The following is a 54,956-nucleotide window of genomic DNA, read 5'->3' on the forward strand; positions in this document are numbered from 1 at the left end:
AGGCGGTTCGATTCCGATGCCACACCACGGCAACGAAGAAGAGCACGGCGAGGAGCCGGTGCGCTTCACGGACAAGCGCAAGGTCGATCCCGACACGGGTGAGGTGCGTGATGCCGCAGGGCAGGAGGACGTGACCGCAGCCGGGGACGGCGCCGAAACCGAGGATGCGCTGGCCCAGGCCGAGCAGATCCTCAACGAGGCCGGCCAGGAGCAGCCGCCCGCCGCGACGACCGACGTCGAGGCGGAGCTGCGCAACGACCTGCTGCGACTGCAGGCCGAGTACGTCAACTACCGCAAGCGCGTCGAGCGCGACCGGGAAGCCGTCCGCGACCTGGCCGTCCAGTCGGTCCTGTCCAGCCTGCTGCCGGTGCTCGATGACCTCGACGCCGCCCGCAAGCACGGCGACCTGGACGATGGTCCGTTTGCGGCGGTGGCGAAGAAGTTCGACACCATCCTGGCCGGCCACGGTCTGGCCCGCATCGCGGAAACGGGGGTCGCCTTCGACCCCAAGGTCCACGAGGCACTGATGCAGCAGCCCAGCTCCGAGGTCCCCGAGGACCACGTGGCCCAGGTGCTGCGCAACGGCTACCAGAAGGGCGAGCGGGTCATCCGCGCGGCCCAGGTGGTCGTCTCCACCGGCGAGTAACGCCACCCTTCCCCGGCCGTCCCACCCCGTGGGGCGGCCGGGGTCCCCTTAATTTTCAGAACCAACCAGAAACAGGAGGCGCCCGATGGCCAGTCAGGATTGGGTCAACAAGGATTTCTACGCCATCCTCGGCGTCTCCAAGGATGCCAGCGACGCCGACATCAAGAAGTCCTACCGCAAGATGGCGCGCAAGCACCACCCCGACACCAACCCCGGGGACGCCACGGCGGAACAGAAGTTCAAGGACATCACCGAGGCGAATTCGGTGCTGTCCGATCCGGAGGAACGCGAACAGTACGACGCGATCCGCGCCATGGGCTCCGGCGCCCGATTCTCCGCCGGGGGGGCCGGCGGACCTGCGGGCGGCGGCGGCGCCGGATTCGACGACGTCTTCGGCAACCTTTTCAACTCCGGCGGCGCCCGCCGCGGTGGCGGGTTCTCCGGTGGTGGCCAGGTCCCGCCCGAATTCGCCGACCTCTTCGGCGGCGGCGGCGGGTTCGGCGGCTTCCAGCAGGCACCCCAAAAGGGCGCCGACCGCACCGCCTCGACCACCATCTCCTTCGCCGGGTCCATCCGCGGCACCACCATCGGGCTGCGCGAACCGGATGGCGAGGTCATCGACGTGCGCATCCCGGCCGGCATCCGCGACGGACAGAGCGTTCGCGTGCGCGGCAAGGGCCAGCGCGGACCGGCCGGCAACGGCGACCTGATGGTCAAGGTCTCGGTCAAACCGCATGCCTTCTTCGCCCGCGAAGACAACAACATCCGGATCCACCTGCCCGTCGGCTTCGCCGAAGCGGCACTCGGGGCCACCCTGGAAGTCCCGACCCTGACCGGCGAGACCGTGAAGATGAAGGTCCCCGCGGGAACCTCCGCCGGGCGGACCCTGCGCCTGAAGGGCCGGGGGGTCAAGACCGCAAAGGCCACCGGCGACCTGCTGGTGACGATCGACGTCGTCGTCCCGCAGAAGCTCAACGCCGAGGCCCAGGAGGCAGTCAGGTCCTTCGCCGAGGCCACCGCGGACGCCGACCCCCGGGCGGGCCTTGCCGCGAAGGCGGTACTCTAGCGCCGGGGTACCCCGCCGGGTAGCTGCATGACGATACGGACAGACCACGAGGAGGGAAGCACATGTCAGAGGGCAAGGCACTGGCCATCAACGACCGGTTCATCCCGGTCTTCGTGATCTCCGTGGCCGCCGAACTGGCCGACATGCACCCGCAGACGCTGCGCCAGTACGACCGCATGGGACTGGTCTCGCCCTCGCGGCAGCGCGGCAAGCAACGCCGCTATTCCAAGCACGACGTCGAACTGCTGCGCGAGGTCCAACGCCTCTCCAAGGACGGCGTCTCCCTGGAGGGCATCCGCCGGGTGCTCGAGCTGGAGAACCAGGTGGCCGCGCTGCGCTCCCGGGTGGCCGAGCTCAGCCAGGAGCTCGCCGACGTCAGCCGCCGCTCCTCGGAACTGCAACGGGTCTTCGCCGCCGGCGCCGGGGTCGGGGACGTCGTCAGCCTCTCGCGCGGCCAGCGCCCCCGTGCCCGGAGCCAGGCCGTCGTCATCTGGCGTCCGCAGGACTAGGCGCCCGCGCCATGGCGACCCCACCACCGGAGACGGTGGCCGACCTGATCGCCCGGGCCGAACGGCGCTTCCAGACCGCCACACGCCGCCGCGACGGACTCGACCAGCGCCGCAAGGCGGCCATCGACGGCGTCGCCCACGCCCTGCGGCCGACGTCGATGGGCCCGGCCATCCCGGCCCGGCACCTGCTGTTCCTGGACCTCGACGGCCCCGAACCGCTGGCCGCCATCGTGCTCGGGGATCCCGACACCGCCACCCACCTGACCTGGCAGGTCTCCGGCGCCGGAATCCGCCCCGGCACCGCCATGTGGGGCAGCGCGCGCGAGGCCGGGGAACTGCTGCTGGCCCAGCGTGCCGCCGGAGCCGAGCGCCCCGCCATCATCGCCTGGCTTGGCTACCCGGCACCTGGCCTGCTGCGGGCCATCTTCAACCGCTCCGCCCGCGGTGCCGTCGAGCGGCTGGCCCACGACATCCGGCGCATCGGCGCGCTCCTGCCCGACGGCGTGCACACCGCCATCGAGGCCCACTCCTACGGGGCCACCCTGGCGGCCCACGCGCTGGCCCGGCTCGCCGCCGAGCCGGTGCCCGCCGGCTCCCGGCGCCCCCGGATCGACACCTTCGCCACCACCGGCTCCGCGGGCATCCCGGCCAGGCTGCTCGAGGATCCCCGGACGCTCGGCGTCCCGGTCGACCGCCATTTCGAGGCGGTGGCCAGCCGGGATCTGCTCGCCCGGTGCGGGCGCCTGCTCAGCGGGCGCACCGGCGCCGCCGGGCTGCCGTTCGCCGTCGAGGGCCATCCCGGATCCGGGTTGCACGCCGTCACCGGGCACAACACCTCCCGCTACGTCCCCGGGGCCGCCCACGCCGAGTACGGCTACCGCGACCCGGGCACCCTCTCGCTGCACAACCTCGCCCGCATCCTCGGTGGTTCGACGCCCACCTGGACGTAGCATGGCCTCATGAACGAGGAGCGCATGGCCCTGGCCGATTTCACCCAGCGCGGCCAGCGCTGGGTCCTGGCCTACACACTCGACCTGCCGGTGAACCGCTGGGACGCCTGGATCGCCATCACCAGCCGCGACGGCCTGGGCCAGTGGTTCCCGGCGACGATCGTGGGGGAGTGGACGATTGGGCGCGCCCTGCGCTTCACCTTTCCGCAGGATCCCGATGGCGAGGCCATGGCAGGCCGCGTCGTGGACGTCGAGGCCGGCGCCCTGCTCGCCTTCACCTGGGAAACCGACTCGTTGCGGATGAACCTCACCGAGTACGACGGCGGCACCCGGCTCGTGTTCGCAGCCTCCCTGGATGGGCAGGGCCGTGGTGCCCGGGAGGGGGCCGGATGGCACGTGTGCCTGGCAGCGCTGCGGGAGTCCACCGGTGCGTACGTCGAGGAAGCCGACCGCGACTTCAGGCAGCTCTTCGAGCGCTACGCGGTGGAATTCGGCCCCGCTGCGGCCACAGTGCTTCCGCCGTCGTCCTAGTCCTTGGCGGTATTCCGGCGGTAGGCCAGGTCGAAGACCAGCCGACCGGCCGCCTCGGCCTTGCCCTCGAAGCTCGTGCGGATCCGCCCCTCGTAACGTGGCGCCCATCCGCCGAGGTCGTCGGTGAACCCGGGCTCGGGCTCGTGGCCCTCCAACCCGTCGCGGCGCACGCGCGTCAACGGTGAATCCGCTCCGGCCAGTTCGCCGGGATGCAGGGCGGTGAAGTCGGGGCAGTCATCGAGGATCCGGCGCATCTGCTCGGCGTAGTCGGACCAGTCGGTCGCCAGCCGCCAGATACCGCCCGGGGCCAGGACCCGTGCAGCCTTGGGCAGGAAGGATTCCTTGATGAGCCGGCGCTTGTGGTGGCGGGTCTTGTGCCAGGGGTCCGAGAAGAAGATCCACAGCTCGTCCACGGAGCCGGGTTCGAGCATGACGTCCAGCACCTCGGGCGCATTGGCCTGCACGGCCCGCACGTTCGTCAGCCCCTTGGCATCGATCCGGGCCATCAGCTGGGCCAGGCCGGGGAGGTAGACCTCCACGGCGAGGAAGTCGCGTTCGGGGTGGGCCTCGGCGGCCGCCGCGATCGCCTCGCCGAGTCCGGTGCCGATCTCGACGGTCAGCGGTGCCTTGCGTCCGAAGGCCTGCTCGGCGTCGAAACTGAATTCCTCGTGGACCGAGGTGTCCGCATGGTGCCGCGGGACCTGGATGACGTAGTCGCCGGAGAGCCGCTCCCAGGAGTCCTTGCGCTTGCCGTGCAGGCGCGATCCGCGGCGGACGAAGGACACCGGATCGGTGCGGTAGAAGCTCAGGTCGTCGACGGCCCGGCCACGGGCCGGGGGCTTGGGCACTGCGGGATCATTCATTGGACCAACGTTAGCCGCCGCCGCCCGCCGTGCGCTATTTGCCGGCGGGGCCATGGCTGTAGGTGACCTGGGCCTTGGGGTGCGAGGACGCCAGCAGCTCGGAGACCGTGACGAACCGGTATCCCCGCGCCTCGAGCCCGTCCAGGATGCGGGGCATGGCGGCCACGGAGGTCGGCTGGATGTCGTGCATCAACACGATGGCGCCCGGGTGCGCATCGCGCAGCGCCGTGCGTGCCACCACATCCGCATTGAGGTGTTTTCCATCGAGGGTGTCCACATCCCAGAGGATCACCGGTGTGTGCACCAGCCGGTTCACCTCGGCATTGGTCGCCCCGTAGGGCGGCCGGGTCAGGGTCGGGGCGGAACCGGTGGCGGCGGCGACCGCGTCGTCGGCGAGACCGAGGTCCTTTCGGGCCTCGTCCGGGGTCAGGCCGGTCAGCGAGCGGTGGGACCAGGTGTGGTTCCCGATTTCGTGGCCGGCATCCGCGGCCTGCTCCAGTACGTCAGGGTAGCGCCGGGCATTGGGTCCCACCACGAAGAACGTCGCCCGGGCGTCGTGGTCGGCCAGCAGGGACAGCAGCCGTTCGGTGGACGGTCCCGGCCCGTCGTCGAACGTCAGGGCTATGCACTTGGCCTTCCGGCAGTCCGGGGTCGCACGCCGGGTCGGATTCGCGGTGGCCCGTGGTTCGGGACCGGCGCTCCGCCGTGCCCCCTCCCCGCCGGTCCCGTCGTCCTCCTGCGCCGACGTGACGGGTGCCGGATCCATGCCCGCCGCGCGGACGGCGAGCCCGCGCCTGCTGAGCAGCGGGAGCAGGTCTTCGGTCGTGATCCTTGCGACCACGGGCGAAGCAGCTCCCGGAGCCACCGAGGAGTCATCGAACTCGACCAGGGCGTTGCCGGCGGAATCGAAATTCACCGAGTCGAACAACCCGGCCTCCGGCGCCGCCGCCTTCTCGGGGAAGACATCCTCGTTGGCGGCCAATTGCTCGGCCGTCAGGGACCGAAATCTCTCCCATTCGCCGTCCGTGTCGAACAGTTCGCGGGAGGACAGGGCCTGGCGGTCCTCCCGGTCGTACCACAGGGTGCGGTAGGCGGATCCGCCGCTGGCGTCCAGGAAGGTGTAGGTGGTCTGCCGGACGCCGAGCATCCGATCCGAGGACCCCGTGAGGGTCGTGGTGGTGTTCAGCTCCGGTGGGGCGACGCCGGCGAAGGGCTCCGGGGGGAGGCCGTCGAGGTAGGCGTCGATCGTCTCCTGGAGTGCCCGTTCCTGGCTCCTGCCGAACTCCGGTTCGGCGGCCACGGTGTACCAGCTGGCATAGATGTTGTGCTGCTCGTCCGAGCGGCTGGCCCGGTCCACCCCCGCGAGCAGGCGTGCGTCCAGACCCCCGCCGGCTGCCGTGCCGGCGTTGATCGGCGCCGGCGTGCGGACGCCGTCCCCGGGCACCGGCAGGGACGCGTTGGGGGAGAGCGAGCAGCCGGCCAGCAACAAGGCCACCAGCGCGCCGACGACCGCCCATTGCAGGGGTCGCCGCCAAGTCATCATGGGTTCCATCTTCACCTATCGAGGTTACCGCCCGGTACCTAATGCGGGGATCCACGGGTGATCGTTGGCAGGACCCCAGCGCCCGACGGCGGAAACCAGGGTGATCCCGGATGGCGGGGAGCCGGACCAGCGGGCACACTGGAAGGCATGAGCGGACCCGTGAACCTGATCATGAACATCATCTGGCTGGTCTTCGGTGGCCTGTGGCTGGCGTTGGGTTACCTGCTGGCGGGCATCGTGTGCTGCGTGCTGATCGTGACTATCCCCTTCGGGCTGGCCTCGTTCCGCATCGCCAGCTACGCGCTGTGGCCGTTCGGGCGGACCATCGTGGATCGTGGGGGACGCACCGGTTTCTTCTCCACGATCGGCAACGTCATCTGGATCGTCGTGGCCGGCCTCTGGATCGCCATCGGACACGTGGTGACGGCCATCCCGATGTTCGTCAGCATCATCGGAATCCCGCTGGGCATCGCCAACCTCAAGCTCATCCCGGTTTCCCTCGTTCCGCTGGGCAAGGTCATCGTCCCCTCCGGATCGCGCCTCCCCATGGGCCCGGCCGCCTGACGGTTCCCCGGCGACGGAGGGGCGGCTACATTGGTGGTGGGCCGCGGCCTCCGCGGCATGGCCACCCCGCTCCTGTCTCCTCGTACCTGCCGGTGGCCCGGGTCCGGAACCTGGGAGGTTCCCCATGCAAGACATCGTCAATTGCCTGTGGTTCGACGACCGCGGTCTTGAGGCCGCCCATTTCTATACGGGGCTGTTCCCGAATTCCCGGATCCTGGGCCAATCGCCGGGACCGGACCCGGACGTCCCGATGACCATCGCCTTTGAGCTGGATGGCCGATCGTTCGTAGCGCTCAATGGTGGGCCGATGTTCACCTTCAACGAAGCCGTCTCCTTCCAGATCATGTGCGATACCCAGGACGAGATCGACCACTACTGGGACGCGCTGACAGCCGGCGGGGAGGAATCGCGATGCGGTTGGCTCAAGGACCGCTTCGGCGTGTCCTGGCAGGTGGTGCCGGTGCGCCTCCCGGAGCTGCTTTCCACCGAGGATCCTGCCGCCGCCCAGCGCATCGTCGAGGCCTTCATGCCCATGAACAAGATCGACGTGTCCGTTCTGGAGGCAGCCGCAGCCCGCGGGTGAACCCGCCTGCGGATCCAGCGCCCCGCCCATGCGGCCTACGCCCACGGAATAATCCATGATCGTCAAGACTTGAGCGTAGTAGACTCAAGTATCAGATGGGATTGGAGAGCTAGGAAAGGATCCGCATGGACACGAGATTCACCACCAAAAGCAAGGAGGCCCTCTCGGCCGCGGGCATGAACGCGTCGACGGCCGGCAACGCCCAGGTCGAGCCCGCGCATCTGCTCAAGGCCCTCATGGACGAACGCGGATCCCTGGCGGTCGAACTGCTCAAGAAGGCCGGCGTCGACCCGGAAACCGTCTCCGTGGCCGCCAGCGGCGCCATCCATGACCTGCCCGCATCATCGGGCAATACCGTGGCCCAGGCCCAGAATTCGCGCGCCTTCCTGCAGGTCATCAACTCGGCCACCCAGGCTGCGACCGATCTCGGATTCGGGCGGGTCTCGGCCGAGCACCTGCTCCTCGGCCTGGCAGCCGACTCCGGAAGGGCCGGGGAGATCCTCAGGAACGCGGGCGCGTCCCCGGACGCCTTGAAGGCCGCGGTCGAGGGGCTGCGCGGGGACAAGCCGCGCGACACGGAGGACCCCGAAAGCACCTTCGAGGCGCTGGAGAAGTTCGGGACGGACCTGACGGCCATCGCCCGGTCCGGGAGGCTCGATCCGGTGATCGGCCGGGATGCGGAAATCCGGCGGGTGATCCAGGTGCTCTCGCGGCGTACCAAGAACAATCCCGTGCTCATCGGCGAACCCGGTGTCGGGAAGACCGCCGTCGTCGAGGGGCTGGCCCAGCGCATGGTGGCCGGCGATGTCCCCGAATCCCTGCGGGGCAAGAAGCTCGTGGCACTGGACCTCGGGTCGATGATCGCCGGGGCGAAATACCGCGGAGAATTCGAGGAGCGGCTCAAGGCGGTGCTCGAGGAAATCCGTGACTCCGATGGGCAGGTGGTCACGTTCATCGACGAGATCCATACCGTCGTGGGTGCCGGGGCCTCGGAGGGGGCGATGGATGCCGGGAACATGCTCAAGCCCATGCTTGCGCGCGGGGAACTGCGCCTGATCGGTGCCACGACGCTCGACGAGTACCGCCAGAACATCGAGAAGGACCCCGCGCTGGAGCGCCGTTTCGCCCAGGTCTATGTCGGGGAGCCGAGCGTCGAGGACACCATCGGGATCCTGCGTGGGCTCAAGGAACGCTACGAGGCCCACCATAAGGTCGAAATCGCCGACTCGGCACTCGTGGCGGCAGCCACGTTGTCCAACCGCTACATCTCGGGCCGGCAGCTGCCGGACAAGGCCATCGACCTCGTCGACGAGGCGGCCTCCCGGTTGCGCATGGAGATCGATTCGGCCCCGGAGGAGATCGACGAGCTGCGTCGGGTCGTGGACCGCATGACCATGGAGGAGCTCGCGCTCAAGGGAGAAAACGACGCCGCTTCCCGCGAACGGCTGGAGGCGTTGCGCGCGGACATGGCCGATCGCCGGGAGCGCCTCGACGCGCTCAATGCCCGGTGGGAGGCCGAAAAGGCGGGCCTGAACCGCGTGGGCGACCTCAAGGTCAAGCTCGGTGAACTGCACTCCAGTGCGGAGCGGTTCCAGCGCGACGGTGACCTCGAGAAGGCCTCGAGGCTGCTCTATGGGGAGATCCCGGAACTCCAGCGCCAGGTTGACCAGGCGCAGGCCGCGGAGCAGGATGGGCGCCCCGAGTCCATGGTCTCCGAGGAGGTCACGGCCGACGACATCGCCGAGGTCATCTCGGTCTGGACGGGCATTCCGGCCGGCCGCATGCTCCAGGGCGAGAGCCAGAAGCTGCTCGGCATGGAGTCACTGCTCGGCGAGCGTTTGATCGGCCAGCAATCGGCGGTCGCGGCCGTCTCCGACGCCGTGCGCCGGTCCCGGGCCGGGATATCCGACCCCGACCGGCCCACGGGTTCATTCCTGTTCCTCGGGCCGACGGGTGTGGGCAAGACGGAGCTGGCGAAGGCCCTGGCGGACTTCCTCTTCGACGACGAGCGGGCCATGGTACGCATCGACATGTCCGAATACGCCGAGAAGCACTCGGTCTCCCGGCTCGTCGGGGCGCCCCCGGGCTATGTCGGATACGAGGAAGGTGGCCAGCTCACCGAAGCCGTCCGCCGCCGCCCGTACTCGGTGATCCTGCTCGACGAAGTGGAGAAGGCCCACCCGGAAGTGTTCGACATCCTGCTGCAGGTGCTCGACGACGGGCGGCTCACCGACGGCCAGGGCCGCACGGTGGACTTCCGCAACGTCATCCTGGTGCTCACCTCGAATCTCGGATCGCAGTTCCTTGTCGACCCGTCGCTGGATGATGCGGCCAAGAACCAGGCCGTGATGAACGTCGTGGACGCCTCGTTCAAGCCCGAATTCCTCAACCGGCTCGACGACGTCATCCTTTTCGATCCCCTCTCGCTCGAGGACCTGGGTCGGATCGTGGACATCCAGGTGGCCACCCTGGCCCAGCGGCTCACCGCACGGCGCCTCGTCCTGCACGTCAGCGATGCGGCCAGGGAGTGGTTGGCCCTGACCGGATACGATCCCGCCTACGGGGCACGCCCGCTGCGCCGGCTTGTCCAGCGCGAGATCGGGGACCGGCTCGCCCGCCAGGTCCTCTCCGGCGGGATCGTCGACGGGGACACCGTGGAGGTCGATGCCCTGGAAGACGATAGGGGCCTCACGGTCGTTCGGGCCGGGGCAACTGACGTGGAACGCGCCTAGGCCTTCGACGACGGCAGCAGTGAAGCCGTCGTCGTGCCGTCCTGCAGCGCGAGGAAGCACGCGACGCTGCGGTCCCCGGCCTCCCAGGTTCCCGAGGAGGGGCGGCTGAACGCGTAGTTCCAGCTGCCTTTCAGGGCGGTGTCGGGATCGAGGCGGATGGCCCGGCAGGCATCTTCGGCCTTCGACGTCACCCGGGGATCTCCGGGGTAGGGGACGTCGTCCAGCGTTTCGACACCGATCAGCTGGGCCTCATGGGGCGTCGAGCAGGTGACGATCGTCGCCGGCTTCAGGGGGGACGTGAAGTCGGAGAGGCAGTCACCGACCTCGAACTGGTGCGGAGGGGCATGCTCGGCGATGATCCCATCGATGCCCGGAGACGGATTCCGAGCGACGGGGGCTGCGGCCTCGGGGGCCGGATGCATGGCGTGGACGAGCCGGGTGATGCCGAAAACGAGGATCAGCATGATGCCGATGGCGCCGATGGCCAGCCATGCCGGAGCGATCCCGAACCGGTGGGACTTCTGCGTTTCGGCCGGGCGCGGAGGCTGGTAGGACGGCGCGTGCCGGTCGCTGGGCTCCTGCACGGTCGCTCCATTCGGGGTAAGTGCGGCGATGAGAGTATTGCCACCTACTGTAGCGGCCGGAACAGGCCCGGCGGGGACGGCGTCGGGGGTCGAAACATGTTAACCTAGGAATACGAAAGAAACAGCCACATTCTCCGGGGCCTTCCTCTTGAATTGAGGGACCACCTCCGGATCTAGCGAAAAAGGGGGTCACGCCATGGGGCGCGGCCGTCAGAAGGCAAAAGCAACTCGGCAGGCCAGGGATATCAAGTATTATTCCCCGGCCACCGATCTGTCTGCCCTGCAACAGGAATTGGGTGGTGGCCGCGGCCATGCCACCCGGACCTCCTCACCTGCCGATGATTCCAGCGACGCGGACTACGCGGAGTATGGGGACCGGTACTCCAGCGACGACGACGACGGCGAATCCCGTCGCCTAGGCTGACCGCCGCGCCAGCAAGGTGCGGCGGCGATGATTTCCACCCGAAGCGGTGCCGAGGCGCCGGGCGGCATGAAAATGCCGCCCGCGCCTTTTATCGTGCCCGGAAACGAGGATGAGATGGATCTCCCCATCGCCAATGCCCACCGGGCGGCCATCCGCTCCATCGAGCGCATCGTTGCCGAAACCGCGCCGCCCCAGGACGCCGACACGGCCCGGGACGGCATTGCCTCCATGCTCGCGGGCGGATCCGTTCTCGCGTTGACCGGGGCGGGCATCTCCACCGATTCGGGGATCCCCGACTACCGCGGCCCCCGTGGCTCGTTGCGGTCCCATCGGCCAATGACCTACCAGGAGTTCAAACACGATCCGGCGGCCCGGCAGCGCTATTGGGCGCGTAGTTTCGTCGGCTGGCGCCGCATGGCCATCGCGGAACCGAACGAGGGGCACCGCCTGGTGGCCGCGCTGCAACGCGCCGGCGCCATCAACGGGGTGGTCACGCAGAACGTGGACGGGCTGCATCGCCGCGCGGGGTCCCCGGACGTGGTGACCCTGCACGGTGACCTGGCCGAGGTGAAGTGCCTGAACTGCGGATTCGTGGAGTCGCGTCCCGGCCTGGACCAGCGTCTGGCCGCGGCCAACCCCGGGTACCTTGAGCGCATCGTCGTCGATCCGGATTCGGTGAACCCCGACGGGGACGTCACCCTCTCGGACGCGCAGATCGCCGACTTCACCATGGTGGGTTGCCTCTCCTGCGGCAGCGTCGAGCTCAAACCCGATGTGGTGTACTTCGGCGAAAACGTGCCGGCCGAACGCAAGGAAGCGGTGCGCCGCCTCGAAGCCGCATCCACGGGCCTGCTGGTGATCGGATCCAGCCTGGCCGTCATGAGCGGCTACAAGCTGGTGCTCAATGCCGTGGCCAACGGCCACCAGGTCGCCATCATCAACGACGGACCCAGCCGGGGCGATGCCAAGGCGCACTGGCGTTGGCGCACCCGGGTGACGCCGGCACTGCGGGAGCTTGTCGGGACACTGCCTGCCTCCTGAACGACAACGGCCGCCGGTTCCCCCGCGGGAACCAGCGGCCGTCAAGGCCGTGGCGTGGGTCAGCCGGCGTAGGCGCCGCGCATGAGGACGGCCCCGCCGTCGACACCCTTCGCGCCCTGGACGAAATCAGACCCGCTGGACGGCGCGTCATCGGTGATCGTCCCGACGGATCCGGCAACCCAGGCCGGAACGCCGCGGTCGTTCAGCCGGGAGACGGCGGACTGGGCAGCATCGCCGTCGACGATCGCGATCATGCCCACGCCGAGGTTCAGCGTCCGCTCGAGGTCCGCCTGCGGGACGCCACCGAGCCCGCCGACCAGGGAGAAGATCGCGGGCAGCGACCAGGTGGAGCGCTCGACGGTGGCCATCAGGCCCTGCGGCAGCACCCGGGCCAGGTTGGCGGCCAGGCCGCCGCCGGTGACGTGGCTGAAGCCGTGCAGCACGGAAGCCCCGCCGGCGTTGAGGTGGTCCATCAGGTCCAGGCAGTCCGCCGTGTAGATGCGGGTCGGGACCAGCAGCTCCTCGCCGAGGGTTCGGCCCAGCTCGGAGACCTCCCGGTCCAGGGCCCACCCGGCGTGGTTGATGACGCGGCGGACCAGCGAGTAGCCGTTGGAGTGGATGCCGGAGGAGGCCATGGCGATGACCGCGTCACCGGAGCGCACGCGGTCGGGGCCCAACAGGGCATCGGCCTCGACGACGCCAGTGGCCGCACCGGCGACGTCGTATTCATGCTCGCCCAGCAGGCCCGGGTGCTCGGCGGTTTCCCCGCCGACGAGGGCCGTTCCGGCCATCGAGCAGCCCTCGGCGATGCCGCGCACGATGTCGGCGATGCGCTCGGGGACGACCTTGCCGCAGGCGATGTAGTCCGTCATGAACAGCGGCTTGGCCCCGACCACGACGATGTCGTCGACCACCATGCCCACCAGGTCCTGGCCGATGGTGTGGTGGATGTCCATGGCCTGCGCGATCGCGACCTTGGTCCCGACGCCGTCGGTGGAGGTGGCCAGCAGCGGCTTCGTGTAGGTGACCAGCGCGCTGGCATCGAACAGGCCGGCGAAACCGCCGACACCGCCGAGGACCGACTCGTTGTGGGTGGCCTTGATGGCGTCCTTCATGAGCTCGACGGCACGATCGCCCGCCTCGACGTCGACGCCCGCTGAGGCGTAGGTGATGCCGGCGGATTCGGGCTGGGAGGATGTCATTCTTCGGGCGTCCTTACTTCGAGCTCGGGGTCTTGTCGGCGGGGGTGAGGGAATCCTCGAATTCTGCGTCCGGTCCCGGGTCGCACCCGTCGCTGCCGGCGTTGGGACGCTCGAGCAGGTTCTTGCCGAGCAGGTCGCTCCCGGGCAGTTCGATCGGGTAGTTCCCGGAGAAGCAGGCGGTGCACAGGCGTTCGCGCGGCTGCTCGGTGGCGGCGATCATGCCGTCCTGGGAGATGTAGGCCAGGGAGTCGGCGCCCACCGAGGTGGTGATCTCCTCGATGGTCGCCCCGTTGGCGATCAGCTCGGCGCGGGAGGCGAAGTCGATGCCGTAGAAGCACGGCCACTTGATGGGCGGCGAGGAGATCTTCACGTGGATCTCGGCCGCGCCGGCCTCGCGCAGCATGCGCACGACCGCACGCTGGGTGTTGCCCCGCACGATCGAGTCGTCGACGACGATGACGCGTTTGCCGCGGATGACCGGTTCCAGCGCGTTGAGCTTGAGCTTGATGCCGAGCTGGCGCAGGGTCTGCGAGGGCTGGATGAAGGTCCGCCCGACATAGGCGTTCTTCACGAATCCGTGGGCGAAGGGGATCCCCGATTCCTCGGCAAAGCCGATGGCCGCGGGGGTCCCGGACTCGGGCACGGGGATGACGATGTCGGCGTCGGCGCCGTTCTCGCGGGCCAGCTGCCGGCCCATCTCCACCCGGGACTCGTAGACCGAACGGCCGTTGATGGCCGCGTCCGGGCGGGCGAGGTAGACGTACTCGAAGACGCAGTGCGCCGGGGTGGCCTCGGCGAAGTGCTGGGAGCGGACGCCTTCCTCGTCGATGGCAATGAACTCGCCCGGCTGGATCTCGCGGATGAAGCTGGCGCCGACGGTGGCGAGGCCGGACTGCTCGGAGGCCACGACCCAGCCGCGCTCCAGCCGGCCCAGCACCAACGGGCGGACGCCGTGCGCGTCGCGTGCCGCGTACAGGGTCCCCTCGGTCATGAAGACGAAGCAGAAGGCGCCCTTGAGCTGGGGCAGCAGCTCCATGGCCGTCTGCTCGAACCCGGTTCCCTCCCGGCCGGCCAGCAACGCGGTGACCAGCGCGGTGTCCGTGGTGTTGCCCTGGGCGAGTTCGCCCCGGAACTTGGAGCCCTGCTCGGCGACGACCATGTCCATCAGCTCGGCGGAGTTGATCAGGTTTCCGTTGTGGGCCAGGGCAACGGTGCCCTCGGCGGTCGCGCCGAGCGTGGGCTGGGCATTGGCCCAGTGACTGGCGCCGGTGGTGGAATACCGGCAGTGCCCGACGGCGATGTGCCCGGTCATCGAGTTCAGGGTGTTCTCGTCGAACACCTGGGAGACCAGGCCCATGTCCTTGTAGACGTTGATCCGCTGGCCGTCGGACGTGGCGATGCCCGCAGACTCCTGGCCTCGGTGCTGGATGGCGTAGAGGCCGTAGTAGGCCAGTTTGGCCACGTCCTCGCCGGGCGCCCAGACACCGAAGACCCCGCATTCGTCCTGCGGGCCCTTCTCTCCGGACATAAGATCATGTGAAAGCTTTCCGTCACCGCGCACCATGGTCAACATTCTCTCACGTTGGCGGCGTCCGGCTGGTCCCGGGGCCGGCTACTTTGTCACGTCCCCGTCATCCACCGGAACGGCGCGCGCCCGACGGGTGCGACGGCGCAGCACGGTGTCCACTGCGAGGAAGGCGATGCATCCGAGCAGGATGCCTGCCAGGCCGAAGACGACGGCGAAGAACCCGAACACCGACCCGCGCGAGAATTCGCCGCCCGGATCGCCGGCGAGGGCGGTGAACATGGCCGCCAGCACGCCCACGACGGCCCCGGCGCCGGCGAAAGGCCAGAATTTCGGGGAACTCGATACGGTGACCTCCACGGAGCCCGCAGCGCGGGAACGGTCATCGGGGGAGGCGGCAGAACGCGGGGAATCCATGCCTTAAAGGGTACCGAAGAGCGGCAGGTGTTCGGACAAGTCGGCGCGTAGCCCCGAGGCCGAGACCGCACCGGAGGCGCGTGCCTCATCCCATCCGACCTCACCGGTGGCCAGGGCCAGCCAGGTCGCGGCGTCGAGTTCGATCACGTTGGGCGGGGTTCCACGGGTGTGCCGGGGGCCGGCCACGCATTGGGCGACACCGAACGGGGGGACCCTGACCTCCACCGAGTTCCCCTCGGCCGTGTCGGAGAGCTCCTCGAGCGCATAGCGCACGGCCATGGCCACCGCCGGCCGGGACAGGGCTGCCCGGTGGGCGGCATCCGCGCGCCGCCAGGTTGCCACGGCGGGCAGGCCCTGCTCGGCGGGAATCCGCCGTCGTACCCCCATGCCCTAGTCCAGCAGGTCCAGCACGGGGCGGGCCACGCGGATGCGGCCCACGGGTTGCCCCCCGCCCAGGATGGGGGTGCTGATCTTCTCCAGCACTGCGGTCATCGCGTCCACCTCGATGGCCCCGACCGAGGCCAGCAGGGTCAGGCCGACGAGCGAGGCGGCCCGGCTGTTGCCGTCGCGGATCTTCACAGCGGAGGAAATGCCCGCGCCGGTGCCCAGGATCAGCACGCCTTCGGCCCCGAGCTTGGCCAGCACCTCCAGGTCCTCCATGACCACGGTGTTCTCCTCGCCGTGACCGTGGACGGCCCAGGGGTAGTCGAGCATGGCCGTGGCGATGGTGGCCGCCCGGGCGTCGGAGGCCTTGTTGCCCGGCGACCCGGAGAGCCGTCCGGTCGCCGCGGCCAACCCGCGCAACGAGATGGCCGGCACCGGGGCACCGCACCCGTCGACGGCCAGGTGGGCGATCTTCTCGCCCGCGTACTCCTCCACGACCTCCACGACGCGGCGCTGCAGTGGATGTCCGGGGTCCAGATAGGTTTCGGTGTCCCACCCGTTTTCCGTGCAGGCCCACAGGAACGCCGCATGCTTGCCGGAGCAGTTGAATGCCAGCCGCGACGGTGCGCCGCCGGAACGGATGGCGGCCAGCCGGGTGGCCTCGTGGCGTGGCCAGGCGGTGGGGCAGCGCAGGTCATCGGCAGACAGGCCGGCCTTCGCGAGCATGGTGGCGGCCAGCTCCTGGTGCTCGGTGCTGCCCACGTGGCTGGCGCAGGCGAGGGCCACCTCGGCGCCGCGTAGCGGGACACCGGACTGCATGGAGGCCAGCGCCTGGAAGGGCTTGAGCGAGGAACGCGGGAAGATCGGGGCGTCGATGTCGCCGAGGGAGCGCAGGACCGCGCCGTCGGCACCGAGGACGACGGCGGTGCCCGCGTGGCGCGATTCGATGAAGCCGTTGCGGTCCACGACCGCCAGGTCCGCGAAGTCGGGGGTGGTCTGAGACATGGTCCTACTCTATGCTGCCGTGACCCCGCAGGTGGGCGGGGACGGACGGGGTCAGGAGCCGGAGGGGCGGGCCAGGACGGCCACCAGGAACGAGGTGTCCCCGGGGTAGGGATGCAGCTCCCAGCTCGAGAACAGGTGGTCCACCGTGAACCCCGCGGCGCGGGCCTCGGTCAGGAAGACCTCGGGATCGTAGCCGCGGTCGGTGCCGAAGCCGATCACGGCACGCCCGCCGGGAACCAGCTGGGCGTGGAAGCGGCGCAGCACCTCCCCGGCTGTCCCCGGGGCCAGGAACGTCATGACGTTGCCGGCGCAGACCAGCAGGTCGGCCGCGTCGCCGGCGGCCGGCGCGTCGAGTTCGGACAGGTCCCCGACCCACCAGTCGACATCCGGGTGGTCGGCCCGTGCGGCCTCGATGAGTTCCGGGTCGGCATCGACGCCGGAGACGCGGTGCCCGCGCGCCGCGAGCTCGCCGCCGACGCGTCCCGGACCGCAGCCGGCGTCCAGCACCCGGCTGCCCCGGGGGAGCATGGCATCGATGAGCCGTGCCTCGCCGTCGAGGTCCGCCCCCTCGGCACGCATGGCCTCGAACCGCTGGATGTACCACTGTGAATGGCCGGGGTTCTGCTTCCGGCGGGCTTCCCAAAGTGTTTCTTTACGCACGTCCACCACACTACCCAAGCCCACGGGTCGTTGCCCCGGTACGCTTGGGGATCGTGAAGGTACTCGTCATTGGCCCCGGTGGCCGCGAACACGCCCTTGTCCGTTCCCTCCTTGACGATCCGTTCGTCACCGAGGTCCACGCCGCACCCGGCAACGCTGGCATCGCCCGCGACGTTCCGGTCCACGCCGTCAACGCCCAGGACCCGGCAGCCGTCGTAGCGTTGGCCCGCGAACTGGGTTCGTCCCTGGTCGTCGTCGGACCCGAGGCGCCCCTGGCCGCTGGCGTCGTCGATGCCCTGCAGGCAGCGGGAATCCCCGCCTTCGGCCCCACGCGTGAGGCCGCCCAGCTGGAGGCCTCGAAGGCGTTTGCCAAGGAGATCATGGCCGTCGCCGGCGTGCCCACGGCCATGGCGCGGGTGGCAACCAACTCCGCCGAGGCGGCCGACGCCCTCGACGCGTTCGGCGCCCCCTACGTGGTCAAGGACGACGGGCTCGCCGCTGGCAAGGGCGTCGTTGTCACGGACGACCGCGAGGCCGCGTTGGCCCATGCCGACGAATGCTTTGCCGCCGGGGGGTCCGTGGTCATCGAGGAGTTCCTCGACGGGCCCGAGGTCTCGCTCTTCGTCGTCTCCGACGGCCACCACGCCGTCCCGCTGGCACCGGCCCAGGACTTCAAGCGCATCTTCGACGGCGACCAGGGGCCAAACACCGGCGGCATGGGCGCCTACAGCCCGCTGGAATGGCTGCCGGCCGGCTTCGTCGAGGACGTCATGGAGCGCGTGGCCCGGCCGACGATCACGGCCATGGCGGGCCGCGGTACCCCGTTCGCCGGTGTGCTGTACTGCGGGCTGGCCCTGACCCGGCGCGGCATCCGCGTCATCGAATTCAACGCCCGCTTCGGGGACCCCGAGACGCAGGCGGTCCTCGCCCGGCTCAAGACCCCGCTGGGTTCCCTGCTGCTGGCCGCAGCCAACGGCACCCTGGACACCATTGAACCCCTGACCTGGCGCAGCCAGACCGCTGTCGGCGTCGTCCTGGCTTCAGCCCGGTACCCCGACAGCCCGGTCACCGGCGATGCCATCACCGGCCTCGACGAGGCGGCGGACCTCGAGGGCGTCAGCGTCCTGCACGCGGGAACCGCAGTGGACGACTCCGATGCCACCGTCTCCGCGGGCGGTCGGGTCCTGGCCGTGGTCGGCCTCGGCCGCGACCTGGCCGATGCCCGCGAACGGGCCTATGCGGGGATCGGCAAGATCGGCTTGGCAGGCGGACAATACCGCACCGACATCGCGCTGCGCGCCAGCCAGGGCGGCATCATCATCGAACAGGAGGCCAACTGATGGCCGGCTTCGAGACCGAGACCCTCCAGCTACCGGGTTGGGAGCATCTGTATTCGGGCAAGGTGCGAGACCTCTACACACCAGCCGGGATCTCCGCTGCGGATGCCGACCGCGTTTTGGTGGTGGCCAGTGACCGGATCAGCGCCTACGATTTCGTCCTCGAGACGCCGATTCCGGACAAGGGCAAGGTCCTCACCCAGCTGAGCCTGTGGTGGTTCAACCAGCTGGACGGCTTCGCCAACCACGTCATCTCCACCGACGTGCCCGATGCAGTGGCCGGGCGGGCCATGGTCTGCAAAAAATTGGAGATGTACCCGATCGAGTGCATCGCCCGCGGTTACCTGACCGGGTCGGGGCTGGCCGAGTACAACGCCAGCCGCACGGTCTGCTCCCTGCCCCTGCCCGAAGGGCTGGTCGACGGGTCCGCCCTGGAGCCGGCGATTTTCACCCCGTCCGCGAAGGCCGAAGTCGGCGAGCACGACGAGAACATCACCTTCGACGAGGTGATTGAGCGGGTCGGAGCCACCGTGGCTGATCGGCTGCGGGAACTGACCCTGGGTGTCTACACCCGGGCCGAGCAGATCGCCCGGGAAAGGGGCATCATCCTGGCCGACACAAAGGTCGAGTTCGGCATGGACCCCGCGAGCGGGGAGATCACGCTGGGCGACGAGGTCCTCACCCCGGACTCATCGCGCTTCTGGGACGCCGAGACCTACGAGCCGGGTCACGCCCAGCCGTCCTTCGACAAGCAATTCGTCCGGGACTGGCTGACCTCGGACGCCTCCGGCTGGGACCGCACGGCGGACACACCGCCACCGCCGCTGCCACCAGAGGTCGTCGAGCGCACCCGCGACCGCTACATCGAGGCCTACCAGCGCCTGACCGGGAGCGTCTTCTCCGCCTGAGCCGCTCGGACTTGTTCTCCCAGCTCCCGCCCGGCGTGGACAACGAAAGCGACGGCGAGGCGACCCCCGACGGAGCGCACCGCCGTCGTCATCGGCTTACTTGTCCCGGCGTGAGGCCCTGATCTCGGTGGCCAGCTCTATCGCCAGCGAGGCGCGGTCGGGGGAACCGGCCAGCGCGAAGGCCTGCTGGGCCCGGGCCAGGTGGTCGACGGCCTCCGTGCCGTTGCCCATGCTGACCATGCACCGTGCCGTGAGCAGGTCGATTTCCCCCTGCAGATGCTGCGAGAGCATTTCGCGGTCGGCCTCGACCGGCGCCAACTCCTCCAGTGCCTGTTCGGGCTGCCCGTTCAGGTGGAGCCACCGGGCGCGGATGAGCCGCAATTCGAGGGCCTCGGCCGGGTTTCCCCCGATCACGCTGATGGCCAGTTCCGCCTTTTCGATGCACTCCACGGTTTCGGGTTCGACGACTCCGGCCGCAAGCCGCATCGATGCCGACGCCTTGTTGAACCTGGCCCACTGCTCGATGTCGCTGGCCGGCAACAGGCGCTGGGCGGCCAGCTGGTGGTTGCTCAGACCAGCGGCAATGTCCTGCCGCTTGAAGGCCACGTTGCCGATGGCCCAGTAGGCGTTGCCGGCCGTTTGGCTGGGCGCTCCGTCGGCCACTGCCTCGGCGAGCGCCTCGCAGCTGGTCCATGCCGAATCCAGCTGCCCGGATTCGGCCAGGGAGGCGATCAGGGCGAACAACGCACCGATGTAGATCAACGAGTCGCCGGGAAGGTTCTTGCCCTGGTCCACCGCGTTGATGGCGTGTTCCACGGCGATATGCAGCTTCCCCAACCCCAGGTAGGCGTTGGCCACCAGGGTTTCGGCCCGGACTTTCAAGGCGAGCGATTCGTCGGTGAGCGGGTGGTTCAGGACCTCTTCGGCGGCGGTGCGGTATTCGTCATGCCGCCCCTGGTCCCGCAACGCCTCGGCACGCAGGAACATCATGTTCCACCAGGCGCTCGAGTTCTTCAGGCGCAGGGCGACGGATGCCGCCTCGGTGGCCGTTGCCTCGGCGTCGGAGTACTCGCGGGCGGTGAAGGATTGCCGGGCGCGGTGCTCCAACAGCACGAATTCGGCCTCGTCGGCCGAGACGGGGGTGTTCCAGGAGTCCATGAGCTCGCGGTCAAGGTTCAACCGGGCCGACAATTCGGTGATGATTTCCGCAGTTGGTTCGCGACTTCCGGTCTCCAGAAGGGAAATGTAACTGGTGGAGTACTTGCCGTATCCCAGTTGGGCCTGGGTGAGCTTCATCTGCTGTCGAGCGTGGCGCAGCTTCTCGCCGAATTTGATTCCCATGGTGGACCCCTTAGAACTACTGATGGTGAACAACAACGCGACTCGCAAAAGCTTTAGGCGCAAAGCCTTGACGAAACATGTTCCGTCCAATTTACAATGAATGTTAAGTGATGCGCCACTCACTGACGCGATACCCGCATGACCCACGGCGACCACTCAAGGAGAAAACATTGAAGAAGCTTGTTGCAGCTCTTGCGGCCACGGCCGCCCTGGCCGCCGGCGCGGTGCTTGCTGTCGGCGATTGGCCGCATGCCACGCCCGCAGTTGGGGACTGGCCCCATTCCTCGGTCGCCGTAGGCGATTGGCCCCATTCGACGATCAACGTGGGTGACTGGCCGCACTCGTCCGTCAACGTGGGCGATTGGCCGCACTCGTCCGTCAACGTCGGCGAATGGCCCCACTAGGCAAGAACCTGTCGTCAGGACATCGCCGATAGCCGGCGATGTCCTGACGAAACACCGGCCCGGATCCCGCAACGCGGGGTCCGGGCCGGCGTGTTTCCAACCGGGGTCGTCAGGTCAGGCTCTGCTGCCAGGCCGCATGCAGGGCGGCGAACCGTCCGCCGGCCTCCTTCAAGTCGGCCGGGCTGCCGTCCTCGACGATCCGGCCATCATGCACGACCAGCACGCGGTCGGCGATCTCCACCGTCGAGAGCCGATGCGCGATGATCAACGCCGTGCGCTGTCCGAGGAGCGTCTGCAGGCCACGCTGGACCAGCCGCTCGCTGGGGATGTCCAGGGACGAGGTGGCCTCGTCCAGGATGAGCACCGCAGGATCGGCCAGGAAGGCCCGGGCGAAGGAGATCAATTGGCGTTGGCCGGCGGAGACCCGGCCGCCTCGCTTGTTCACGTCCGTGTCGTAGCCGTCCGGCAAGGACCGGATGAACTCGTCGGCCCCGACGGCACGGGCTGCCAGGACGATCTCATCGGGGGAGGCCCCCGGTTTGCCCAAGGCGATGTTCTCCGCGACGCTTCCGGAGAACAGGAACGCCTCCTGGGTCACCATGACCACCGCGCGGCGCAGGTCCTCGTTGGCCAGATCCCGCAGCTCAACGCCGTCCAGCGCAAGGGATCCTTGCGAGAGGTCGTAGAACCGGGCAATCAGCTTGGCCAGCGTCGATTTCCCCGCCCCGGTCTGGCCGACGACGGCGATGGTCTGGCCGGCGGGGATGTCCAGGTCGAATCGGTCCATGACGACCGGGCCTTCTCCATATCCGAACACCGCGTCGCGGAACTGTATGTGCCCCGCGGGACGCTCCAGGGGAACCGGCTGGCTTGGCTCGACCACCGTGGGCTCCTCCTCGAGCAGCCCGGAGACCTTTTCCAAGGCCGCGGTGGCGGCCTGGAGCGAGCTGTAGAACATGGCGATCTGGTCCACCGGCTGGAAAACGCGCTTACCGGCCAGCAGCAGGGCCACGAGGATGCCGACCTCCAGGGTGTCGTCCAGGACCCGGAACCCACCGAACAGCAGCAAGGCGGCGACGGTCATGTTGCCGATCAACACCAGCGACGGCTGCAGGACACCGAAGAGGTTGATGGAGCGGATGGAGTTGTCGCGGTAGTCATGGGCCACGGAGCCGTATGTGGTGTCGTTGTCCCGCTCCCGCCGGAACGCCTTGACCGCGCGGATACCCGTCATGGTCTCGACGAAGGAGGTGATCAACCGCGCCGACACCACCCGTGATTCGCGGAAGACGGTTTCCGAGCGCTTCTGGTACCAGCGGAAGATGATGGAGATGGGGACGGCGGCGCACAGCACCACCAGCCCCGAACGCCAGTCCATGAGGAAGATGCTGGCCGCGGTGAAGATGATGAAGACGATGCCGGAGACCAGTTGAGATATGCCCTGGTCCAGCAGTTCGCGGAGGGTCTCCAGATCGGAGGTTTGCCGGGAGATGATCCGGCCGGAGGTGTACTTTTCGTGGAACTCCAGGCTGAGCAGCTGGGTGTGGCGGAAGACCCGCATGCGCAAGGTCAACAACATCGCCTGGCTGACCTTGGCCGTGCAGAGGTTGTACCAACCCAGCAGGACGCCGGCCAAAACGGCTGAGACCAGGTAGGCGGTGCCGGTGATCGTGAAGGGCGCCGCATTGCCGCCCACGAGTTGGGGCAGGGCCCAATCGATGGCCCAGGCGATGATGACCGGGAACGACGCGCGGGCCAGATTGGAGATGACCACCAGCACGACGGTCAGGGCCAGCATGGGTTTCAACGGGGAAGCGAGTTGCCCGAGCAGGTTCCACGAGCGGGCCCTGACGCGGGTCCGGTCCTCGCGGTTGAGCAGGATCTGGTCCTCGTTGCCGACGCCGCGTGTGTCGCTCATGCTTGGCTCCCCTGCCCGGAATCGGTTTGAAGGACGTCCTCCACTGTCGGGGGTTCGTCCAAGCTGGCGATGACGTGCCGGTAGTGGGTGTTGCGGGCGAGCAGCTCGGTGTGGGTTCCGACATCGTCGATGCGACCCGCGCGCAGCAGGGCGACCCGATCGGCGAGCATGACGGTCGAGGGGCGGTGTGCCACCAGCAACGTCGTCGTCCCCGCCAGGACCGAACGCAGGCGCTCGGTCACCGCCTCCTCGGTTCGCACGTCCAAGGCCGAGAGCGGATCGTCCAGGACCAGGACCCGGGGCCTGGCGGCGATGGCACGGGCCAGGGCGATGCGCTGGCGCTGTCCGCCGGAGAGCGAGAGCCCTTCTTCGCCGATGACCGTATCCACGCCGTCGTCGAGGTCATAGGCGAACCCTGCCTGGGCCACGTCGAGCGCTTGGGCCAGGGCCTCCCCGGGATCCTGGCCGGGCGGCAGGTTGGCCCCGAGCAGGACGTTGTCGGCGATGGACGAGGAGAACAGGGTGGTGTCCTCGAAGGCCACCGAAACGGTACTCCGCAGGACCTCGAGGTCGAGGCGGCGGATGTCGATGCCGTCGATGACCACGGCTCCACCGGTGACGTCGTAGAGGCGGGGAACCAGCTGCAGCAGGGTGGACTTGCCGCTTCCGGTGACGCCGACCAGTGCCATGGTCTCTCCGGGTTCGACCTCGAGGTCGACGCCGGCCAAAACGGGAGGCGACCCGGGGCGGGTGTCGGGGAAGGCAAAGGACACGTCGCGTAGGCTCAAGCGCCCCTCCGGTCGTGCAGGCGATTCCGGGGTCGTGGGGGAGTCGATGGTGTTCTCGGTGTCCATGACGTCGAAGTGCCGGTCCAAAGCCGTTTTCGTCGTCAAGGTCATGCCGAGCAGCATGCCGATGCCTTCCACGGGGCCGGCCAATACGGCAGCGGTGGCGAAGAACGCCACCAGGTCGCCCACGGTCAGTTCCCCGCGGGCGGTGAGCCATACGCCGACGATCAGGCCGACCCCCAGGGTGATTTCGGGAACCGAGACCACCAGCATGAGGAACCCGGACAGGGAGCGTGCCTTCTTGATCTCGGTATCGCGCAGTTGCCGCGCGCGGACACCGAACCCCTCCAGGGCCTGGCCGTCGCGCCCGAAGGCCTTGATGACCCGAATGCCGTGCACGGACTCCTCGACGTTGGTCGCCAGGTCACCGGCCTGGTCCTGGCTGAGCCGGCTGGCGGCGCGGAAGACGTTGCGGAAGTAGAAGGCCCGGATGGTGATCGGCACCGCTCCGACGAGATAGATCAGCCCCAACAGCCAGCTGCTGGTGAACATGAACCACAGACCGACCACGACGGTCACCGTGGAAACGACGAGCATGATCGAGCCGAAGGCCAACCAGCGTCGGACCAGGCCCAAGTCGGCCATCGAACGGGACAGCAGCTGCCCTGAACCCCACTTGTCGTGGAAGGCGACCGGCAGCCGCTGCAGGTGGCGGTACAGCCGGATCCGCAGGTCGGTTTCGATGCGGGCCGCGGGGGTGATGACGAAGATGCGCCGGAAGAACACCAGCACCGCCTCGGCCAGGCCCAGCAGTGCGACGATGGCGGCACTGATCCATACATCGGTCGTCGAGCCGCCGATGTGGAGGACCGAATTCACCATCGTGCGCAGGACCTGGGGGATCGTGAGGGCGACCACGCCGGCGCCGAGGGCGCAGAGGAAACCCGCGATGAGGCGGGGAGCGAACGGGCGGACCTGCGGTCCCAGTCTCGCGATGGTTTGACGGAACGACGCGGGTGCGCCGGGATCGATCTGGCTGCTTTGGTGTTGCACCACGGAGGGTGTCCTCATTCTGTTGTGTTTGCCTGAAGCAATCAAAACATAGGGTACAGCTAGCGGTTGGGATCCACCAATCGCCCCGTGGTGCCCTGCGTCAGCGCCGGGTGGTGAGGGTGACGACGACAGCCTCGGGCGGGCAGGCGATGCGGACGGGGGCGAACCGCGAGGTGCCGATACCGGCGGAGACCTGCAGCGGTGCGATCCTGCCGGCATGTTCCCAATTGGTCAGGCCGCGGGCGCGCCAGGTGGGCAGGTCGCAGTTGCTGACGAGTGCGCCGTACCCGGGAATGCAGATCTGCCCACCGTGCGTGTGCCCGGCAAAGATGAGGTCGGCACCGGTTCCGGTGAACTGGTCCAACACCCGCTGGTACGGCGCGTGCGCCACCCCGATCCGCAGGTGTGGGGCGTCCTGCCCGGTGGAGGAGCCGGCCGGCCAGCCGGCGAACTGGTCCAGGTGCAGGTGCGGATCGTCCACGCCGGAGAAGTCCAGCCTCAGTCCGTGGTAGGTCCGGGAAATCGCGCGGTTGGTCAGGTTGACCCAACCCGCGGCACCGAAACCGGCATGCATGTCACGCCAGGGCAGCTCGCGTTGGGCAAGGTCTTTGGACTTCCCCCGGCGGCCGGTGAGGTAGCGCAACGGGTTCTTGAGAGTCGGGGCGTAATAGCAATTCGAGCCGGGCACGAAAACGCCGGGAAAGCCCATCAGGGGACGCAGGGCCTCGAGCAGCTCCGGGACGGCCTGCCGGTGGCTCAGGTTGTCGCCGGTGTTGACGACCAGATCCGGGCGCAGATCGGCCAGGGATTCCAGCCAGCGCTTCTTGGCCTCCTGCCCCGGGACCATGTGGATGTCCGACAGGTGGAGCACTCTCATGTCGTCGTAGCCCGGGGGCAGGATCGGGATCGTCTCATGGCGGATGGTGAACGCGTTGCGCTCCATCATGCCGTAGCCGAACGCGACGCCACCGAGCGCCGCGACGGCTCCCGCACCGACCCCTACCAAGGGGGCGGCGCGCTTGATGGTCTGCATGAATTCCCGAGTCGCGGCCATGGGCGCGGTGCTCTCCTTAGGTGGTTCCGTTACTGTCCGTTGTCCCCATTATTGCCGTTGTCGTTCGTTGAATCATTCCCCGACGTGTCGCCGGAATTGGAATTACCCGAGTCCGAGGACTTCTTCGGTTCCTTGCCCAGGCTCTCGGCGGGGTAGTAGTCGATGACGTTCTTCATGTAGTTCATCCACAGCGGTGATGCCAAAGTGGAGGAGTCGGGGTTTTCATAGCGTTGGCCATTGATCAGTTCTCCCGCGATCTTCGCGTTGCCGTCGAAACGGCCGGTCCAGGCGGCGGTGGCCATGCCCGTGGTGTAGCCGACGAACCAGGTAGAGGAGGCCGAGTTGTTAGTGCCGGTTTTTCCGGCGATATCCTGACTGATGGAGCCCTTGGCCACGCGCTTGCCGGCGATCCTCTTCAGGGTCCCGTTGAGGCTGTCGATGACGCCCGGTTCGATGACCTGTTCGCAGGAGATGCCGGGGACCTTGTAGGAATTTCCGGCGGCGTCGGTCACTGATTCCAGTGCCCGGTTCTCGCAATACTTGCCCTTGTTGGCGAAGGTCGCGAAGGCGGTGGCCTGTGCCATGGGTGTAATCGGCATCGAACCGATGACGAACGAGGGATTTGCCCCGGTGATCGGTTTGCCGGTCGAGGCATCCAACAGCCCGACTCGTTTGGTGACGTCGGCGATCTTGCACAGGTCCAGCTCGGAAGCCTCTTTGACCGTCGCGGTGTTGATGGACCAGTAGAGCCCGTAGTCGACGGTCATGCGTTTCTTGTATCCCTTGGAGAAGTTACCTACGGGGTAGCCGCCGTCTACGGTGACATAGCCCTTCGGCGTGCATGAGGCCTTCCAATGGAACGACGCGGGATAGTTGTCCCGACTGGCGTCCACCACGTCGGACATCTTGCGGCCATCCTCCAGCCAGGCGATGGCAGTGTAGGGCTTCATCGTCGAGCCGCCCTGGAACCCGTTGGTCCCGCCCATGCTCCGGCCCACGTTGAAGTTGTACGTCGTGTAGGACTTGTCATCGGGGACCGCGCCGTACTTCTTGTTCTGCGCCATGGCCAGGATGTTTCCCGTACCCGGTTCGATGGTGACGATGGCCGCGCCCATGTTCGAGGAGTCCCCCGCTGGGATGATCTTCGGCGTCTGCTTCTCGGCTTCCTTCTGCAGGCGCGGATCAAGCGTGGTCTTGATCGTCAGCCCGCCGCGGTAGAGCAGGTTCTCCCGGTCGGCCTTGGTCTTGCCGTAGGCAGGATCCTGCAGGATCAGCTGGGCCACATAGTCGCAGAAGTAGTTCGCTTGGTCGGCAGCCACGCACCCGGACTTCAATTGCTTGGGATTCAGGTCCAGTTTCGTCTTCACGGCCTTGTCGTATTCGGCCTGGGTGATCGAATCCGTGTTGAGCATGGCCGCCAAAACGGTGTTGCGCCGGTTGAGCGTCAGCTCCGGATTCTTGATCGGGTCGAAGGTGTTTGGGCGCTGGACCATGCCGGCGAGCATGGCCGACTGCGGGATGTTCAGGTCCTTGGCATGGACCGAGAAATAGCGTTCCGCTGCAGCCTCGACACCGTAGGTGGTCCCGGAGAACAACACGAGGTTCAGGTATCCCTGCAGGATCTCCTTCTTGGTGAATTCCTTCTCAACGGAGATCGCCAGCTTCGCCTCGCGCAGCTTGTCGGCCATGTTCTTGGTGCCCGAATAGGTGATGTCGGACTTGTCCGCACCCTTGAGGAACGCGGCGTTGATGAGCACGTTGTTGACGTACTGCTGGGTCAGCGTCGAGGCGCCCTGTTGCGAGGAACTGGTGAGGTTGTGGGCCGCGGCGCGGGCAATGCCGCGCAGGTCCACGCCGTTGTGCTCGTAGAAGCGTGCGTCCTCGATGGAGACGATGGCGTCCTGCATGTTCTGGGAGATCTTGTCGATCGGGACGGGTGTCCGGTTCTCCGCGTAGAAGGTGGCCAGCTGGGTTCCATCCTTGGCCACGATCTTGGATGGCTGGGAGAGCGGTGCCTGTTTCAACTCCGCCGGCAGCGCATCGAAGAAATCCATCCCGATGGCGGCTGAGGAGCCGGCGACGGAGGCGGCAGGGATCAGCATTCCCGCGGCCAGGACGCCGCAGAGCGCGCTGACCCCGAAGAAGGCCACGATCTTGCCGAGGGTGGTTGCCGTGTTAAAGAAGGGGGACTTTCGAGACGCCATGCCCACCACTTTAGCTGGAACGGCTAACGTATCCGGTATGACGAAATGGGAGTACGCAACTTTACCGCTCATAATCCATGCCACGAAGCAGATCCTGGACCAGTGGGGCGACGATGGCTGGGAGCTCGTCACCGTCATCCCCGGGCCCGAGGGAAATGCCCCGGTGGCCTATCTCAAGCGTCCCAAGCAGTAGTCGGAAAGGACCCCCAAAAATCGTGGAAAACCAGCCTTCATCAGCCGTTGAGCAGCGCTTGGCCGACCTCGGGTTGACGCTGCCGCAGGTGGCCAAACCCGTCGCCGCCTATGTTCCTGCAGTGATCACCGGGAACCTCGTGTACACCTCGGGGCAGCTGCCGTTCATTAATGGCGAACTCACAGTCACCGGCAAGGTCGGCGCCCAGGTGGACGCCGATGTGGCCAAGGACCAGGCGGCCATCGCCGTGCTCAATGCGCTGGCCGTCGTGAAATCGATGGTCGGCGACCTGGATCGTGTCACCCGGATCGTGAAGGTCGTGGGATTCGTCTCCTCCGATCCGTCCTTCACGGGCCAGCCCGGAGTGGTGAACGGTGCGTCCGAGCTCCTGGGCACCGTCTTCGGCGACGCGGGCATCCACGCCCGATCGGCCGTCGGGGTCGCGGCCCTGCCGCTGGACGCCGCGGTGGAAGTTGAACTGATTGCCGAATTCAGCTGATTCACCCCGCCCGTGCGTCGGAGGCGTCTCGGGCAGCGGGGGAGGTCCCCGTCCCGAAGGGGCCGACCTGCCCCGCACCGGCATGTTGCGACGCCTTTTCCCGCTTCCGCCGTCCCAAGCCGGGGCGGCGGAAAGCTGGACCACGTTTGGCACCCGGGCCCCCCGGGCAGCGCGCAAGGCCTCATCCGTCGTGTTGCTCAGGGACTCCCCGCAGGGGGTCCAGACGTATTTGGGGTACCGCCCCGGCGGCTCGCCACTCGGCACGGTCGCCTTCCCGGGAGGCAGCTTCGAGGCTGAGGACGAGGACCTCACGGGCTGGTTCGGCCCCTCCGTTGGCTGGTGGGCCGAACGACTCGGAGTCTTGGACCACCGCATCGCCCGCAGCCACATCGTCTGCGCCGTGCGCGAGTTGTTCGAGGAGACAGGGATCCTCCTGGCCGGAGCCGATGAGCTCTCCATCGTCGAGAACTGCATGACCGAGGAATGGATGCAGGTCCGCGAGGCCGTGGCCGGCCAGGATGTCGGTTTCACGGCGATGCTGGCCAAACGCGGCCTGGGGCTGCGCACCGACCTGCTACGGCCGCTATCGCACTGGATCAGCCCGGATTTCGCCCACCGGCGTTTCGACACCCGCTATTTCGCTGCCGCCCTGCCCCCGCAGCAGGAGGCATCCCTCCTGCGCGGCAAGGGCGTGTGGGCCGGGTGGAAATCCGCATCCGCGGTCCTCGAGGACCGCACCCGCACGGTGTTGGGTGACGAAGTCGGGCAGGACGACACCCGCGGGCTGGACCTGAGCCGGATCACCACGCCGGCCGTCGAGTTCATCCTCGAGAAGATCGCGACCACCCGTGGGTGTGTCGCCTACCTCTCCCACCGTCGCCCGGTGAAGTCCTACCACCCCAAACTGGTGGCCGTGGACGGTGTCTACTATCTCGACGTGAGCATCAGCACGGCCTCCGAGGGAGGCGCCGCCGCCCGCGGACGCTGACCGGCGGCCGTCGGCAGCAGAAAACGACCCCCGTCCCCGGTGGTCCGTCGAAATGGCGGAACCCGGAGTGCGGGGGTCGTTTGGCGTCGGGTGCCCGGCGCGGCGAAAAAGGGCCTAGCGGGAGCGCTGGCGCAGACGCTGGATATCCAGGATGACGACGGCTCGCGCTTCCAGGCGCAACCAGCCGCGCTGTACGAACTCCGCCAGTGCCTTGTTCACGGTCTCGCGGGAGGCGCCGACCAGCTGGGCCAGTTCCTCCTGCGTGAGCTCGTGGGCGACCAGGACGCCGTCGGTCGCCGGGCGGCCGAAACGGTCGGCGAGGTCGAGCAGGGCCTTGGCCACGCGACCGGGGACGTCGGAGAAGACCAGGTCGGCCAACGACTCGTTGGTACGGCGCAGGCGGCGGGCCAGGGCCTGCAACAGCTGCACGGAGACCTCGGGGGAGGTCTTGAGGACCTTGCGCAGGTTCTCGTGGCGCAGGCCGGCCAGACGCGTCTCGGACACCGCGGTGGCGGTGGCGTTGCGCGGGCTCGGGTCGAACAACGCCATTTCGCCGAAGAGCTCGCCCGGACCGAGGACGGCCAGGAGGTTCTCGCGGCCGTCGGGAGCCGTGCGTCCGAGCTTGATCTTGCCCGAGACGATGAAGTAGAGCTGGTCTCCCTGGTCGCCTTCGCGGAACACGGATGCCCCGCGCGACAGATCGACTTCGGTCAGTTCCTCGGTCAAGGCCGAGAACACTTCGTCGCTGAGCGTCGTAAACAGTGGTGCCCGGCGCAGTACCTCGATGTCCATGAATTCTCCTGTCAAGTGTGTTGGCGCTGGTCTTATTGTGCCGTAGTCAGAGACGATGTGACACCTTCCACAACGATAGTGGCACGTTTTCAGCCCTCAGCACCAAAAGTCGACCCGGGCGTGCCCGTAGACTGAACGAGCGGTGTGGGTGCCCGGGATACGCCGGTTCCCCGCCGCGGTTCGATGCAACGGGTTGGAGTTTTTGGTGATTTTCGGGTTCGGCTGGCTCGACATCCTGCTGGTGTTGTCGTTCGTTGCGTTCCTGGTTTCCGGGCTGCGCAAGGGGTTCTTCGTCACCTTGGGCGGCGTGGCGGGGCTCATCGCCGGTGGCGTGGCCGGCTTCTACGCCATCCCCTTCGTCTCCAGCTGGGTCTCCAGCGCCGGGTGGCGTGTTTTCTGGGTCATCGCCACCGCCGTCGTCCTGGTCGTCCTGGGCCACTCCATCGGCGTGGCGATCGGCAACCGCATCCGCATGATGCTGAACTTCCCGGTCATCAAGACCTTCGACCGGTTGCTGGGCGGGATCGTGAACGTCCTCGTGGCGGCCCTGGTGATCTCGGCGATCGCCTTCTCGGCCGCGACCATGGGCCTGCCCTTCCTCTCCCAGCAGATCGCCTCGTCCCAGGTCATTTCCGCGATCCGCAACGCCACCCCGGACCCGGTCTCGAGCGCGATGGCCAAGGCCCGCTCGGTGGTCATGGGCCAGAGCATTCCCGACATCATCGAACCGTTCGCCCCCGTACCGGAGGCAGCGCCAACGCAGCAGGGACCAGCCAGCGAGGCCACGCAGAGCCGTTCGGCATCCGTGGTCAAGATCACCGGGACCGCGTTCGCCTGCGGGGTGAACCAGACCGGCAGCGGCTTCGTCGCGGCCCAGGACCGCGTCGTGACCAACGCCCACGTCGTGGCCGGTATCTCCGAACCGGTCGTGAACACCCGCGATGGCCGGGCGCTGCCGGCCCGCGTGGTGCACTTCGACGCCTCCCACGACTTGGCGGTGCTCGCCGTTGACGGCCTGGGCCTGAAGGCGGTCCCGTTGGGCCAGGACCTCTCCACCGGGGACCGGGCCACGTTCATGGGCTACCCCGCCGGCGGCCCGTTCCAGGCCAAGGGCGCCGTGGTGCAGTCGCTGCGCACCGTCTCCGTGCAGAACATCTACGGAGCAGACGCCTCGCCACTGCAGATCTACCAGCTCGGAGCCGACGTCCAGCAGGGCAATTCGGGAGGCCCATTGCTGGACGACGCCGGCAAGCTGGTGGGTGTCGTCTTCGCCAAGGCCAAGGGCGACACCCGCGTCGGGTACGCGCTTTCGCTCAAGGAGGTCGGGCCCGTCGTCGAGCACGCCTCCGGCTACACCGACACGGTCTCCACCGGGGCCTGCTCCGCCCACTGAGGCCCGCGGCCGGCAACCGTCAGCGGATCCAGTCCAACGTGGCCCCGTGCTGGCCGGTGTAGGCCACCGGCCGCCCGTCCAGGGTGAGGGTGAAACGGTCGCCCTGTCCGGAGGCGACCGTCGCGCCGGAATCATCGAGGAAGAAGTTCTCGTTGGAGATCCACCGGCAGTCCAGCGTGGCCATCGTCGCGGCGAAGCGGGCCCGCTCGTCGGGTGCCAGGTAGGCCAACACCGCCGAATGGAAGACCACCGCGGTGTGCGTGGGCGGGACCGCGGCGACGAGGTCGGCGACCCGCTCGTTCAGGTCCCCGGTGACGAGGTGGGGACGGGCCGGCCCCATGCCGGCCAGTGTGGCCAGGGCGGTGCGCAGCGTGGCCAGGCGCTCGTTCTGGCCCGGCCAGACCAGCGCCTCGAGCCAACGCACCGTCTCCGGATCCGTTCCGTCCAACGGGTTCACATCGACCCCCGTCCGCGAGGCCACCGTGGGCAGCACCTCTGGCAGCGGTGGATTCCCCGTGGTGGTACAGCGCAGCAGGGGAGTCCCCTCCCCGAGGCGGATGCCGCCGTCGTACTCATAGGAGTAGCGGTCCGGCAGCAGGCAGAGCCCCGCGGAGGGACCGACCTCGACCAGGGCCAACGGTTTGCCGGTGTCGGCCGCGATGAGCCCGAGGGCGGGCAGCAGGGTGGCGCAGCGGCGCGGTTCGTTGGTCTGCGTGCGGTGGCCCAGGACCACGGCGCGGATCTCGGGCCAGTGGCCGCGCAGGAAGGCGTCCCAGGTAACGGCGTCCGCGTCGGGGCAGCCCAGGAACCGGCTGGCGGCGAAGACCAGGTTCGGTTGGCGTTTGGCCGCCGGCAGGGTGGCGATGAGGGAGGCCAGCACCGGGGTGGCCGCGACGTGGGAGGCCCACCCGGCATAGACCGCCGAGTGGCCGGCGAACCAGGTGCGGGCGTACTGGTCGTAGGTGGCCGCGGTGTGGGTCGGCGCGTCGTGGCTGCCCTGGACCATGGGTGCGCCTAGCCGCGCGTGGCGAGCTGGTCGATGGCGTAGCTGTACCCGTTGATCCCGGCACCGATGAAGACCGCGGCGGCGACCGGGGAGACGTAGGAGTGGTGGCGGAACGCCTCGCGGGCGTGGACGTTGGAGAGGTGGACCTCGATGACGGGCAGCTCGACGGCGGCGATGGCGTCGGCGATGGCGATCGAGGTGTGCGTGAAGGCGCCCGGGTTGATGACGATGCCGGCCGCCGTCCCGCGGGCGGCGTGGATGGCGTCGATGAGCACGCCCTCGTGGTTGGACTGGGTGAAGTCGACCTCCAGCCCGTGCGCGGCGGCCCGGTCCCGGCACAGCGCCTCGACGTCGTCCAGGGTCGCCGTGCCGTAGATCGCCGGTTCGCGGGTGCCCAGCAGGTTCAGGTTGGGGCCGTTGAGGACCAGGATGCGCAGGGGTGCCGAAGCGGAGTCGGGAGCGGAGTCAGTCATGGCCCCATTAAACCCCCACGCCCCGCCCACAGCTGGTGTGTGACGGGGCGTGGCAGGATCCGGCGGTAGCCGGAGCGCGGGTCAGCGGCGCACGGAGTCGGCGATCTGCTGCATCACCGTGGCATCGGCCAGCGTGGTCGAGTCGCCGACCTCGCGGCCCTCGGCGACGTCCTTGAGCAGGCGGCGCATGATCTTGCCCGAACGCGTCTTGGGCAGTTCCGGGACCACGAAGATGCCGCGCGGCTTCGCGATGGCACCGATCTCCTTGGCCACGTGGGCGCGCAGCAGTGCCACGACGTCCTCCCCGTCCTCGGGCTCGCGCTGCAGGATGACGAACGCGTAGACCGCCTCGCCGGTGGTCTCGTCCTTGGCGCCGACGACGGCGGCCTCGGCGACCAGCGAGTTGGCGACCAGCGAGGACTCGATCTCCGTGGTGGAGAGGCGGTGACCCGAGACGTTCATGACGTCGTCGACCCGGCCCAACAGCCAGATGTCCCCGTCGTCGTCCTTCTTGGCGCCGTCGCCGGCGAAGTACATCCCCTCGAACCGCGACCAGTAGGTGTCCTGGTAGCGCTGCATGTCGCCCCAGATGCCGCGCAGCATCGCCGGCCACGGGTCGCGGATGACCAGGTAGCCACCCTCGCCGTCCGCCACGGACGCGCCGTTCTCGTCGACGACGTCCACGGTGATGCCCGGTACCGCCACTTGGGCCGATCCGGGCTTGGTCGCGGTGACCCCGGGCAGCGGGGCGATCATGTGGGCGCCGGTCTCGGTCTGCCACCAGGTGTCCACGATCGGGGTGGGTTCGACCTTGCGCTCGCCGTTGGCCCCGGCGTTGGTCCCGATGACGTCGCGGTACCACATCCACGCCTCGGGGTTGATGGGTTCGCCGACGGAGCCGAGCACGCGCAGCGAGGAGAGGTCGTAGCCGTCGGGGATCTCACGGCCCCACTTCATCATGGTGCGGATGGCGGTGGGGGCGGTGTAGAGGATCGAGACGCCGTACTTCTGGACGATCTCCCACCAGCGGCCCTGGTGCGGCGAATCGGGGGTGCCCTCGTAGATGACCTGGGTGGCGCCGTTGACCAGCGGGCCGTAGGTGACGTAGCTGTGCCCGGTGACCCAGCCGATGTCGGCGGTGCACCAGAAGACGTCGCTCTCGGGGTGCAGGTCGAAGGTGTCGCGGTGGGTGACGGCGTTCTGCACCAGGTAGCCGCCGGTGGTGTGGATGATGCCCTTGGGCTTGCCGGTGGTGCCCGAGGTGTAGAGCACGAACAGTGGGTGTTCGGAGTCGTGGCCCTCGGCCGTGTGCTCGCCGGAGGCGGCGGGCACGACGTCGTCCCACCAGAGGTCCAGCCCGTCGGTCCAGGCGACGTCCTCGCCATTGCGCTTGACGACCAGCACGTTCTGCACCGAGCCGGCGCAGTTGGCGACGGCCTCGTCGACGGCGGGCTTGAGCGGGCTGGGCTTGCCGCGGCGCCAGGTGCCGTCGGCGGTGACGACGAGCTTGGCCTCGGCGTCGTCGATGCGGCTGCGCAGCGCGTCGGCAGAGAACCCGCCGAAGACGACCGAGTGGATGGCCCCGATCCGGGCGCAGGCCAGCATGGTGATGACGGCCTCGGGGATCATCGGCAGGTAGACGGCGACCCGGTCGCCCTTGGACACGCCGAGGGATGCGAACGCGTTGGCGGCGCGCTTGACCTCGTCGGTCAGCTGCGCATAGGTGTAGGTGCGGGTATCGCCCGGTTCGCCCTCGAAGTGGATGGCCACCCGGTCGCCGTTGCCGGCCTCGACGTGGCGGTCCAGGGCGTTGTAGGCCGCATTGACCTTGCCGCCGACGAACCATTTCGCCACCGGGGCCCCGGACCAGTCGAGCGTCTGCGTGAAATCGGTGTCCCACGTCAGGACCTCGCGGGCCCGGTCGGCCCAGTAGCCCAGCCGGTCATCGGCGGCCCGCTGGTACAGGTCCTCGCGGGCCACTGCGGTGGCGGCGAAACCGGCGCTGGGCGCAAAACTGCGGTCCTCATGTGACAGGTTGTCGAGGGTGGAGTGCTTGTCCGACACGATGTCGATCCTTTCGGAGCGGAATATGGGTGCTGTGAGTCAGGCTACAACCGATCGCACATCAGCGTGTCCTCCGTCACGGTGTGAGACGTTCACCGCGACGATTCTGCGGTGAACGGTTGATTCCGGGCCCTTCGGAGGCAAAAATGAGCCCGAACCTGCATCCGCGCCACGGCCGTCCTCTATAGGCTGGGAACCGAAGCAGACCGCAGCCCGCCACGCAGATGGCGGCGAAAGGAGTCATCGTGGCCACATCCTCCGCCGATCCGTCGGGGACCGCCCCGGCGTTGGCCGGCCCATTCACGCTGCGCGAGATCGTGGTGATGGCCGGCGCGCTGCTGCTGCTGATCGGATCCGTCGTGCCGTTCCAGGTCGGCGGCGGTTCCTACGCCAACGTGTGGACCTTCCATACGACGGCGTTCAACCAGTTCATCACCCTGGCCCTGCCGGTGGTTGTCGGGGTGGCCTTCGCCTGGCGGCGCCTCTCCGGCCGCACGAAGGTCACGGCCGGCTCCCTGACCCTGGACCAGCTGGCCTCGGTGGTTTCGCTGCTGGGCATCCTGTACTTCTTCATCTCCTCGGTCATGTCGATGAACCCCGCCTTCCTGTTGGGCCTGCTCGGCTCCCTCGTCATGGCCGGCGGCACCGCAGCGGCCCCGTACATCCCGGGCTTCGTCCTCGACTTCGCCCCCGGGAAGACCGCCCTGCTGACCCGCCCGATCCGTCCCAGTGCACCCCGCGCACCCCGTGCTCCCCGCGCGTCCGGCACGGCGGGCACAGCCGGCGCCGGTGCGGCCCCGGTCCATCCGCCGGCCCCGGTCCATCCGCAGGCCCACACCCCGGCCGAGCAGGCGGACCAGTCCACGGTGCCCTCGGTGGCCACCGGCCTCGCAGCCACCCACAGCACGACGCCGGAGCCCACCCCGGGTGCCTGGCCGCGCCCGGGTGCCGAAGAGCCGGGGGAGGGGCCGGCCGTCGATCCGGCCCTGGCCGACCCGCAGGCCGACTCCGGGGGCGATGCGCCGTCCGCCACCACCGGCGATGCCGCCGGTGATGCCGCCGGGACCCAGCCGGACGAAGCCGCGTCCGAGGACGGGTTGGCGGGCGCCACCGACGCTCCCACAACGTCCGAAGCCGACACGCAGGACGCCCCCGCGCCAGAAACCACGGTCGGCCCCGCCGTCGGTGGGAACACGGCCACATCGGGGGAGGACGCAGTGGGCCCTCCCGGCCAGACGGCGCCGAAGACCCCGGTGGCCGCGGAGCAGGAGGAGGTCTCGTTCACGGCCACCAGTTCCGGCCACGACGGGCCCGAACACCAGGCCTTCTGGTTCGCCGTGCCCGACCGCCGCACCGCGGTCAGCGAGGCCACGGGCCGCAACGCCTTCGTCCTCGAACCGGGAGAGTGGATCCTGGCCCTGGAGGACCGCGGCTACGAGTTCCTCGTCCAGGATTCCGACGGCTCCGTCGGCGTGCTGCGCGACCTCGGCCGGATCGAACGGGCCTGAGCGTGCCGACACCGAGCACCGCCACGCCCCGCCCGCGCGGCGGCGAAACCGTCATCGGGCTCAAACGCCGGGCCCGCAAGATCAACCGGCTGCTCGGCGAGGCCTATCCGTATGCGGTTCCGGAGCTGGACTTCACGAACGCCTTCGAGCTGCTCGTGGCCACCATCCTCTCCGCGCAGACCACCGACGTGCGCGTGAACGCGACCACCCCGGCGTTGTTCGCCGCGTACCCGACCCCACGCGCCCTCGCCGAGGCCGGCCTGGAGGACGTGCAGGAACTCATCCGGCCGACCGGATTCTTCCGGGCCAAGGCCAACAACATCGTGGCCATGGCGCGGGCCATTGTCGATGAGCACGACGGCGTGGTCCCCGGGCGGATCCAGGACCTGGTCACCCTGCCCGGGGTGGGGCGCAAGACGGCCAACGTCGTGCTCGGCAACGCCTTCGACGTCCCGGGCATCACCGTGGACACCCACTTCCTGAGGCTCTCGCGCCGCTTCGGCTGGACGGAGGAAACCGATCCGGTCAAGGTCGAGCACGCGGTGGGCGCGTTGTTCGAGAAACGGGACTGGACGATGCTCTCGCACCGCGTGGTTTTCCATGGGCGCCGGGTCTGCCACGCCAGGAAACCGGCCTGCGGCGCCTGCCCGGTTGCCACCCTGTGCCCGTCCTACGGCGAGGGGGAGACCGACCCGGTGAAGGCCGCGAAGCTGCTCAAATATGAGCTTGCCCCCGGGCGGGGGGAATTGCTTGACCTGATGCGTGCGGGCAAGACCCGTCGGGAACTGCGCGCCCTGGGCCACGGGCTGGGGGCATGAGCGCCCCGGTCCCACGGGCCCACTCCGCGCTCGATGCCCGCGGTGACCTGCTCGGCGTCATCGAACGCCACCGACCGCTGGTGGAAGCCGGCGACGACGGGATCAGCAGGGTCCCCGCCTCCTGGATGTTCGAGGGCATGGACCATGCCTCCGCCCGGCGTGCCGCGGTGCTGGTTCTGTTCGGCCGGCTGGACGACATCGATGCGGCCGCCACCGCCACCACCGTGCCCGCCGACCTGGACGTGCTCTTCGTCGAACGGGCCGCCACGTTGCGCCAGCACGCCGGGCAGATCGCGTTTCCGGGCGGGACCATCGACGACACCGATGCGACAGCCGTGGCGGCGGCGTTGCGGGAGGCGGAGGAGGAGACCGGGCTCGACCCGGACGGCGTCGAGGTCCTGGGTGAGCTGCCGGCCGCGGAACTGCCCGTCACCAACTTCGTCGTCACCCCGGTGATCGGCTGGTGGGACCGGCCCAGCGAGGTCTTCGTCGTCGACCCCGGCGAATCGGCAGCGGTCTTCCGCGTCCCCGTGGCCGACCTGGTGGACCCGGCCAACCGGTTCCGCGTCGAGATCAACCGGGAGGGCCGCACCCACCACTCGCCGGCCTTCGACATTGACGGACGGATCATCTGGGGCTTCACCGGCATCGTGCTGGCGCGGCTGCTCGATGACCTGGGCTGGAGCCGTCCGTGGGATGCGGCGAAGGTCCGCCCGTACCCCTTCGACTAATCCGGGTCATTTGGCGTCGGCGTAGGATCCGACGGTCACGACGCCGACCGGGAACTGCACGGGAATCCGTCCGAACATCAGCGCCGCCGCCCGTTCCGCGGCCTCCTGCACCATCGACGAGACCCGTTCGGCCGCTTCGGCGGGCACGTGCAGCATCACCTCGTCGTGCAGGAAGAAGACCAGTTCGCCGTCGTCCCGCCCCTCCGACTTCGCCGCCCGCAGCCGCAACCGGATGTCCGCCAGCCAGCACAGCGCCCATTCTGCCGCGGTTCCCTGGACCACGAAGTTGCGGGTGAACCGCCCCCGGGACCGGGCGGCGCCATCGGCACGGCGTTGCTCCTCTGCGGAGGCGGCCCGCTGGCCGGCCAGCCAGCGTTCCGACGCCGCCGGGGAGCACCGGCCCAGCCAGGTGCCCACGACGCCACCGCCCTCGCCGATCCGGGCGGCCCGTTCGAGCACCCCGATGGCCTGCGGGAACGTTCGGGTCAACTGGGGCATCAGCCGTCCTGCCTCCCCGGTCGTCGAGCCGTACATGGCACCGAGCATGGCGATCTTCGCGTGGGCCCGGTCGCCGCCGAAGCCCTGGTCGGCAATTCCCTGGTAGAGGTCCCGGCCGCGGGCCGCATCGGCCAGGCCGTTGTCGCGGCCCAGCGCGGCGAGGATCCGTGGTTCCAACTGGGCGGCATCGGCGACGACCAGCACGTGTCCCGCGTCCGGGCGGACCGCGTCGCGGATCGTGTGCGGGATCTGCAGCGCGCCCCCGCCGCGGGAGGCCCACCGGCCGGTGACCACGCCGCCGACCACGTATTCGGGCCGGAATCGGCCGTCGTGCACCCAGGCGTCCAACCACGCCCAGCCGTTGGCGGTATGCAGCCGGGACAGCTTCTTGTAGCGCTGCAGGACCTCCAGGGCCGGATGGGAGTACTCCCGCAGCTCCCATTGCCCGGTGCTCTTGGCGTCCACGCCGACCCGATGCAGGGCACGCAACAGCTCCTGCGGGGAATCCGGGTTCAGTCCGGGTGCCCCCAGGGCCGCACGCAGTTCGACCGCGACCTCTTCGGCACGGGCCGGACGTGCCCCCGGGGCCGTGCGCGGGCCCAGCGCATCGGCGAGCAGCGCCTCATGGACGTCGGGGCGCCACGGGATGCCGTGGTGGCGCATCTCGGCGGCGACGAGCGCACCGGCCGACTCCGCGGCGAGCAGCAGCTGCAGCCGGCGGCCGGGCGGGGTGGTGGGTACGGCGCGTTGCTGTTCGAGGAATTCCGCGGCCACCGCCTCCACCGACGTCCGCTCGTCACGTGGTTCGGAAAAGAGGGCACCCTGGTTCTCCGGCACCCGGGCCGGGGGCAGGGCCGCCGGATCGGCATCCTCCCGGTCGGCGCCGCCGGCGCGCAACCCCTGGGTGTAGCCGGTCTCTGCGGCGGCCGTGGAATGGCGCAGGATCGACCGCGACAGCGCCAGATCGCAGGCGCGTTCGACGGTGCACCCGGCGGCCAACAGCCCCGGATACCAGTCGGCTGTCCGTGCCCAGACCCACCGGGGCCGGCGGGCCTCCAGCTCCCGCACGAATCCGGCCAGCTGGTCACCGGGCAGCATGACCGGTGGCCCCTCGGCCGTGCCGGCCTCGTCCAGCAACTGCACGACGGCGGAAGCCACCCCCTGCCCGGGGGCAGCCTGGGCGGTGGAATGGGTGGCGAGGACTGCATAACCGGGCACCCTCCCATTCTTGCAGGGTCGGGCGGCCTGGCCCGCCCCCCACAACCACCGCGCACCGGCCCCACCACCCGGCTTGTCCACAGGGCAGCGTCAGCGGTCCTCGACGTGCCGGCGGCACCACGAGGGTGGTGACATGAACGAACTGCCCGCCTATCTCCCACCACCCCCGGCCGCCGGGCCCGGAGACGGGGAAGCCAGCACCTGCCTGCTCGTCACCCGCGACGACGGGCTCGCCGACCACGTCGCCCTCGTTGCGGCCGCCTGCGGGGTGGTCCTGGCCGTCGAACGGCACGTCCCGGACCGCTGGCCCCCCAACTGCACCCTGGCCCTGTTCGGACCGGATACCGCCGCGGATGGCCTCCCGGGAGGCCCCCGCATCCCGCTGATCCTCGTTGGCTTCGCGGAGGACAGGGACGAGCTCTGGCGGGCGGCCGCCAGGGATCCAGGGGTCCGCGTGGCGATCCTGCCGGAGGCCTCTGCCTGGTTGGGTGAATTCCTGGGGGAGCGGGAACTGCACTCGGGGCACGGCCGCGTCACGCTATTCTCGGGTGCCACGGGCGGCACCGGGACCACCACGTTGGCCGTGCTGACGGGTTTGGCGGGCGGACGGCAGGGAGGCCGCGTGTTGGTGGTCGACGCCGATCCCCACAGCCGGGGGATCTGGACCCTGCTCGGGCGTCCGGCGTCCGGCGGCGTGGGATGGGAGGACCTGGTGCGCTCCCGTGGCCAGATCGCCCCCGGGCATCTGGCCGGGATACTCCCCCAGGTCGACGGGACCTCCGTGTTGACCTGGACCGGGGGCCGTCCGGAGCCGGTGTCCGGTTCGACGGTGAACGAGGTCCTCGCTGCGGCCCGCAGGAGCTTCGACGCGGTCGTGGTCGATGTGGGGCGGACGGCCGGCATGGACGAGACGCTGGGCTTGCTCGCCGACTCCGTGCTGGTGGTCGCATCGGCGGCGGTTCCGGGCCAGGCGCAGGCGTTCACCCCGACCGGGCCGGATGCAGGGGTCCCCTGGCGGATCGTGGTGACCGGGAGCCTGCCGACCGGCCTGGACGCCCCACGCGTGGCCTCGGCAGCCGGGCTGGACCTGCTCGCCTACCTGCCCCCGGCGGCCGTGGTGGCGGCCGCGTCCCGCGAAGGACGCCTGGGCTCGGTGCTGGCCCGGCCACGGATCCGACGTCTGGTGGAATTGCTGGTGGCGTGGAGCTGGCCGGTGGCGCCGGGCGCTACCGGCCTCGAGAAGGTTGCGTCATGACCGGGCAGCCGGCTGCTTCCCCGCATGCTGCGGGACGGGAGAACGGCCGCCGTCGGTGGGTTCCCGTATCTTCGGGTCCCGACCGGGAGCCGGGTGGACGACTGGATGAGCGCGTTCTCGACGAGGTGCGCCGGCGGGCCCTGTCCGGCGGGGGCCCGTTGACCGGTGCAGATCTTGCCGGTGCGGTCCGCGCCTCCGGCCTGGTGGTCGGCAGCGGCAGCGCCGCCCAGGTGATCCGCGCACTCCAGGAGGACCTGCACGGCCTGGGGCCCCTGCAACCTGTCGCCGACGAGCCCGGAACCACCGATGTGCTCGTCGATGCCGAGGGGCTGGTGTGGCGGGACGGGGACGGTGGGTTGGTCCCGACGTCGTTGAGGTTCACCGAGCCCGAACAGATCCGGACGCTCGCCGTCCGGTTGGCTGCTTCGGGGGGCCGGCGCCTGGACAGCGCCCAGCCCTTCGCCGATGTCGTGGTGGGGCCATACCGGATCCACGCCGTCCTGCCGCCGATCTCGGCGGGAGGCCCCCTGATCTCCGTGCGCATCCGCGCCGGGAAGTCGGCCGGCTTGGGATCGGTCTTATCCCGGGGCGCGGCCAACCCCTGGCACGCGGTGCTGCGGGCCGTGATCCGGGCACGGTTGAACTTCCTGATCAGCGGCGGCACCGGCAGTGGGAAGACCACCCTGCTCGGTGCGCTGTTGGGCGAAGCCGAGCCCTCGGAACGGCTGCTCATCGTCGAGGATGCCCGTGAACTCGAACCCGCACATCCCCACGTCGTCAGCCTGCAATGCCGGACGGGGAACATCGAGGGGGCCGGGGAGGTGGGCATGACGGACCTGGTCCGTCAGGCACTGCGCATGCGACCCGACCGGCTGGTGGTGGGCGAATGCCGGGGGGCCGAGGTCGCCGACTTCCTGACGGCAATGAATACCGGACATGACGGCGCGGGCGGCACCGTCCACGCCAGTTCGGCCGAAGCGGTCCCCGCGCGATTGGCGGCCCTGGCCTCGCTGGCGGGCATGACGGGCCCGGCGCTCGCCGTCCAGGCCTCCAGTGCACTGGATCTGGTGATCCACATGGGGCGCCTGGCTGGTCGGCGCACACCCCGCGAGTTGGGACGGTTGGTCGGTGATGGCCAGGGATTCCTCGCCGTCTCGACCATCATGCGACTGGACGACGATTCCAGCATGCAACCCGGACCGTCCGCAGGCTGGTTTGCGCAGGTGCTGGCCGAGAGGTCCATCCCGTGTCCCTGGTGATCCTGGCAGCATCGCTATTCACCGGTATTGCCTGTGGGCTCGTGCCAGCCGGGCACCGGTGGCCGCGGGCCCAGATGTCGGCACCGGTCGGCAACCCGCTATCCGGTCCGCGGGCGTGGTGGGGCGTGCCCTGGCGCCGTTCGGCCGCCGCCGACGACTTGGACGCCCACGTGGTCGCCATCCGGCAGATGGGTGCGTTGCTGCGTTCGGGACGGCATCCGGTCGAGGCCTGGGCCCTCCTCGAAACGACGTGGGCCGAACGAGTGGCATCTGCAGCGGATCATGGCCGGGAGAGTGGGTTTGCCCGGCGGCGGGTGGGCGTGGCCACGGGGGCAGCCGGGGCGGCGAACGACGTCGTGGACGCCTCCCGGGCTGCCCTGATAGCCCATGAAACAGGTGCGGGCCCCTCCGTTGGCATCGAACGGCATCTGCATGCTGCTCCCCGCTACGGGCATGCTTGGAAGCGGTTGTGCTGGTGCATTCGTCTCTCCGAATCCACCGGTGCACCGCTCGGGGACCTGTTGAACAGGCTGGCGGGCCAATTGGAGGCCGAACAGGACTGCCGCCGCGCCCTGGACGCGACCCTGGCGGGACCACGCATGACTCAGAAGTTGCTGGCGTGGTTGCCGGCGTTGGGATTGGCGTTGGCCCAGCTCATGGGTGCCGACCCCTTCATGCTGCTCGTGGGAACGCCCACCGGCCGTGTGTGCCTGGCTGCCGGCGCCGCATTGTGGTGGGCGAACGCGATATGGTGCCGGCGGCTCTTGAGCCGCGCGGGGCCGGCTGGACGGGGCCGGGTGCCACGAAGGAGGGGCTCCCCGTGATGGTCCTGATCGCGGCCCTCCTGGCCGGTGCTGTTGCCTGGTGCTCCATCGCACCTTGGTACTTGCGGCACCGCAGTGGCCGCGGACCCCTGGCCAGCAGTACACCGGAACGGGCATCCCAGCCGCCCGCCGCCGCGGACGCACCCCTCCTGCTCGAACTTGCGGCCACCTTGCTTGATTCCGGTTTGCCGGTGGACCGCGCCCTGGCCACCTTGGCCCGGGACGTCGAACCATGTAGGGGATTGGGGCCGGTCGTCCGCTCCCTGGAACTCGGAGTGGGGTGGCGCCGGGCCTGGCAGGCCGCCCCTCCCACCCTGCGCGGTCTGGGTGAGGCGCTCGCCTTTGCCCAGCTCACAGGTGCCGCGACCGCTGATCTGCTGCGGGCGGCGGCGGAACAAGAACGGCGAGCCGAGGCCCGAAGATCCGAAAAGCAGGCAGCGGAGCTGGGAGTGAAGCTGGTCATCCCGTTGGGTGTCTGCGCGCTCCCGGCGTTCATCTGCCTGGGCATCGTCCCCGTCGTGATGGCCCTGCTGCCGGATGCCGGATAGGTGCTGGCCGGGCGGAAGACGAGCCCCCCACAAGGGCCCAGTCGTCCGGGTTTTCCAGATCCCGTCGGGGTGACGGGCCGCCGGCATTTGGAGCGGATCACAGTGGAGTCAGGCCCCGGGGTGGGGCCGGTATCGATGGAAAGCAGGAAAGAACATGAACGAGAACCAATCATCGACCACAGCGATGACGCGGAGCCGGGAACCCGAGGCAGCACCCCTTACGGACGAGGACGGCATCGCCACCGCGGAATTCGCGATTGTTGCCCTGGCGGCCGTCGGATTCGCCGGCCTGCTGGTCGGCATCCTGAGCAGTGGCGATGTGCGCGAGCTGTTGATGGGCCTAGTCCGGCAGGCCCTGTCCTTTTAGGCCCGGACCATGCCTTTCACCCATCAACGTGGCAGCAGCACGGCGGAGTTCGCCGTGCTGCTGCCGGCCGTGGCCGCCTTTCTCGCGCTGGCCTTGGGGGTCGGCGTCTGCGGCACCACCCAGGTGAGGCTGGAGCAGGCAGCCCGGGCAACCGCGAGGGAAATTGCCCGCGGCGAGACCTCGGCCGGCGCACTCGAGACAGGACACCGGCTGGCAGGGGATGCGGCGCGCATCAGGATCGGCACTGCCGGTCCGTATCGCCGCGTGGAGGTCAGCACGCGGTTCACGTTGCCATGGTTCGGCGGGCCCGAACTGCTGGTGCTCTCCGCATATGCGGAAGCCAAACCCGAAGTCGGAAGCGGTGGGCCAGGTGGCGGCGATGGGCGATGAAGTGCCCCGAGCCCGCTGGCTCACGCGCGGCTCCGGCGTCACGCAGCGCGGTTCGGGGACCGTGCTCGTCGTGGCACTGGTGGCCGCATCGGTCTTCGGGCTCTTGGCCATCCTGGCGGTCACCGCGGCGGTCTCTGCGGGGGGCAGGGCGGCCAGTGCCGCGGACCTGGCCGCGCTGGCTGGCGCCGATGCCGCGCGTGGCCTGTCCCCGGGTGAACCGTGTGGTGTTGCCGCGGACGTCGCCGCGCGCAACGGTGCACGGCTGGTGGATTGCCGGAGGTCGACGCCCGACGGCGTCATCGTCGAGGTCTGGACCTCGGTGGCCGTGGGCCCCGGAACGGACTGGCTGGCCGGATTGGGAGTGGAAGGAGCCGGCCGATCCCGGGCCGGGCCGCCGACCCGACCCTGGCGGCCGCCGGGCTAGTTCGCTGCGAGCCGGGCGTGGCGCAGCAGCAGCCCCAGCAACGTGACGGCGCCGGCCTTGTCCAGGGGATTGTTCCGGTTGCCGCACTTGGGCGACTGGACGCAGGAGGGGCATCCGGCATCGCATTCGCAGGCCATGATCGCCTCGCGGGTCGCGCTCAACCAGGTGGTGACGCGTTCGAACGCGCGCTCCACGAAACCGGCTCCGCCCGGATAGCCGTCATAGACGAAGATGGTCGGCATTCCGGTATCCATATGAAGCGCGGTGGATACGCCACCGATGTCCCAGCGATCGCTGGATGCCACCAATGGGAGCATGCCGATGGAAGCATGTTCTGCGGCGTGCAGGGCTCCCGGGGCCGCATCGGGCAGGATGCCCGCACTGGCCATCTCCCGCTCGGGCACCGTGAACCAGATGGCCTTGGTGAACAGGTCGCGGGCGTCGAGCTCCAGCGGCTCCTCGCCCAGCACCTCGTTGCTGGCCACCGCCTTGCGTTGGAAGGAGACCACCTGGGTGGTGACCTTGACGTCTCCGAAATGCACCTGCGTCGGTCCCCAGTCGCGGGTGCGTTGTGTCTCGATCACGTCGATCGTGGTGATGTCGCGTGCCTGCGTGTAGTAGTCGGGCGTTGCCCGGTTCACCAGCACGCAGTGGTCCTGCTCGTTGAGCTCCTCCACCACGTAGGTCGAGCCCTGGTGGACATATACGGCCCCCGTGTGGGCCTGGTATTGGGTTTGCGGCGAATCCATCGTCCCGAGTAGCGCGCCGGTCTGGGCATCGATGATGTTCATCGGCCCTCCCCCGTCCGCCCGCAGGTTCACCATCGAGGCGGCGCTTTCAGGGTGGGTCCAAAACCAGCCCGACGGGCGGCGCCGAAGGTATCCGCGGTCGACCAGGGAATCCAGGAGTTCTCCTGCGGAGGGCCCGAAGAGGTGGACCTCCTCGAGGCGCAGTGGCTGTTCGGCGGCTGCCGCGCAGAGGTGTGGACCCAGCACATAGGGATTGGACGGGTCGAAGACGGTGGCTTCCACCGAGGCATCGAAGATCGCCTCCGGGTGGTGGACCAGATAGGTATCCAGTGGATCGTCGCTGGCCACGAAAGCTGCCAGGGCGTCTTGGCCGGCGCGTCCTGCCCGGCCGATCTGCTGGAAGAAGGACGCCCTGGTCCCGGGCCACCCGGCGACCAGCACGGTATCCAGGCCGGCGATGTCGATGCCCAGTTCCAGTGCCGACGTCGAGGCGATTCCGAGGAGCTCGCCGCTGCGCAGCTGGCGCTCCAGGGCCCGCCGTTCCTCCGGAAGGTAGCCCGAGCGGTAGGCTGCGATCCGGCCCGGGAGGCTGGGATGGATCTCGTCGACCAGACGGCGGGCGATGGTGGAAATGGTCTCGGCCCCACGTCGTGACTTGATGAAGGCGATGGTCCGGACCTGCGCGCTGACCAGGTTGGCCAACAGGTCCGCGGTTTCGGCGATGACGGTCCGCCGCACCGGTGCGCCGTTCTCCCCACGTGAATCGGTCAGCGGCGGCTCCCACAGGGCGACGACGGTCTGGCCGTGGGGCGAAAAGTCGGTGGTCACTTCGGAGGCCTCGGCGCCGATGAGCCGCCCGAACGAACGTCCCGGTTCGGAACTGGTCGCCGACGCCCCGATGAACACCGGGGTCGCCCCATAGTGGTCGCAGATCCTTCGGAGGCGCCGCAGGAGATTGGCGACATGGGAGCCGAAGACCCCCCGATAACTGTGGGCCTCGTCCACGATGACGTAGGAGAGGCGTCGGAAGAAGCGGGCCCATGCCGGGTGGTTGGGCAGGACGCCGAAGTGGAGCATGTCGGGATTCGTCAGCACGAAGTTCGCATGGTCGCGGATCCACCGGCGTTCGCCGGGATCGGTATCGCCGTCGTACGTGGCGACTTTGAGCGTCGGCAGGCCCAGGCCCGCCAAGGCCGATTGTTGGTCTGCAGCCAGGGCCTTGGTGGGGGAGAGGTAGAGCACGACGGCTCCGCTGGCCTGCAAGGTCACGGTCTGGTCGAGCTCGGCCCGGTGGATCGCATCCAGGGTCGGCAGCAGGTATGCCAGTGACTTGCCCGACGCAGTGCCCGTCGCCACGATCGTGTGGTGGCCCTCGTGGGCGCTCATGGCCGCCTGCACTTGATGCAGCCATGGGCTGCCGGCACCCGAGCGGCCAAAGGCCTCGACCACCTCCGGGTGCACCCACTCGGGCCACGGGCCAAGCACCGCCTCGCGGGCCGGCACGACGCGGACATGCGTCAGCGTCTCCGGTGAAACGCCGTGCCCCAACTGGGCAACGAGTGGATGGTGTTCGGTCACCGCACCATTGTGGCATCGACGGCCGACACCGTGGGCGTGCTCAGTCCCGCTGGCCCTCAAGTGTCACGATCGTGCCGATGGGGGTCCAACCCAGGAACTGGTACAGGGCCTGGCCGTCGACCGAGGCGACCAGCAGGCCCTCCTCGACGTCGTGCTCGAGCGCCAGGGACACCAGGGCGCGCATGACCAGGCTGCCCAGGCCCTTGCGGCGGAAGTCGGGGGCAGTGATGATCCGGTCGAAGACGGCGAATTCGTCGACCACCGCGACATGTCCGCTGGCGGCGACAACCTCGGGATCGTCCTCAAGGTGGATGGAGACATAGGAGTGCTTGCCGTCGCGCTCGGTTTCGATCGTGAAACCCTCGGCCGGCAGGGGGGACTCGACATCCTGTCCGGTCATGTCGGCGACCATCAGCGCCTCGTCCGCTGCGACAACGCTCAGCCCGGCCGCGAGGGCCGCTTCGCTGACTGAATGCGAGTCGCCGGTGACCGCGGTCAGCCGGCGTGCAGGGTGCTTGTTCAGGGTTTCGCCGACGGCCACGAGCTCCTCGGCGCTGGGCTCGTGGATGATGTATTCCCAGTCGCCGCTGGTGTCGTGGCGAAGGGCGGCATGGACGCGCCCTTCCTGGCGGCTTTCATAGCCGCGTGCACCCACCCAGCCGGTGACCCAGGTGCCAATCAAATTGTCGTTCGCAGTCGATCCCATGCTGCCGACATTACCCGGTGCCGGGTGCATGAGGGGATCCGATGCCGTAACAGTTTCCATTTGGTAGTGAATTGTTAACATCGTTTCGCATCTTCGCCGTCGGGCCGTGGAAGGCTCGGGCGCAGCGGCACGGCAGGACCCGTTTCCGCGCATTACGCTTAACGAATGTCCCAGCACCGCATCGTCCTCTTCTACGCCTTCACCCCGCTTGCCGACCCGGAGGCCATCCGTCTCTGGCAGCGCTCGCTGCTCGAACAGTGGGGGCTCCGGGGACGCATCCTGATCTCGAGGGACGGCATCAACGGGACCGCCGGCGGCGAGATCCACGCGGTCAAGCAGTACGTGAAGGCCACCCGCGAGTACCCGGCCTTCCATCGGATGGACGTCAAATGGAGCGACGGTTCGGCCGAGGACTTCCCCCGGATATCGGTCAAGGTCCGTGACGAGATCGTCTCCTTCGGAGCCCCGGGCGAGCTCAAGGTGACGGTGGACGGGGTGCAGGGTGGTGGCCGGCACCTGAGCCCGGAACAGGTGCACGAACTGGTGGACAGCCGGCGCGCGGCCGGGGAAGAGGTGGTGTTCTTCGACGGGCGCAACGCCTTCGAAGCACAGATCGGCAAGTTCAAGGACGCCGTGGTGCCCCAGGTCGAGACCACGCACGACTTCATCCGGGAACTCGACTCGGGCAAGTACGACGAACTCAAGAACAAGCCCGTGGTCACGTATTGCACCGGCGGCATCCGCTGCGAGGTGCTCTCCTCCCTGATGGTCAATCGAGGTTTCCGCGAGGTCTACCAGCTCAAGGGAGGCATTGCGCGCTACGGCGAGCAGTACGGCGACCAGGGCCTATGGGAGGGGTCGCTCTATGTATTCGACCGGCGCATGCACCTGGAGTTCACTCCGGAGGCAGTTACCGTCGGCCGCTGCGTGGGATGCGAGGCCCCGACGAACAAGTTCGAGAACTGTGCCACACCGTCCTGCCGCAAGCTGCGGCTGTTCTGCCCCGACTGCGCAGCCGATGACGCCCTGCGGCTCTGCCCCGATTGCTACGCTTCCGGCCGCCAGTCCGTCGAGGCGTCGACCACCACCTGATCGGCCTCCTCGACGGCGAAGACCTCGAAACCGCGGGCCCGGTAGTTGGCCAGTGCCGCCGGGCCATCCAGCGAGCACGTATGGACCCAGACGCGGCGGACCGGGGCGATGCCCGGCCACCTGGTGTGCAGGTCCCAGGCACGCGCCGTGCCCTCCCCGAGCAACGGCCCACCCAATCCGCGGCCGAGCTGTTCGGGGAACAAGCCGAAATAGACGATCTCCACCACGCCGTCGGGTGAGCCGGCGAGCTCGAGGTAGCCGCCCGGCGCGCCGTCGACGGTGAGCACCCACGTCTCGCAGCCCGGACGGCTGACAACATCGGCCCACTGGCGGCGCGTCAGGGGCAGCCGGTCTGCCCAGTTCCATCCGCTACCCACCGACCGGTAGAGGAACTTGCTGAACTCGGGCGTGATATCGCGGACACGCTCGATGCTGCATCCCGCCGGCAGGGCCCGGGAAGAGGGGCGGAGTGCGTCGACGGAGAGCATCTCCAGCGACGTGGTGGTGACCTGGGGCATGGCAGCTCCTGGAAGTGTGTGTGGTGGCCTATGCACCGGAAGCCTATCGGCCACTAGGCTCTGCAGCGTGAATACTACGGATGCCTTTGCCGTCATTGACCATGCCCCGCGCAGCGACGACCAGGAACTGCTGGAGGCGCTGGCCGCTGACCTGCGTGCCGCGCGCTACCACCACGACGCCGTGACCGCCCTCCTGGGCGAGCCGGCCCACGAGGCGCTCGGGCGCGACCAGATCGTCCCGGCGATGCTGGCCAGCGACGATGCCATCTCCCGCGGGGAGCCGGCCCCCTTGGTATACCTCGTCAGGCTCTGGCTGCTGGGAATGCCACTGGATCCCGGGCAAGTGGGCGCCGCCCTTCCACGGCTCGGGGCCGTCGGTGCCCTTCGGCTCGGACTGATCGAACCCGACGGCGGGCTGTTCCGGGCGGCCGTCGATGTCCGCCCCCATGCCAGCGACGCGGACGCGGAGGTCTGGGTGGCCAGCGATCTCGGGGCACACCAGCGGCCGGGAGTGCTGGGACACGACCACGTGCTCGGCATCGGACAAGCATCGCTGACCTTGGCCCAGGCCGTGATCCGACGCCCGGTGGACCGCGCGCTGGATCTCGGGACCGGCTGCGGCGTCCAGCTCTTCCACCTCCTGCCGCACTGCCGCCAGATCGTGGCCACCGACGTCTCGGAGCGCGCCCTGGCCTTCACCAGGTTCAACCTGCTGCTCAACCACCAGGCCCTCCACGTGGACCCGGCCCGCCTCGAGGACCGGGTGGAGCTTCGCCTGGGTTCATTGCTCGAACCCGTGGAGGGGGAGCGCTTCGACCTGGTGGTCTCGAATCCGCCCTTTGTGATCACCCCGCGGCATGCGGGCGAGCGCTCCGAGGACCAGTTCACCTATCGCGACGGTGGCATGGCGGGGGATTCGCTCGTCGAGTCACTGGTGCGCGGGCTCCCCGACGTCCTCGCCCCCGGCGGCGAGGCGCAGATGCTGGCGAATTGGGAGATGGCAACCAGTTCAGGCGAGGACTCGACCCAAGAGACAAACGTCGTCACCATGGTCGATAAGTCAACCAATGACAATTCCCCTGATGACTGGAGCCGGAGGCCGCGGTCCTGGGTGCGGGAGGGGATGGAGGCCTGGTTCATCCAGCGCGACCGCACCGAACCGGCCCTGTATGCGGAAACCTGGCTCCGCGACGCTTCGCAGGGCCGGGACCGGGATGCCTACGCCGCCTCCTACGCCGACTACCTCGCGGATTTCGCCACGCGGAAGGTGCAGGAGATCGGTTTCGGAATGCTCTGGTTGCGGCGTCCGGCAGTACCCGGCCGGATGCCGTTCGGTGTTCGGTTCGAGGAGATCACCTATCCGATCGAGCAGCCCATTGGGCCCCACCTCGGGGCCCAGATCGACGCCGCCGACTCGCTGGCCGATCGCGACGTGGCCGATCTGCTGCTCCAGGTGGCGGACGACGTCACCGAGGAGCGGCACCAGCGACCGGGCGCGGAGCACCCCGGCGTGATCCTCCTGCGCCAAGGGGCGGGCCTCCGCCGGACCGCATTGCTCTCGTCGCAGGAGGCCGGATTCGTTTCCGCCTGCGACGGCGAATACACCGTCGGCGTCCTGGCCCAGGCCGTGGCGTCGCTCATCGAGGGCGACCCCGACGAGACCGTGGAGGGCCTACTGGCCAGTGTTGGCCGACTTGTTACACAGGGGTTCCTGACGGAAATGCGAAACAAAGGCTAAAGTTTTTCCACATGACGCAGAACACATCCGTGGGACGCCCGCCCGACGACGCGAGCATCCGACGACATACGGACAACCCGGTGGTCATCAGCGATCCACAAGCCATCCGGGCCCTGGCCCATGAGGCGCGACTGGAGGTCCTGGAGGAACTTTTCGCCTCCCAGACCACCCGCACGGCCACCGAGCTTGCCTCACGGTGCAACCTCACCCCGAGCGCGATGAGCTACCACCTGCGTGCGTTGGAGAAATACGGCTACGTCGAGCGCGCCGCCAGCGAGGGTGATGGCCGTGAGCGCCGGTGGAAGGCGGCGGGCGACCAGCTCGTGGTCGGTTCCCTGACCGATTCCATCGCAGCGAAGAACGCCTTCCTCAACGTCCAACTCAATGCCTTCCGCGAGCGCTTGACCGCAGAGATCAACCGCCGTGACACCGAGCGCAAGGCGGGAATCGAGCCGGCACCGGGCCGGGCGCCCGTCCTGACCACGGGCATGGTGTTCCTGCGCAAGGAACTACAGGATGAGTTCGCCAAACGCGTCTATGCCCTGGTCGATGAATACGAGGCGATGGCCGAACCGGAAGAGCGCGGAGTTGAGGGCGAACGCATCTACTACATGCTCTCGTTCCTACCCGAAAAACGCGGCTCCTCAAGCTGATCCGCCGAACGCGGCATTGGCCACACCGGGTCGCGCGGCTTGCGGTGGGTGGCCCCGGACCAGCTAACCTAGTGCAAGAATGAGCAGGCGCGCCCCGTTTGGCGTGCCGTCAGCTGCAAATAGGAGTGTTGTGCCCGCCAAGGCCAAGGAAAAAACCGGCAAGAAACTCGTGATCGTCGAGTCACCGGCCAAGAGCAAGTCCATCGCCAAATACCTGGGCGATGGCTTCGTCGTGGACGCATCCGTCGGTCATATCCGGGATCTTCCGCAGCCCTCGGAGCTGCCGGCGGAACTGAAGAAGTCCCCGGTGGGGAAGTTCGCCGTTGATCTGGAAAACGACTTCGAGCCGTACTACGTGGTCTATCCGGATAAGAAGAAGAAGGTTGCCGAGCTCAAGGCCGAGCTCAAGGATGCAGACGAACTCTATCTGGCCACCGATGCGGACCGCGAGGGCGAGGCCATCGCATGGCACCTGCTGCAGGTCCTCAAGCCGAAGGTCCCGGTCTACCGGCTGGCCTTCACCGAGATCACCAAAGAGGGCATCGCCCGGGCCATGGAGAACATCCGTGAACTCGACACCGATCTCGTTGACGCCCAGGAAACCCGGCGTGTGCTGGACCGGCTCTACGGGTACGAGATTTCACCGGTGCTGTGGCGCAAGGTTGCCCGCGGCCTGTCCGCCGGCCGTGTGCAGTCCGTCGCCACGCGACTGGTCGTCGAGCGCGAACGCGAACGCATGGCGTTCCGCTCGGCTTCCTATTGGGACCTGGCCGGCGAATTCGCCACTGGCGCGGGGGAGTCCTTCCGCGCCAAGCTCGTGGCCGTCGATGGCGGCCGCATCGCCTCCGGCCGCGACTTCGATGACCTCGGTGCCCTGAAGACCCCCAAGTCGGGCACCGCCGTCGTGCATCTCGACGAGACGGCCGCCACCTCCCTGGCCACCGGCCTGCAGGACAGCGCCTTCGCCGTCACCAGTGTCGACACGAAGCCCTACACCCGCCGTCCCGCGGCGCCGTTCACGACCTCGACGCTGCAGCAGGAGGCCTCCCGCAAGCTGCGCTGGTCCTCCAAGTCGACCATGCAGGTCGCGCAGCGCCTCTATGAAAACGGCTACATCACCTATATGCGTACCGACTCGGTCTTCCTCTCCAACGAGGCAGTCAACGCGGCCCGGAAGCAGGCGGCGGAGCTCTACGGGCAGGATTCCGTGCCCGGGAAACCGCGCGTGTACAAGTCGAAGTCCGACAGTGCGCAGGAAGCCCACGAAGCCATCCGCCCCGCCGGCGATGCCTTCCGGCGTCCGCGCGACGTGAAGTCCCAGCTCGGCGGCGACGAGTTCCGGCTCTACGAGCTGATCTGGAAGCGCACCGTCGCCTCCCAGATGGCCGATGCCAAGGGCTCGACCGCCTCCGTCCGCCTCGCCGGCGAGGCCACCGACGGACGGCGTGCCGAGTTCTCGGCCTCCGGTACCGTCATCACCTTCCGCGGGTTCATGGCCGCCTACGAGGAGGGCAAGGACATCTCCGCGCAGGAGGAAGCGGAGAACGACGCCGAGCGCCGGCTTCCGCAGCTGGCCTCCGGGGATGCCCTCAACGGCACCGACATCACCGCCAGCGGGCACGAGACCTCCCCGCCTCCGCGCTACACCGAGGCGTCGATCATCGCCGAGCTCGAGGACCGCGAGATCGGGCGCCCCTCGACCTTCGCCCCGACGATCTCCACCATCATGGACCGCGGCTACGTCACCAAGCGCGGCGGGGCACTGGTCCCGAGCTGGATCGCCTTCTCGGTGATCCGCCTGCTGGAGGAGCACTTCGCGAAGTACGTCGACTACGGCTTCACCGCCCGGCTCGAGGACGACCTGGACGAGATCGCCAAGGGACACGTGGCACGCTCGGCGTGGCTGAAGGACTTCTACTTCGGTGCCACCGAGGGAACGGGCCTGCAGGGCATCGTGGAGAACCTCGGCGACATCGACGCCCGGGCGATCAACTCGATCGACATCGCCCCGGGAATCGTGCTGCGCGTGGGCAAGTTCGGCCCGTACCTGGAACGGCCGCTGCCGGCCGACGCCCCCGAGGGCACCGAGCCCGAACGGGCCAACGTCCCCGAGGACCTCGCCCCCGACGAACTCACCGCCGAGAAGGCCCTCGAGCTGATGGAGAACTCCGGGCCCTCCGAGCGCGCCCTGGGGACCGACCCGGAATCCGGACGCGAAATAGTCGCCAAGGACGGCCGCTACGGGCCCTACGTGACCGAGGTGGTGGTCGAACCCACCGCGGAGGAACTCGCCGCCTTGCCGGTCGAGTACTACAAGAACGGCAAGCCCAAGCCGCCGAAGAAGCCCGTCAAGGTCAAACCGCGGACCGGTTCGCTGTTCACGTCGATGTCGCTGGAGTCCGTCACCCTCGAGGATGCGCTCAAGCTCATCTCGCTGC

54 protein-coding genes (2 of these 54 running past the window's edge) are annotated in these 54,956 nt (G+C 68.7%); 32 read left to right on the top strand and 22 right to left on the bottom strand.

All coding sequences use genetic code 11. The features are described from left to right. The 6 genes from dnaK to AC1MEQ_RS13880 all read left to right on the top strand — a co-directional run. Position 1, top strand: partial view of a molecular chaperone DnaK gene (gene dnaK / locus AC1MEQ_RS13855; protein WP_479791553.1) — a 1-nt sliver only. The gene continues 1,859 nt to the left of window position 1, outside the view; just 1 of its 1,860 coding nucleotides falls inside the window; its start codon lies beyond the left edge, outside the window; the stop codon is cut by the window's left edge — 1 of its three bases falls inside, at position 1. Positions 2-16: 15 nt separating this feature from the next. Next, complete coding sequence (locus AC1MEQ_RS13860; RefSeq protein ID WP_479791554.1) at positions 17-646, top strand: nucleotide exchange factor GrpE; 630 nt, start codon at positions 17-19, stop codon at positions 644-646. Positions 647-731: 85 nt separating this feature from the next. Continuing rightward, a complete protein-coding gene (locus tag AC1MEQ_RS13865; RefSeq protein WP_479791555.1) occupies positions 732-1,712 on the top strand; it encodes a DnaJ C-terminal domain-containing protein in 981 nt (326 codons plus the stop codon). Positions 1,713-1,774: 62 nt separating this feature from the next. Continuing rightward, the gene (locus AC1MEQ_RS13870; protein ID WP_479791556.1) at positions 1,775-2,221 is read left to right on the top strand and encodes a heat shock protein transcriptional repressor HspR; all 447 of its coding nucleotides are present in this window, start codon (positions 1,775-1,777) and stop codon (positions 2,219-2,221) included. Between the two features lie 11 nt (positions 2,222-2,232). After that, positions 2,233-3,171 carry an alpha/beta hydrolase gene (locus AC1MEQ_RS13875; RefSeq protein ID WP_479791557.1) on the top strand — a complete coding sequence of 313 codons (939 nt, stop codon included), beginning with the start codon at positions 2,233-2,235 and terminating at the stop codon, positions 3,169-3,171. A 9-nt stretch (positions 3,172-3,180) separates the two neighbouring features. Next, the gene (locus tag AC1MEQ_RS13880; protein ID WP_479791558.1) at positions 3,181-3,702 is read left to right on the top strand and encodes an SRPBCC domain-containing protein; all 522 of its coding nucleotides are present in this window, start codon (positions 3,181-3,183) and stop codon (positions 3,700-3,702) included. Here the strand turns inward: AC1MEQ_RS13880 and trmB are convergent. Both trmB and AC1MEQ_RS13890 read right to left on the bottom strand, forming a co-directional pair. Next, complete coding sequence (gene trmB / locus AC1MEQ_RS13885) at positions 3,699-4,565, bottom strand: tRNA (guanosine(46)-N7)-methyltransferase TrmB (protein ID WP_479791559.1); 867 nt, start codon at positions 4,563-4,565, stop codon at positions 3,699-3,701. The two genes, AC1MEQ_RS13880 and trmB, sit on opposite strands and share 4 nt — an antisense overlap. Positions 4,566-4,599: 34 nt before the next feature. Beyond that, positions 4,600-6,117, bottom strand: a complete 1,518-nt coding sequence (locus tag AC1MEQ_RS13890; protein ID WP_479796138.1) for a polysaccharide deacetylase family protein — start codon at positions 6,115-6,117, stop codon at positions 4,600-4,602. A 138-nt stretch (positions 6,118-6,255) separates the two neighbouring features. On the opposite strand from AC1MEQ_RS13890, the gene AC1MEQ_RS13895 reads away from it, so the two are divergent. The 3 genes from AC1MEQ_RS13895 to clpB all read left to right on the top strand — a co-directional run bounded on the left by AC1MEQ_RS13895 (position 6,256) and on the right by clpB (position 9,987). Beyond that, positions 6,256-6,672 carry a YccF domain-containing protein gene (locus AC1MEQ_RS13895; protein ID WP_479791560.1) on the top strand — a complete coding sequence of 139 codons (417 nt, stop codon included), beginning with the start codon at positions 6,256-6,258 and terminating at the stop codon, positions 6,670-6,672. A 124-nt stretch (positions 6,673-6,796) separates the two neighbouring features. Beyond that, the gene (locus tag AC1MEQ_RS13900; protein WP_479791561.1) at positions 6,797-7,255 is read left to right on the top strand and encodes a VOC family protein; all 459 of its coding nucleotides are present in this window, start codon (positions 6,797-6,799) and stop codon (positions 7,253-7,255) included. Positions 7,256-7,380: 125 nt separating this feature from the next. After that, the gene (clpB, locus tag AC1MEQ_RS13905) at positions 7,381-9,987 is read left to right on the top strand and encodes an ATP-dependent chaperone ClpB (protein ID WP_479791562.1); all 2,607 of its coding nucleotides are present in this window, start codon (positions 7,381-7,383) and stop codon (positions 9,985-9,987) included. Here the strand turns inward: clpB and AC1MEQ_RS13910 are convergent. Next, entirely contained in the window at positions 9,984-10,571 is a 588-nt protein-coding gene (locus AC1MEQ_RS13910; protein WP_479791563.1) for a septum formation family protein, read from the bottom strand. The genes clpB and AC1MEQ_RS13910 overlap by 4 nt on opposite strands. Positions 10,572-10,767: 196 nt before the next feature. On the opposite strand from AC1MEQ_RS13910, the gene AC1MEQ_RS13915 reads away from it, so the two are divergent. After that, entirely contained in the window at positions 10,768-10,995 is a 228-nt protein-coding gene (locus AC1MEQ_RS13915) for a DUF3073 domain-containing protein (RefSeq protein WP_479791564.1), read from the top strand. Positions 10,996-11,109: 114 nt separating this feature from the next. Beyond that, the gene (locus AC1MEQ_RS13920; protein WP_479791565.1) at positions 11,110-12,036 is read left to right on the top strand and encodes a Sir2 family NAD-dependent protein deacetylase; all 927 of its coding nucleotides are present in this window, start codon (positions 11,110-11,112) and stop codon (positions 12,034-12,036) included. Positions 12,037-12,095: 59 nt separating this feature from the next. On the opposite strand, the gene purM is transcribed toward AC1MEQ_RS13920, so the two are convergent. From purM to AC1MEQ_RS13950, 6 genes are read right to left on the bottom strand one after another with little or no spacing between them, the layout of a single operon-like run. Further along, positions 12,096-13,238, bottom strand: a complete 1,143-nt coding sequence (purM, locus tag AC1MEQ_RS13925) for a phosphoribosylformylglycinamidine cyclo-ligase (protein ID WP_479791566.1) — start codon at positions 13,236-13,238, stop codon at positions 12,096-12,098. A gap of 13 nt (positions 13,239-13,251) precedes the next feature. Continuing rightward, positions 13,252-14,802 (bottom strand): amidophosphoribosyltransferase, encoded by a 1,551-nt coding sequence (gene purF, locus AC1MEQ_RS13930; protein ID WP_479791567.1) that lies wholly within the window; start codon positions 14,800-14,802, stop codon positions 13,252-13,254. Between the two features lie 48 nt (positions 14,803-14,850). Then, positions 14,851-15,180 (bottom strand): hypothetical protein, encoded by a 330-nt coding sequence (locus AC1MEQ_RS13935; protein ID WP_479791568.1) that lies wholly within the window; start codon positions 15,178-15,180, stop codon positions 14,851-14,853. 3 nt (positions 15,181-15,183) lie between these two features. Further along, positions 15,184-15,567, bottom strand: a complete 384-nt coding sequence (locus tag AC1MEQ_RS13940) for a sterol carrier family protein (protein WP_479791569.1) — start codon at positions 15,565-15,567, stop codon at positions 15,184-15,186. Between the two features lie 3 nt (positions 15,568-15,570). After that, complete coding sequence (locus tag AC1MEQ_RS13945; RefSeq protein ID WP_479791570.1) at positions 15,571-16,569, bottom strand: asparaginase; 999 nt, start codon at positions 16,567-16,569, stop codon at positions 15,571-15,573. Between the two features lie 51 nt (positions 16,570-16,620). After that, positions 16,621-17,229, bottom strand: a complete 609-nt coding sequence (locus tag AC1MEQ_RS13950; protein WP_479791571.1) for a class I SAM-dependent methyltransferase — start codon at positions 17,227-17,229, stop codon at positions 16,621-16,623. A 53-nt stretch (positions 17,230-17,282) separates the two neighbouring features. On the opposite strand from AC1MEQ_RS13950, the gene purD reads away from it, so the two are divergent. Then, entirely contained in the window at positions 17,283-18,569 is a 1,287-nt protein-coding gene (purD, locus tag AC1MEQ_RS13955) for a phosphoribosylamine--glycine ligase (protein ID WP_479791572.1), read from the top strand. Beyond that, positions 18,569-19,474: a phosphoribosylaminoimidazolesuccinocarboxamide synthase gene (locus AC1MEQ_RS13960; RefSeq protein WP_479791573.1), complete on the top strand. Its 906-nt coding sequence runs from the start codon at positions 18,569-18,571 to the stop codon at positions 19,472-19,474. Before purD ends, AC1MEQ_RS13960 begins: the two co-directional genes overlap by 1 nt. A 96-nt stretch (positions 19,475-19,570) precedes the next feature. Here the strand turns inward: AC1MEQ_RS13960 and AC1MEQ_RS13965 are convergent, their stop codons facing one another. Next, complete coding sequence (locus tag AC1MEQ_RS13965) at positions 19,571-20,815, bottom strand: helix-turn-helix domain-containing protein (protein ID WP_479791574.1); 1,245 nt, start codon at positions 20,813-20,815, stop codon at positions 19,571-19,573. A gap of 170 nt (positions 20,816-20,985) precedes the next feature. Here AC1MEQ_RS13965 and AC1MEQ_RS13970 point away from each other — a divergent pair, with 170 nt between their 5' ends. Then, positions 20,986-21,219: a hypothetical protein gene (locus AC1MEQ_RS13970; protein ID WP_479791575.1), complete on the top strand. Its 234-nt coding sequence runs from the start codon at positions 20,986-20,988 to the stop codon at positions 21,217-21,219. Between the two features lie 109 nt (positions 21,220-21,328). On the opposite strand, the gene AC1MEQ_RS13975 is transcribed toward AC1MEQ_RS13970, so the two are convergent. The 4 genes from AC1MEQ_RS13975 to AC1MEQ_RS13990 form a co-directional block, all read right to left on the bottom strand. Further along, the gene (locus AC1MEQ_RS13975; RefSeq protein ID WP_479791576.1) at positions 21,329-23,137 is read right to left on the bottom strand and encodes an ABC transporter ATP-binding protein; all 1,809 of its coding nucleotides are present in this window, start codon (positions 23,135-23,137) and stop codon (positions 21,329-21,331) included. Beyond that, positions 23,134-24,981 (bottom strand): ABC transporter ATP-binding protein, encoded by a 1,848-nt coding sequence (locus tag AC1MEQ_RS13980; protein WP_479791577.1) that lies wholly within the window; start codon positions 24,979-24,981, stop codon positions 23,134-23,136. Before AC1MEQ_RS13980 ends, AC1MEQ_RS13975 begins: the two co-directional genes overlap by 4 nt. A 97-nt stretch (positions 24,982-25,078) precedes the next feature. Next, positions 25,079-26,032, bottom strand: a complete 954-nt coding sequence (locus AC1MEQ_RS13985; RefSeq protein ID WP_479791578.1) for a metallophosphoesterase — start codon at positions 26,030-26,032, stop codon at positions 25,079-25,081. 29 nt (positions 26,033-26,061) lie between these two features. Next, the gene (locus tag AC1MEQ_RS13990; protein WP_479791579.1) at positions 26,062-28,236 is read right to left on the bottom strand and encodes a transglycosylase domain-containing protein; all 2,175 of its coding nucleotides are present in this window, start codon (positions 28,234-28,236) and stop codon (positions 26,062-26,064) included. A gap of 37 nt (positions 28,237-28,273) precedes the next feature. On the opposite strand from AC1MEQ_RS13990, the gene sp36 reads away from it, so the two are divergent. The 3 genes from sp36 to AC1MEQ_RS14005 all read left to right on the top strand — a co-directional run bounded on the left by sp36 (position 28,274) and on the right by AC1MEQ_RS14005 (position 29,916). Next, positions 28,274-28,429 (top strand): Sp36 family protein, encoded by a 156-nt coding sequence (sp36, locus tag AC1MEQ_RS13995; RefSeq protein ID WP_479791580.1) that lies wholly within the window; start codon positions 28,274-28,276, stop codon positions 28,427-28,429. Next, positions 28,392-28,928 carry a RidA family protein gene (locus AC1MEQ_RS14000; RefSeq protein WP_479791581.1) on the top strand — a complete coding sequence of 179 codons (537 nt, stop codon included), beginning with the start codon at positions 28,392-28,394 and terminating at the stop codon, positions 28,926-28,928. The genes sp36 and AC1MEQ_RS14000 overlap by 38 nt, the downstream gene beginning before the upstream one ends. 82 nt (positions 28,929-29,010) lie before the next feature. Next, entirely contained in the window at positions 29,011-29,916 is a 906-nt protein-coding gene (locus AC1MEQ_RS14005) for an NUDIX hydrolase (protein ID WP_479791582.1), read from the top strand. Between the two features lie 114 nt (positions 29,917-30,030). Here the strand turns inward: AC1MEQ_RS14005 and AC1MEQ_RS14010 are convergent, their stop codons facing one another. Continuing rightward, positions 30,031-30,708, bottom strand: a complete 678-nt coding sequence (locus tag AC1MEQ_RS14010; protein ID WP_343900293.1) for a Crp/Fnr family transcriptional regulator — start codon at positions 30,706-30,708, stop codon at positions 30,031-30,033. A gap of 205 nt (positions 30,709-30,913) precedes the next feature. Here AC1MEQ_RS14010 and AC1MEQ_RS14015 point away from each other — a divergent pair, with 205 nt between their 5' ends. Beyond that, positions 30,914-32,101, top strand: a complete 1,188-nt coding sequence (locus AC1MEQ_RS14015; protein ID WP_479791583.1) for a MarP family serine protease — start codon at positions 30,914-30,916, stop codon at positions 32,099-32,101. A 19-nt stretch (positions 32,102-32,120) separates the two neighbouring features. Here the strand turns inward: AC1MEQ_RS14015 and AC1MEQ_RS14020 are convergent, their stop codons facing one another. The 3 genes from AC1MEQ_RS14020 to acs all read right to left on the bottom strand — a co-directional run bounded on the left by AC1MEQ_RS14020 (position 32,121) and on the right by acs (position 35,644). Further along, a complete protein-coding gene (locus AC1MEQ_RS14020; RefSeq protein WP_479791584.1) occupies positions 32,121-33,107 on the bottom strand; it encodes a DUF2332 domain-containing protein in 987 nt (328 codons plus the stop codon). An 8-nt stretch (positions 33,108-33,115) separates the two neighbouring features. After that, on the bottom strand, positions 33,116-33,580 hold the full coding sequence (gene aroQ / locus AC1MEQ_RS14025) for a type II 3-dehydroquinate dehydratase (RefSeq protein WP_479791585.1): 465 nt from the start codon (positions 33,578-33,580) through the stop codon (positions 33,116-33,118). Positions 33,581-33,661: 81 nt separating this feature from the next. Further along, positions 33,662-35,644, bottom strand: coding sequence for an acetate--CoA ligase (acs, locus tag AC1MEQ_RS14030; RefSeq protein WP_479791586.1), 1,983 nt, complete (start codon positions 35,642-35,644; stop codon positions 33,662-33,664). A gap of 245 nt (positions 35,645-35,889) precedes the next feature. Here acs and AC1MEQ_RS14035 point away from each other — a divergent pair, with 245 nt between their 5' ends. The 3 genes from AC1MEQ_RS14035 to AC1MEQ_RS14045 are packed head-to-tail and all read left to right on the top strand — an operon-like array spanning position 35,890 to position 38,701. Continuing rightward, complete coding sequence (locus AC1MEQ_RS14035) at positions 35,890-37,152, top strand: ICP22 family protein (protein WP_479791587.1); 1,263 nt, start codon at positions 35,890-35,892, stop codon at positions 37,150-37,152. A 2-nt stretch (positions 37,153-37,154) separates the two neighbouring features. Beyond that, positions 37,155-37,970 carry an endonuclease III gene (gene nth, locus AC1MEQ_RS14040; protein WP_479791588.1) on the top strand — a complete coding sequence of 272 codons (816 nt, stop codon included), beginning with the start codon at positions 37,155-37,157 and terminating at the stop codon, positions 37,968-37,970. Next, positions 37,967-38,701: an NUDIX hydrolase gene (locus AC1MEQ_RS14045; RefSeq protein WP_479791589.1), complete on the top strand. Its 735-nt coding sequence runs from the start codon at positions 37,967-37,969 to the stop codon at positions 38,699-38,701. Before nth ends, AC1MEQ_RS14045 begins: the two co-directional genes overlap by 4 nt. A 6-nt stretch (positions 38,702-38,707) precedes the next feature. Here AC1MEQ_RS14045 and AC1MEQ_RS14050 read toward each other — a convergent pair whose 3' ends face one another. Then, entirely contained in the window at positions 38,708-40,417 is a 1,710-nt protein-coding gene (locus AC1MEQ_RS14050) for a bifunctional 3'-5' exonuclease/DNA polymerase (RefSeq protein WP_479791590.1), read from the bottom strand. A gap of 133 nt (positions 40,418-40,550) precedes the next feature. On the opposite strand from AC1MEQ_RS14050, the gene ssd reads away from it, so the two are divergent. The 7 genes from ssd (at position 40,551) to AC1MEQ_RS14085 (ending at position 45,484) form a co-directional block, all read left to right on the top strand. Continuing rightward, positions 40,551-41,672, top strand: a complete 1,122-nt coding sequence (gene ssd / locus AC1MEQ_RS14055; RefSeq protein ID WP_479791591.1) for a septum site-determining protein Ssd — start codon at positions 40,551-40,553, stop codon at positions 41,670-41,672. After that, positions 41,669-42,931 carry a TadA family conjugal transfer-associated ATPase gene (locus AC1MEQ_RS14060; protein ID WP_479791592.1) on the top strand — a complete coding sequence of 421 codons (1,263 nt, stop codon included), beginning with the start codon at positions 41,669-41,671 and terminating at the stop codon, positions 42,929-42,931. The genes ssd and AC1MEQ_RS14060 overlap by 4 nt, the downstream gene beginning before the upstream one ends. Further along, positions 42,919-43,755, top strand: coding sequence for a type II secretion system F family protein (locus tag AC1MEQ_RS14065; protein ID WP_479791593.1), 837 nt, complete (start codon positions 42,919-42,921; stop codon positions 43,753-43,755). The genes AC1MEQ_RS14060 and AC1MEQ_RS14065 overlap by 13 nt, the downstream gene beginning before the upstream one ends. After that, positions 43,755-44,303, top strand: a complete 549-nt coding sequence (locus AC1MEQ_RS14070) for a type II secretion system F family protein (RefSeq protein WP_479796139.1) — start codon at positions 43,755-43,757, stop codon at positions 44,301-44,303. The genes AC1MEQ_RS14065 and AC1MEQ_RS14070 overlap by 1 nt, the downstream gene beginning before the upstream one ends. Positions 44,304-44,457: 154 nt before the next feature. After that, positions 44,458-44,670 (top strand): DUF4244 domain-containing protein, encoded by a 213-nt coding sequence (locus tag AC1MEQ_RS14075; protein ID WP_479791594.1) that lies wholly within the window; start codon positions 44,458-44,460, stop codon positions 44,668-44,670. Between the two features lie 9 nt (positions 44,671-44,679). Then, positions 44,680-45,060 (top strand): TadE family type IV pilus minor pilin, encoded by a 381-nt coding sequence (locus tag AC1MEQ_RS14080; RefSeq protein ID WP_479791595.1) that lies wholly within the window; start codon positions 44,680-44,682, stop codon positions 45,058-45,060. Next, positions 45,050-45,484, top strand: coding sequence for an Rv3654c family TadE-like protein (locus AC1MEQ_RS14085; RefSeq protein WP_479791596.1), 435 nt, complete (start codon positions 45,050-45,052; stop codon positions 45,482-45,484). The genes AC1MEQ_RS14080 and AC1MEQ_RS14085 overlap by 11 nt, the downstream gene beginning before the upstream one ends. Here the strand turns inward: AC1MEQ_RS14085 and AC1MEQ_RS14090 are convergent. Together AC1MEQ_RS14090 and AC1MEQ_RS14095 are read right to left on the bottom strand one after the other, a co-directional pair. Then, positions 45,481-47,811, bottom strand: coding sequence for a DEAD/DEAH box helicase (locus AC1MEQ_RS14090; RefSeq protein ID WP_479791597.1), 2,331 nt, complete (start codon positions 47,809-47,811; stop codon positions 45,481-45,483). The genes AC1MEQ_RS14085 and AC1MEQ_RS14090 overlap by 4 nt on opposite strands. 40 nt (positions 47,812-47,851) lie before the next feature. Beyond that, positions 47,852-48,517 (bottom strand): GNAT family N-acetyltransferase, encoded by a 666-nt coding sequence (locus tag AC1MEQ_RS14095; RefSeq protein ID WP_479791598.1) that lies wholly within the window; start codon positions 48,515-48,517, stop codon positions 47,852-47,854. A gap of 165 nt (positions 48,518-48,682) precedes the next feature. Here AC1MEQ_RS14095 and trhO point away from each other — a divergent pair, with 165 nt between their 5' ends. Further along, positions 48,683-49,609, top strand: a complete 927-nt coding sequence (gene trhO / locus AC1MEQ_RS14100) for an oxygen-dependent tRNA uridine(34) hydroxylase TrhO (protein WP_479791599.1) — start codon at positions 48,683-48,685, stop codon at positions 49,607-49,609. Here the strand turns inward: trhO and AC1MEQ_RS14105 are convergent. Then, a complete protein-coding gene (locus AC1MEQ_RS14105) occupies positions 49,564-50,127 on the bottom strand; it encodes a GNAT family N-acetyltransferase (protein ID WP_479791600.1) in 564 nt (187 codons plus the stop codon). The genes trhO and AC1MEQ_RS14105 overlap by 46 nt on opposite strands. Here AC1MEQ_RS14105 and AC1MEQ_RS14110 point away from each other — a divergent pair. From AC1MEQ_RS14110 to topA, 3 genes are all read left to right on the top strand, one after another. Further along, the gene (locus AC1MEQ_RS14110; protein WP_479791601.1) at positions 50,126-51,865 is read left to right on the top strand and encodes a DUF7059 domain-containing protein; all 1,740 of its coding nucleotides are present in this window, start codon (positions 50,126-50,128) and stop codon (positions 51,863-51,865) included. The two genes, AC1MEQ_RS14105 and AC1MEQ_RS14110, sit on opposite strands and share 2 nt — an antisense overlap. An 11-nt stretch (positions 51,866-51,876) precedes the next feature. Continuing rightward, the gene (locus AC1MEQ_RS14115) at positions 51,877-52,518 is read left to right on the top strand and encodes an ArsR/SmtB family transcription factor (RefSeq protein WP_479791602.1); all 642 of its coding nucleotides are present in this window, start codon (positions 51,877-51,879) and stop codon (positions 52,516-52,518) included. Between the two features lie 130 nt (positions 52,519-52,648). Beyond that, positions 52,649-54,956, top strand: partial view of a type I DNA topoisomerase gene (gene topA, locus AC1MEQ_RS14120; protein WP_479791603.1) — the 5' portion only. 431 nt of this gene lie beyond the right edge of the window; only the first 2,308 of its 2,739 coding nucleotides appear in the window; its start codon is at positions 52,649-52,651; the stop codon falls past the right edge of the window.

It is taken from the genome of Arthrobacter sp. ASL1, from assembly GCF_056680475.1.

What these genes read in the sequence shown, in the direction of transcription:
- sp36 (WP_479791580.1), top strand. Translation starts at nt 28,274, where the DNA reads ATGACGAAATGGGAGTACGCAACTTTACCGCTCATAATCCATGCCACG.
- AC1MEQ_RS14070 (WP_479796139.1), top strand. Translation starts at nt 43,755, where the DNA reads ATGGTCCTGATCGCGGCCCTCCTGGCCGGTGCTGTTGCCTGGTGCTCC.
- AC1MEQ_RS13985 (WP_479791578.1), bottom strand. Translation starts at nt 26,032, where the DNA reads ATGGCCGCGACTCGGGAATTCATGCAGACCATCAAGCGCGCCGCCCCC.
- AC1MEQ_RS14000 (WP_479791581.1), top strand. Translation starts at nt 28,392, where the DNA reads ATGCCCCGGTGGCCTATCTCAAGCGTCCCAAGCAGTAGTCGGAAAGGA.
- AC1MEQ_RS13940 (WP_479791569.1), bottom strand. Translation starts at nt 15,567, where the DNA reads ATGGGGGTACGACGGCGGATTCCCGCCGAGCAGGGCCTGCCCGCCGTG.
- AC1MEQ_RS14110 (WP_479791601.1), top strand. Translation starts at nt 50,126, where the DNA reads ATGGCAGCTCCTGGAAGTGTGTGTGGTGGCCTATGCACCGGAAGCCTA.
- AC1MEQ_RS14020 (WP_479791584.1), bottom strand. Translation starts at nt 33,107, where the DNA reads ATGGTCCAGGGCAGCCACGACGCGCCGACCCACACCGCGGCCACCTAC.
- AC1MEQ_RS14115 (WP_479791602.1), top strand. Translation starts at nt 51,877, where the DNA reads ATGACGCAGAACACATCCGTGGGACGCCCGCCCGACGACGCGAGCATC.
- purM (WP_479791566.1), bottom strand. Translation starts at nt 13,238, where the DNA reads ATGACATCCTCCCAGCCCGAATCCGCCGGCATCACCTACGCCTCAGCG.
- purF (WP_479791567.1), bottom strand. Translation starts at nt 14,802, where the DNA reads ATGGTGCGCGGTGACGGAAAGCTTTCACATGATCTTATGTCCGGAGAG.
- trhO (WP_479791599.1), top strand. Translation starts at nt 48,683, where the DNA reads ATGTCCCAGCACCGCATCGTCCTCTTCTACGCCTTCACCCCGCTTGCC.
- AC1MEQ_RS13990 (WP_479791579.1), bottom strand. Translation starts at nt 28,236, where the DNA reads ATGGCGTCTCGAAAGTCCCCCTTCTTTAACACGGCAACCACCCTCGGC.
- aroQ (WP_479791585.1), bottom strand. Translation starts at nt 33,580, where the DNA reads ATGACTGACTCCGCTCCCGACTCCGCTTCGGCACCCCTGCGCATCCTG.
- AC1MEQ_RS14080 (WP_479791595.1), top strand. Translation starts at nt 44,680, where the DNA reads ATGCCTTTCACCCATCAACGTGGCAGCAGCACGGCGGAGTTCGCCGTG.
- AC1MEQ_RS13920 (WP_479791565.1), top strand. Translation starts at nt 11,110, where the DNA reads ATGGATCTCCCCATCGCCAATGCCCACCGGGCGGCCATCCGCTCCATC.
- AC1MEQ_RS14085 (WP_479791596.1), top strand. Translation starts at nt 45,050, where the DNA reads ATGGGCGATGAAGTGCCCCGAGCCCGCTGGCTCACGCGCGGCTCCGGC.
- AC1MEQ_RS13915 (WP_479791564.1), top strand. Translation starts at nt 10,768, where the DNA reads ATGGGGCGCGGCCGTCAGAAGGCAAAAGCAACTCGGCAGGCCAGGGAT.
- AC1MEQ_RS14095 (WP_479791598.1), bottom strand. Translation starts at nt 48,517, where the DNA reads ATGGGATCGACTGCGAACGACAATTTGATTGGCACCTGGGTCACCGGC.
- clpB (WP_479791562.1), top strand. Translation starts at nt 7,381, where the DNA reads ATGGACACGAGATTCACCACCAAAAGCAAGGAGGCCCTCTCGGCCGCG.
- AC1MEQ_RS14075 (WP_479791594.1), top strand. Translation starts at nt 44,458, where the DNA reads ATGAACGAGAACCAATCATCGACCACAGCGATGACGCGGAGCCGGGAA.
- AC1MEQ_RS13960 (WP_479791573.1), top strand. Translation starts at nt 18,569, where the DNA reads ATGGCCGGCTTCGAGACCGAGACCCTCCAGCTACCGGGTTGGGAGCAT.
- AC1MEQ_RS14010 (WP_343900293.1), bottom strand. Translation starts at nt 30,708, where the DNA reads ATGGACATCGAGGTACTGCGCCGGGCACCACTGTTTACGACGCTCAGC.
- AC1MEQ_RS13880 (WP_479791558.1), top strand. Translation starts at nt 3,181, where the DNA reads ATGAACGAGGAGCGCATGGCCCTGGCCGATTTCACCCAGCGCGGCCAG.
- AC1MEQ_RS14045 (WP_479791589.1), top strand. Translation starts at nt 37,967, where the DNA reads ATGAGCGCCCCGGTCCCACGGGCCCACTCCGCGCTCGATGCCCGCGGT.
- AC1MEQ_RS13975 (WP_479791576.1), bottom strand. Translation starts at nt 23,137, where the DNA reads ATGAGCGACACACGCGGCGTCGGCAACGAGGACCAGATCCTGCTCAAC.
- AC1MEQ_RS13870 (WP_479791556.1), top strand. Translation starts at nt 1,775, where the DNA reads ATGTCAGAGGGCAAGGCACTGGCCATCAACGACCGGTTCATCCCGGTC.
- AC1MEQ_RS13865 (WP_479791555.1), top strand. Translation starts at nt 732, where the DNA reads ATGGCCAGTCAGGATTGGGTCAACAAGGATTTCTACGCCATCCTCGGC.
- AC1MEQ_RS13895 (WP_479791560.1), top strand. Translation starts at nt 6,256, where the DNA reads ATGAGCGGACCCGTGAACCTGATCATGAACATCATCTGGCTGGTCTTC.
- AC1MEQ_RS13900 (WP_479791561.1), top strand. Translation starts at nt 6,797, where the DNA reads ATGCAAGACATCGTCAATTGCCTGTGGTTCGACGACCGCGGTCTTGAG.
- AC1MEQ_RS13935 (WP_479791568.1), bottom strand. Translation starts at nt 15,180, where the DNA reads ATGGATTCCCCGCGTTCTGCCGCCTCCCCCGATGACCGTTCCCGCGCT.
- AC1MEQ_RS13890 (WP_479796138.1), bottom strand. Translation starts at nt 6,117, where the DNA reads ATGGAACCCATGATGACTTGGCGGCGACCCCTGCAATGGGCGGTCGTC.
- AC1MEQ_RS13965 (WP_479791574.1), bottom strand. Translation starts at nt 20,815, where the DNA reads ATGGGAATCAAATTCGGCGAGAAGCTGCGCCACGCTCGACAGCAGATG.
- AC1MEQ_RS13860 (WP_479791554.1), top strand. Translation starts at nt 17, where the DNA reads ATGCCACACCACGGCAACGAAGAAGAGCACGGCGAGGAGCCGGTGCGC.
- AC1MEQ_RS14060 (WP_479791592.1), top strand. Translation starts at nt 41,669, where the DNA reads ATGACCGGGCAGCCGGCTGCTTCCCCGCATGCTGCGGGACGGGAGAAC.
- AC1MEQ_RS14105 (WP_479791600.1), bottom strand. Translation starts at nt 50,127, where the DNA reads ATGCCCCAGGTCACCACCACGTCGCTGGAGATGCTCTCCGTCGACGCA.
- trmB (WP_479791559.1), bottom strand. Translation starts at nt 4,565, where the DNA reads ATGAATGATCCCGCAGTGCCCAAGCCCCCGGCCCGTGGCCGGGCCGTC.
- ssd (WP_479791591.1), top strand. Translation starts at nt 40,551, where the DNA reads ATGAACGAACTGCCCGCCTATCTCCCACCACCCCCGGCCGCCGGGCCC.
- AC1MEQ_RS13875 (WP_479791557.1), top strand. Translation starts at nt 2,233, where the DNA reads ATGGCGACCCCACCACCGGAGACGGTGGCCGACCTGATCGCCCGGGCC.
- AC1MEQ_RS13945 (WP_479791570.1), bottom strand. Translation starts at nt 16,569, where the DNA reads ATGTCTCAGACCACCCCCGACTTCGCGGACCTGGCGGTCGTGGACCGC.
- AC1MEQ_RS14005 (WP_479791582.1), top strand. Translation starts at nt 29,011, where the DNA reads ATGTTGCGACGCCTTTTCCCGCTTCCGCCGTCCCAAGCCGGGGCGGCG.